41 protein-coding genes are annotated in these 49897 nt (G+C 40.4%); 23 read left to right on the plus strand and 18 right to left on the minus strand.

The window, feature by feature from the left end:
* Window positions 1–272 precede the first annotated feature (272 nt).
* Window positions 273–1337, plus strand: coding sequence for a uroporphyrinogen decarboxylase (gene hemE / locus H5090_RS16815; protein WP_002961084.1), 1065 nt, complete (start codon window positions 273–275; stop codon window positions 1335–1337).
* Window positions 1338–1432: 95 nt separating this feature from the next.
* On the opposite strand, the gene sthA is transcribed toward hemE, so the two are convergent.
* Both sthA and H5090_RS16825 read right to left on the minus strand, forming a co-directional pair.
* On the minus strand, window positions 1433–2863 hold the full coding sequence (sthA, locus tag H5090_RS16820) for a Si-specific NAD(P)(+) transhydrogenase (protein WP_007378904.1): 1431 nt from the start codon (window positions 2861–2863) through the stop codon (window positions 1433–1435).
* Between the two features lie 13 nt (window positions 2864–2876).
* Window positions 2877–4010: a fatty acid desaturase gene (locus H5090_RS16825; protein WP_182696265.1), complete on the minus strand. Its 1134-nt coding sequence runs from the start codon at window positions 4008–4010 to the stop codon at window positions 2877–2879.
* Window positions 4011–4136: 126 nt separating this feature from the next.
* Between H5090_RS16825 and fabR the strand changes: the two genes are divergently transcribed.
* The 11 genes from fabR to leuD all read left to right on the plus strand — a co-directional run bounded on the left by fabR (window position 4137) and on the right by leuD (window position 19474).
* The gene (gene fabR / locus H5090_RS16830) at window positions 4137–4760 is read left to right on the plus strand and encodes an HTH-type transcriptional repressor FabR (protein ID WP_007582233.1); all 624 of its coding nucleotides are present in this window, start codon (window positions 4137–4139) and stop codon (window positions 4758–4760) included.
* 129 nt (window positions 4761–4889) lie between these two features.
* Window positions 4890–6077 (plus strand): hypothetical protein, encoded by a 1188-nt coding sequence (locus tag H5090_RS16835; RefSeq protein ID WP_259395120.1) that lies wholly within the window; start codon window positions 4890–4892, stop codon window positions 6075–6077.
* A gap of 9 nt (window positions 6078–6086) precedes the next feature.
* On the plus strand, window positions 6087–6743 hold the full coding sequence (locus H5090_RS16840; RefSeq protein ID WP_182696267.1) for a peptidoglycan-binding protein: 657 nt from the start codon (window positions 6087–6089) through the stop codon (window positions 6741–6743).
* 1 nt (window position 6744) lies between these two features.
* Entirely contained in the window at window positions 6745–7107 is a 363-nt protein-coding gene (locus H5090_RS16845; protein ID WP_182696268.1) for a hypothetical protein, read from the plus strand.
* Between the two features lie 94 nt (window positions 7108–7201).
* Entirely contained in the window at window positions 7202–8272 is a 1071-nt protein-coding gene (locus H5090_RS16850; protein WP_182696269.1) for a PD40 domain-containing protein, read from the plus strand.
* Between the two features lie 2 nt (window positions 8273–8274).
* The gene (locus H5090_RS16855; RefSeq protein WP_182696270.1) at window positions 8275–12954 is read left to right on the plus strand and encodes an OmpA family protein; all 4680 of its coding nucleotides are present in this window, start codon (window positions 8275–8277) and stop codon (window positions 12952–12954) included.
* 163 nt (window positions 12955–13117) lie between these two features.
* Window positions 13118–14194, plus strand: a complete 1077-nt coding sequence (locus tag H5090_RS16860) for a hypothetical protein (RefSeq protein WP_182696271.1) — start codon at window positions 13118–13120, stop codon at window positions 14192–14194.
* 593 nt (window positions 14195–14787) lie between these two features.
* Window positions 14788–16341: a 2-isopropylmalate synthase gene (leuA, locus tag H5090_RS16865; protein ID WP_002961090.1), complete on the plus strand. Its 1554-nt coding sequence runs from the start codon at window positions 14788–14790 to the stop codon at window positions 16339–16341.
* Entirely contained in the window at window positions 16338–17414 is a 1077-nt protein-coding gene (gene leuB, locus H5090_RS16870; protein WP_002961092.1) for a 3-isopropylmalate dehydrogenase, read from the plus strand. Before leuA ends, leuB begins: the two co-directional genes overlap by 4 nt.
* 60 nt (window positions 17415–17474) lie before the next feature.
* The gene (gene leuC / locus H5090_RS16875; protein WP_182682468.1) at window positions 17475–18875 is read left to right on the plus strand and encodes a 3-isopropylmalate dehydratase large subunit; all 1401 of its coding nucleotides are present in this window, start codon (window positions 17475–17477) and stop codon (window positions 18873–18875) included.
* Window positions 18875–19474, plus strand: coding sequence for a 3-isopropylmalate dehydratase small subunit (leuD, locus tag H5090_RS16880; RefSeq protein ID WP_002961095.1), 600 nt, complete (start codon window positions 18875–18877; stop codon window positions 19472–19474). Before leuC ends, leuD begins: the two co-directional genes overlap by 1 nt.
* Window positions 19475–19567: 93 nt before the next feature.
* Here leuD and H5090_RS16885 read toward each other — a convergent pair whose 3' ends face one another.
* On the minus strand, window positions 19568–21067 hold the full coding sequence (locus tag H5090_RS16885; RefSeq protein WP_182696272.1) for a DUF3360 family protein: 1500 nt from the start codon (window positions 21065–21067) through the stop codon (window positions 19568–19570).
* Window positions 21068–21483: 416 nt separating this feature from the next.
* Between H5090_RS16885 and H5090_RS16890 the strand changes: the two genes are divergently transcribed.
* Window positions 21484–22470: a hypothetical protein gene (locus tag H5090_RS16890; RefSeq protein ID WP_182693232.1), complete on the plus strand. Its 987-nt coding sequence runs from the start codon at window positions 21484–21486 to the stop codon at window positions 22468–22470.
* Between the two features lie 87 nt (window positions 22471–22557).
* On the opposite strand, the gene H5090_RS16895 is transcribed toward H5090_RS16890, so the two are convergent.
* The gene (locus tag H5090_RS16895) at window positions 22558–24183 is read right to left on the minus strand and encodes an endonuclease (RefSeq protein ID WP_182696273.1); all 1626 of its coding nucleotides are present in this window, start codon (window positions 24181–24183) and stop codon (window positions 22558–22560) included.
* Window positions 24184–24486: 303 nt separating this feature from the next.
* On the opposite strand from H5090_RS16895, the gene H5090_RS16900 reads away from it, so the two are divergent.
* The 4 genes from H5090_RS16900 to H5090_RS16915 all read left to right on the plus strand — a co-directional run bounded on the left by H5090_RS16900 (window position 24487) and on the right by H5090_RS16915 (window position 29538).
* Window positions 24487–26301, plus strand: a complete 1815-nt coding sequence (locus H5090_RS16900; RefSeq protein WP_182696274.1) for an assimilatory sulfite reductase (NADPH) flavoprotein subunit — start codon at window positions 24487–24489, stop codon at window positions 26299–26301.
* Between the two features lie 61 nt (window positions 26302–26362).
* On the plus strand, window positions 26363–28060 hold the full coding sequence (gene cysI, locus H5090_RS16905) for an assimilatory sulfite reductase (NADPH) hemoprotein subunit (RefSeq protein ID WP_182696275.1): 1698 nt from the start codon (window positions 26363–26365) through the stop codon (window positions 28058–28060).
* A gap of 43 nt (window positions 28061–28103) precedes the next feature.
* The gene (locus H5090_RS16910) at window positions 28104–28844 is read left to right on the plus strand and encodes a phosphoadenylyl-sulfate reductase (protein WP_002961106.1); all 741 of its coding nucleotides are present in this window, start codon (window positions 28104–28106) and stop codon (window positions 28842–28844) included.
* A gap of 145 nt (window positions 28845–28989) precedes the next feature.
* Window positions 28990–29538 (plus strand): DUF4124 domain-containing protein, encoded by a 549-nt coding sequence (locus H5090_RS16915; protein WP_182696276.1) that lies wholly within the window; start codon window positions 28990–28992, stop codon window positions 29536–29538.
* On the opposite strand, the gene H5090_RS16920 is transcribed toward H5090_RS16915, so the two are convergent.
* The 4 genes from H5090_RS16920 to H5090_RS16935 form a co-directional block, all read right to left on the minus strand.
* Entirely contained in the window at window positions 29539–29793 is a 255-nt protein-coding gene (locus tag H5090_RS16920) for a hypothetical protein (RefSeq protein WP_182696277.1), read from the minus strand.
* 137 nt (window positions 29794–29930) lie between these two features.
* A complete protein-coding gene (gene acnA / locus H5090_RS16925; RefSeq protein ID WP_182696278.1) occupies window positions 29931–32675 on the minus strand; it encodes an aconitate hydratase AcnA in 2745 nt (914 codons plus the stop codon).
* Window positions 32676–32880: 205 nt separating this feature from the next.
* Entirely contained in the window at window positions 32881–33309 is a 429-nt protein-coding gene (locus H5090_RS16930) for a hypothetical protein (protein WP_182696279.1), read from the minus strand.
* A gap of 98 nt (window positions 33310–33407) precedes the next feature.
* Window positions 33408–33791 (minus strand): RNA-binding S4 domain-containing protein, encoded by a 384-nt coding sequence (locus tag H5090_RS16935; RefSeq protein WP_154903740.1) that lies wholly within the window; start codon window positions 33789–33791, stop codon window positions 33408–33410.
* A 245-nt stretch (window positions 33792–34036) separates the two neighbouring features.
* On the opposite strand from H5090_RS16935, the gene H5090_RS16940 reads away from it, so the two are divergent.
* Both H5090_RS16940 and H5090_RS16945 read left to right on the plus strand, forming a co-directional pair.
* Window positions 34037–34324, plus strand: coding sequence for a hypothetical protein (locus H5090_RS16940; RefSeq protein WP_154903741.1), 288 nt, complete (start codon window positions 34037–34039; stop codon window positions 34322–34324).
* A 56-nt stretch (window positions 34325–34380) separates the two neighbouring features.
* Window positions 34381–35046, plus strand: coding sequence for a hypothetical protein (locus H5090_RS16945; RefSeq protein WP_182696280.1), 666 nt, complete (start codon window positions 34381–34383; stop codon window positions 35044–35046).
* Between the two features lies 1 nt (window position 35047).
* Here the strand turns inward: H5090_RS16945 and H5090_RS16950 are convergent, their stop codons facing one another.
* From H5090_RS16950 to glnA, 5 genes are all read right to left on the minus strand, one after another.
* Complete coding sequence (locus H5090_RS16950) at window positions 35048–35506, minus strand: cyclic nucleotide-binding domain-containing protein (RefSeq protein WP_002961116.1); 459 nt, start codon at window positions 35504–35506, stop codon at window positions 35048–35050.
* Window positions 35507–35535: 29 nt separating this feature from the next.
* Window positions 35536–36921, minus strand: a complete 1386-nt coding sequence (gene ntrC, locus H5090_RS16955; protein ID WP_182696281.1) for a nitrogen regulation protein NR(I) — start codon at window positions 36919–36921, stop codon at window positions 35536–35538.
* A gap of 14 nt (window positions 36922–36935) precedes the next feature.
* The gene (gene glnL / locus H5090_RS16960; protein ID WP_002961118.1) at window positions 36936–38006 is read right to left on the minus strand and encodes a nitrogen regulation protein NR(II); all 1071 of its coding nucleotides are present in this window, start codon (window positions 38004–38006) and stop codon (window positions 36936–36938) included.
* Between the two features lie 82 nt (window positions 38007–38088).
* Window positions 38089–38610 carry a DUF4124 domain-containing protein gene (locus H5090_RS16965; RefSeq protein ID WP_182671859.1) on the minus strand — a complete coding sequence of 174 codons (522 nt, stop codon included), beginning with the start codon at window positions 38608–38610 and terminating at the stop codon, window positions 38089–38091.
* A gap of 113 nt (window positions 38611–38723) precedes the next feature.
* Window positions 38724–40130 (minus strand): glutamate--ammonia ligase, encoded by a 1407-nt coding sequence (gene glnA, locus H5090_RS16970; RefSeq protein WP_182692919.1) that lies wholly within the window; start codon window positions 40128–40130, stop codon window positions 38724–38726.
* Between the two features lie 507 nt (window positions 40131–40637).
* Between glnA and typA the strand changes: the two genes are divergently transcribed.
* Window positions 40638–42461 (plus strand): translational GTPase TypA, encoded by a 1824-nt coding sequence (typA, locus tag H5090_RS16975; protein WP_002961123.1) that lies wholly within the window; start codon window positions 40638–40640, stop codon window positions 42459–42461.
* Between the two features lie 353 nt (window positions 42462–42814).
* Here typA and H5090_RS16980 read toward each other — a convergent pair whose 3' ends face one another.
* The 3 genes from H5090_RS16980 to H5090_RS16990 all read right to left on the minus strand — a co-directional run bounded on the left by H5090_RS16980 (window position 42815) and on the right by H5090_RS16990 (window position 45421).
* A complete protein-coding gene (locus tag H5090_RS16980) occupies window positions 42815–43543 on the minus strand; it encodes a CBM9 family sugar-binding protein (protein WP_182696282.1) in 729 nt (242 codons plus the stop codon).
* Window positions 43544–43610: 67 nt separating this feature from the next.
* Window positions 43611–44690 carry an MBL fold metallo-hydrolase gene (locus tag H5090_RS16985; RefSeq protein WP_182696283.1) on the minus strand — a complete coding sequence of 360 codons (1080 nt, stop codon included), beginning with the start codon at window positions 44688–44690 and terminating at the stop codon, window positions 43611–43613.
* Between the two features lie 74 nt (window positions 44691–44764).
* Window positions 44765–45421: a DUF2959 domain-containing protein gene (locus tag H5090_RS16990; protein ID WP_002961128.1), complete on the minus strand. Its 657-nt coding sequence runs from the start codon at window positions 45419–45421 to the stop codon at window positions 44765–44767.
* Between the two features lie 87 nt (window positions 45422–45508).
* On the opposite strand from H5090_RS16990, the gene H5090_RS16995 reads away from it, so the two are divergent.
* Both H5090_RS16995 and dtd read left to right on the plus strand, forming a co-directional pair.
* Window positions 45509–46414, plus strand: coding sequence for a virulence factor BrkB family protein (locus H5090_RS16995; RefSeq protein WP_002961130.1), 906 nt, complete (start codon window positions 45509–45511; stop codon window positions 46412–46414).
* Window positions 46415–46852, plus strand: coding sequence for a D-aminoacyl-tRNA deacylase (gene dtd / locus H5090_RS17000; RefSeq protein WP_024597209.1), 438 nt, complete (start codon window positions 46415–46417; stop codon window positions 46850–46852).
* On the opposite strand, the gene H5090_RS17005 is transcribed toward dtd, so the two are convergent.
* Complete coding sequence (locus H5090_RS17005; RefSeq protein WP_024597210.1) at window positions 46841–47554, minus strand: spermidine synthase; 714 nt, start codon at window positions 47552–47554, stop codon at window positions 46841–46843. The two genes, dtd and H5090_RS17005, sit on opposite strands and share 12 nt — an antisense overlap.
* 246 nt (window positions 47555–47800) lie before the next feature.
* Between H5090_RS17005 and H5090_RS17010 the strand changes: the two genes are divergently transcribed.
* Window positions 47801–48694, plus strand: coding sequence for a bifunctional GNAT family N-acetyltransferase/hotdog fold thioesterase (locus tag H5090_RS17010; RefSeq protein WP_002961136.1), 894 nt, complete (start codon window positions 47801–47803; stop codon window positions 48692–48694).
* Between the two features lie 72 nt (window positions 48695–48766).
* Here H5090_RS17010 and H5090_RS17015 read toward each other — a convergent pair whose 3' ends face one another.
* Complete coding sequence (locus H5090_RS17015; protein WP_024597211.1) at window positions 48767–49804, minus strand: phospholipase A; 1038 nt, start codon at window positions 49802–49804, stop codon at window positions 48767–48769.
* Between the last annotated feature and the right edge of the window lie 93 nt (window positions 49805–49897).

Below are 49897 nucleotides of genomic sequence, written 5' to 3' on the forward strand. Positions count from 1 at the left end.
AACATTTATTTTTATTGTTTTAAGATTTTTATTATTGTTTTTGTTAACGCGGGACAAACAATAACAAGGTTTTTGTAATGTTGCAAACATATTAATAAAAAGTTTTAAATGTTATTTATTTTTGTTTATTTTATAGTCAAAATGGATTAAAAAACTCTATTCTATTGATCTACCTCTAGGTAAAGCTGTTTTCGTCCCTAAGCAATAGAGGGTCGGAGAATATGGTGGTACAATCTTGCACAATTTATACAAGTCTTAGGATCATTTACGCCATGAGCGAATTAAAAAACGACCGTTATTTACGTGCACTTGCAAAACAACCTGTTGATGTAACTCCGGTATGGATGATGCGCCAAGCAGGACGCTATTTACCAGAGTATCGCGCTACACGTGCACAAGCGGGCGATTTTATGAGCCTGTGCCGTAATGCTGAGCTTGCATGTGAAGTAACACTGCAGCCACTTCGTCGCTACCCGTTAGATGCCGCTATATTATTTAGTGATATTTTAACGATTCCAGATGCGATGGGTTTAGGTCTTTACTTTGAAACTGGCGAAGGCCCTAAGTTCGAACGTCCTATTTCATCTCTTGCTGATGTTAAAAAAATTCCAAAGTTAGACCCTACAGACGAGCTTGGCTACGTAATGAATGCAGTAAGCACTATTCGTCGTGAGCTTAAAGGTGAAGTACCACTTATTGGTTTTTCTGGTTCACCTTGGACACTAGCAACTTATATGGTTGAAGGCGGTAGCAGCAAAGTATTTGGTAAAATCAAAAAAATGGCGTTTGCAGAGCCCCAAACACTTCATTTATTACTAGATAAGCTAGCTGATTCAGTTATTGATTACTTAAATGCTCAAATTAAAGCAGGCGCGCAATCGCTAATGGTATTTGACTCATGGGGTGGTGTATTAAGCCCGCGCGATTACAATGAGTTTTCATTACAATACATGCATAAAATTGTAGATGGCTTAATTCGTGAGTACGACGGTCGTAAAGTACCGGTTACTTTGTTCACTAAAAATGGTGGTCAATGGATTGAAGCTATTGCAGCAACAGGCTGTGATGCAATCGGTCTTGATTGGACTATTAATATCAGCGACGCTAAGCGCCGCGTGGGTGATAAAGTTGCTCTACAAGGTAATATGGACCCATCTATGTTACACGGTACACCAGAGCGTATTCGCCAAGAAGTCGGCACTATTTTAGAAGACTTTGGTACAGGCAATGGCCACGTGTTTAACTTAGGCCACGGCATTACACCAGATGTAGACCCTGAAAATGCTGGCGTATTTATTAATGCAGTACATGAGCTAAGTGCTAAGTACCATAAGTAATAGTCACTTAAACGAGCTTTAAAACTGTTTAAAAGTAAAAAACCCGCTAAGTTGCGGGTTTTTTGTTACCTATTTATAAAGGCTTTTAAAACTACTTATTTAAATAAGCGATTTAAGCCATTTAATGCCGCAACACGGTAGGCTTCAGCCATGGTTGGGTAGTTAAATGTGGTATTTACAAAGTAGTCGATATTATTGCCACCATTTTTTTGTTCCATAATAGCTTGGCCAATGTGAACAATTTCAGAGGCACGTTCGCCAAAACAATGTACGCCAAGTACTTCTTTGGTTTCGGTGTGGAATAATATTTTTAAACTACCTACTTCAGTACCAGCAATTTGCGCGCGAGCCAAATGCTTAAACTGAGCACGGCCTACTTCATACGGTACTTTAGCGGCTGTAAGCTCTTGCTCGGTTTTACCTACTGAGCTCATTTCTGGAATGGTATAAATACCAGCCGGAATATCAACAATCAGCCTGTCATCGCAGTTACCACATGCAATTGCATCAGCAGCTATACGACCTTGGTCAAACGCAGCACTTGCAAGGCTTGGGTAGCCTATTACATCACCTACAGCGTAAACGTTATCAATTTCTGTTTGGTATGTTTCGTTAACTTTTAATTGGCCACGGCTATCGGCTTTTAAGCCAATGGCTTCAAGATTTAGTGTATCAGTGTTACCAGTACGACCATTAGCAAATAAAATACAGTCAGCTTTTACGCGTTTACCTGATTTTAGATGCATTATAACGCAGTCGTCACGCGTCTCAATTCGGTCAAACTCTTCGTTATGGCGAATAACAATACCGCTATTCCAAAAGTGATAGCTAAGTGCGTCAGATATTTCTGCATCCATAAAAGCAAGTAGACGATCGCGTGTATTAACCAAATCAACTTTAGCGCCTAAACCTTTAAATATTGACGCGTACTCACAACCAATTACACCTGCACCATAAATCAGTACACGATGAGGGTCATGCTCAAGGCCAAGTATTGTGTCACTTTCGTAAATACGAGAATGCGTAAAATCTACCTCTGGTGGGCGATAAGGGCGTGAACCCGTTGCAATAACAATCGTTTTAGCAGTCAGTCGCTCAGTTGAACCATCATTTCGTTTTACTTCAATTGTGTGCTTATCTACAAAGCTCGCATCACCTTGAAACATATGAATGCGGTTACGATCGTAAAAGCTACTACGTAAATTAGATTGCTTAGAAATAACAGAACTTGCGTGACGTAAAATATCAGGAAATGTTAAGCGGCTAGGGCGCTCACCAACATTAAATAACGGATTTGCTTTGTATTCAATATAGCGGCTAACAGAGTGGCGAAGCGCTTTTGAAGGAATTGTTCCCCAATGTACACAACCGCCACCAACTGATTCTTGGCGTTCAATAACCGCTACTTTTTTATCGTTTTTTGAAAGGTTCATGGCGGTACCTTCACCGCCAGGACCCGTGCCAATAATTATTGCATCATATTGGTATGTCACGGGTACTTTTTTTTGTTCTGGTTGTTTGGCCACAGCCACTCCTAAATTAATTAAAAGAGGCTTTTAATAACCTCGCATTAAGTGCTAGCCATGCCTGTTTTTGATTTTCCCAGGCGGCTTCCAACTCATGGTATTGTGCCATTAATGCTGAGCGTTCACACTGCTTTGCCATGTTATTTTTTTTAACTTCTAACACTTGTTTTTGTAGTGAACAATAATTTTGCAGTTTTTTCAGCAGTAAATCGTACTCTTGTTGTAATAATGTAATCTTATCTTGTGCTAAAGGCAATTTTGCAAGGCGCGTTTGCGTTTTGCTCATGAGCGTTTCGGCCTTCGCTTTTTCTATACGCTCAACAGGAGTACGCTTTAATTTATTGGCTAAACCTACAGCTGCTAAAGAGCGGATCATCCATTTTGTTGGGTCGTAATGAAACCATTTAATACCGTTACGGTAGTCGCTTGCAAAAATATGGTGGAAGTTATGGTACCCCTCACCGTATGTAAATAACGCTAAAAAGCCGTTATCACGTGCCGTATTTTTTTCGGTGTATGGGCGAGAGCCCCAAATATGTGCAACTGAGTTTATAAAAAAGGTAAAGTGTTGACTCAGTACTAAGCGTAGTAAACCTGCAAGAATTAACATCCCCCACACATCACCAACCAATAAACCAATTGCTAGAGGCAAGCCTACGTTCATAGCAATCACAAGCTTTAAGTAATGTTTGTGTTGCCACATAACTATTTTATTGCGCTGTAAATCACGACAATTACTATAATCACCGTAGCTATCGCCTTGGTAGTCACGTAACATCCATCCGATATGGCTATACCAAAAACCATTGGTCGCCGCGTAAGGGTCTTTTATTGGGTCGTCAACTTGACCGTGATGTATACGGTGATCGCTACTCCAATGCAATGCACTGTTTTGCAGCGCAAAAGCACCGCCAAGCGCAAAAATAAATTCAACTGCAGGGTGTGCGTTATAGGTTTTATGTGCCCATAATCGATGGTAGCCGGCAGTAATTGATAAGCCCGCATAAAACATGCAGGCTACAAAAGCAATCCAATGCGCGCTGGTAAATCCGTAGCTAATGGCGTACCAAGGTACAAGTGTGGCAGCCGCCAAAAAGGTTAGGCTAAAAAATAGGACGTTTGTCCAAATAATCGGTGGTTTATTCATAATTCTCAATCTCAGCGTACAACTGTAAGCTAAAATAGTATTTCAAACTCTCGTCGTCAAGTATTAGACTGTACAATTGAGCTAATATCACTAAATATTCATATAAAATAATTCAGGGAGCTGTTGATGTCGGGTGTTAGAGCACAACAGAAACAAAAAACACGACAGGCGTTAATTCAAGCGGCATTTAATCAGCTGAGTGCTGATCATAGTTTTTCGAATTTAAGTTTACGCGAAGTAGCACGAGAAGCCGGTATTGCCCCAACGTCTTTTTATCGTCATTTTAAAGACATGGATGAGCTAGGTTTAACCATGGTAGACGAAGCCGGTTTAACCCTTCGCCAACTAATGCGTCAAGCTCGCAGACGAATAGCAAACGATGGCGGCAGTGTTATAAATACCTCAGTGGTTACTTTTATGGAGTTTATTGATAACTCAAGTAACCAATTTAGATTATTACTACGAGAACGCTCTGGGACTTCTAAAGCATTTAGAGCCGCTGTAGCCCGCGAGGTAAAGCATTTTATTTTAGAGCTGGCTCATTATTTAGAAAGTGAAACTAAATGTAATGCTATGCATGCCTATATTCAGGCGGAATCTATGGTAACGCTCGTATTTAATGCGGGTGCAGAAGCGCTCGATATAGAAGGATTGCAACGCGACGAATTAATTGAGCGTGTTATTTGGCAGCTGCGTTATATTACTCGTGGAGCCGGACATTACGTAAGAGAAAACACTGAACAAAGTTAGCAAATTTAAAAATTCATTGTAGATTTTTTGTGCCTATTTCTTTATATTAACGCACTATAATAACGGCATACCTTTTAGCCGTAACTAAATAATAAATAAGTCTCTTATTAAGAGAAAGCGAGGATGCAAATGCTCACCAAGGATCCGGTGAACTTAAATTACCCCCCACTATTTGAACAACCACATAATGAGCCTGAAAATTCAGAGCCTGTGGTTACATTCTCTTATTTAAGTCGTGCTCAGCTTTGCAAACTTCCTAAAGTGTTGCAAAGGCAACTGCAAGACAACCTGTTTGGTGCGCTAGATAAACACCAAGCTGCGCGATTACGCGACGACACTCGGTGCCAATATTGGGCTAAAGACAAAGAGTGGAAAAAGGTACCGTACTCAGTTTTTAAGCAAGCTAGTACACGCCTGGCTGTTTACCCAAAACAAACTCAAGCACCAACAAATTACTCGGGCGCGGTTAATAATGGTTCAATTACATCATCGCAAACAGCGTTGCAAAACAATACTTTTATAAATAACACAGTAATGACGCCAAGCACTTCTGCATTTATAAACAGCCAATCAGCTGCGCAAAATAGTCCGCAATTTATAAATCAGCAAAGTTATAATCAAAAACCTAAAAAAGCAGCGCAACCTATACAACAGCATGCGCCGGCTGTACGCATTTATAAGCCAGAGCTAAACAGCACAATGCTATTAAAAGCGTCTCACACTGTTAGGCAAAATTTTACAACCCACGTACTTAGCGCCGCCGAAACCGTAGAGCAATTAGCACAGCAATATACCGGCTATAAAAATGCCAACTTAATTTACGATTACAACTTAGGTTATAGCGAGCGAAAACCTGCTAAAGCAGGCACAAGCTTAACAGTCCCCAATGGTTGGAAACTCAATATAGAAGGCTCATGCAGTAACAGCCGCAGTGTAGTTATTCAGTGGCAAGGGCCAACAAGTGGGCAAATAACGCTACAACTAGAAAAAAAACGTCCCGACGAAGTCTCGTTTTGGCAGCACTACGCTGAGGTAAAACCGGGTCTTTATAATGTTACGGTGACGGCCAGTGGCGCAACCGACACCACCACATTTACTGTTGAACAACCCACTTTAGCCTACGAAATAGAACTACTCGACGAAGCTGGCGAGCCACAAGCCAACATGGGTTACAAAATACGGCTACGCAACGGCCACATTATTACCGGGCAACTTGATCAAAACGGTTATGCCAACGTATCAGGCCCCGACTTTGAAAACGCTAAAGTCAGCTTTTTTGAACTCGACAGCGAAGATTGGTCTATAGGTAAGGTTTAAGGATACACAATGACCCAACAACACACCGTAGCCCAAGGTGAAACGCTATTGCGCATAGCAAGGCAATACGGCTACCAAACATCTAAAGCGCTTTATAACCACCCAAGCAATGCAGAGTTTAAAGCCCTACGCCCCGATCCAAACTTAATTTACCCGGGCGATAAAATTACGATTCCGCCAAAAAAAGAAAAGTTTATTCCGCTGCGCACCAACAGCATTAATAGTTTTGTTGTACAAAACGAAAAAGAGTATTTTCGCCTGCAAGTATCGTACGACGACGGCGATGACGTAGCCGGTAAACGCGTAGTACTAAATATCGGTAGCCAAACAATAGATACCGTACTGCAAAGTGATGGGCTTATTGAAGTAGAGCTTAATAATAACGACGCTCTTACTGGCACCGTCGATTTATACCTAAATGAAGGCGAAACCACACCAACTAAAAGCTTTAACGTGCAAATAGGCAACCTAGACCCAATAGAAACCCTCTCGGGTGTGCAAGGTAGGTGTAATATGTTGGGCTTTGATTGTGGTACGGTTGATGGTGTTATGGGTCAAAAAACTCGCATTGGTGTAAAAGAATTTCAGTACGAGCACAATCTCGACATAGACGGCATTCCAGGCCCTAAAACCAAAGCAAAACTACAACAAGTATTTGGGAGTTAGTATGAGTGCCCCGCACAGTATGGCAATGGTAGTAAATAACATAAACCCGTTAACTATGGTTAAGCCCGCTTTTGTGTTTATGTATCAGGTTGACCCAAATACGCCAAAGTATGACAAAGAGCAGCTTATACTTATAAATAAACAACATAGTTGGCAGCAAGTACAATTTATAGCCAGTGTAAGGCTTGATTCCACGTGGGTAAAAATAAAATTTACTAATACCCCTCAAAGTGGCAGCTTTGATTTAATGCAAGACCCAAATGATGGCCAGCCAGCTTATTATATTTTCGACAATGTCCCATTCAGTAAGCTTCACGACCAAACGCCAGAATCTGTTTTAATGGCAGAAATAGTAGAAGAGTAAGTACGAGCACTTTGACTCAATAACACAAGTTTTAATGAGTGCGCTTATTTATATTACCTCGTAAATAAGTGCATGTAGTAAAAGGATAGTTTTAATGACGTTTTTAAAAAATCACAGCATGCTTTGCGCCCTCAGCGTTTGCTTTAGCTTATTGCTAAGCGGTTGCTCAGAGCCACCATCGCAAAGTTCACCACAAGTAGAAGTTGATGTTGCTAAATACCCATGGGCTAAGGAGCACAAAAACCATCCAGAGTGGCCACTAGAAATACGCGAAGAGGTGTATGGCGATGCAGATACATTTTCAACCCCACGGTTAATGTTCTGGAATAAATATAAATACAGCGAGGTTTATACGCTTTGGTCATCAAGGTTAGATGGCTCAGACCGGCGCCGTATTATTCCAGAAGAAATTTTTACCCAACTGGAGCCTGCGGGATTGCATCCACCAGCACGCTCACCAGATAACCGTTATATCGCTATTTCGGGCTATATAAATGACCGAGCAACCCGCCAGTTATACGATACTAAAGAGAAAAAGCTAATCACCATGTCAGGCGGGGGGGGCTACCCGTGGTTTAATTGGACGTCAGACAGTAAAAATGTGATTTTTTACTCAGATGGCAAAAACTTTAACTACCATGTATCAACAGGGGAGCTAACCCCACGGCCTCAAATTCACCACAGTGGCGCTGCTTTTTTACTGCCTGGTGATAAAGAGTTTTTAGCGATAAAGCACGATGGCTTTTGGATACATAAGTTTAATGGTGAAATAGTACGCAAAGTTAACTTTGGTTTTCCACGTAAGTGGGAAATGAAAAACCACCGTATTTCACCCGATGGTAAGTACTTAGCGTTTATGACGTATGGTAGAGAAGATTTCCACTTCCATTGGGTGAATATAGCAAACCCTGAAATAGAGCACTCAGAAAAAGGGGAGGGAAATGGCGTAATCTTTTCACTTGATGAAGATGTTACGCTTAAATTTGGCTATAACCCTAGAGGTGAAGTTGATGAAAATAACAAGCCAGTTACTTATAGTATTATTACCCAAACTAATATTTTAACCGGTGAACAGCAGGTAATACGCACTAAAGAAATGAGAATGTGGGGGCTTAGAAGCATAGCACCTATAGCTATTACCAACCAAAAAGCACAGAGTAACTAGTTATGCATGACATTAGCAAAGGAAGTGCCAGCCCAATCGTGTATTTATTAACTGGTTATGTTAAAAACAACACACCCGTGGGTAAATTAACGCCGGTAGCAAACCGAATTGTTATTGCTGAACAACCAAAGTCAGCCACTTATGATACAAAAAAACCTGTTGTATTAAAAACAAATAGCTCCGGTATTTTATCGACAATAAATAGTGACTCATTAGAAGTACGTCAGCCGTTTCATGCCTACATTGCTAATAATCAACGGCCTATTATTATTCCGCCAATGGAATCCATTGGTCTCATTGCCAATAATAACCCTAGTGGGTGGGTTAAAGAGTTTGTTGATAATTTAAAAAATTACAGTAGCTCAAATACGCCGTTATTAGAGTTACAAACAGTCCCTGTTACAAATTTAAAACAGCCTGCAGAAAATAGCGAAGACGACACTTACAATAAGTGGTACGCAAAAGAAATAACTCAAAAAAACGTACAAACTATTCAAGCGTATGTGTTGGCTAAAACGCGAGCAATAATTTTAAGTATTAATCCAAACATCCCGCTTCTTTCTCCCGGCGCAAATATTGTTTTGTCAACACCAGAGGGAAGGGATATACCAGCTACTTTCGACCGCGAAACTAAATTAGCAGTGATATCAGGTACTAACAAGATACTACCCAAAGGGTTGTATAGAATCAAAGTAAGGCTTGATCAAGATACCTACCTAGCTAATATTTCAAACTGGTGTGCCAAATCAGTTCAGTCAGATGATAACTACGATTACTATGAACTCGCCGAAATGATCCGCTTTGATATAAAAAATGAGGCAGGTGAGTTTGATGTAATTAATTGCGATCCGCTTTCGGTTGAAGAGGCAATAATAAAGCAATTTCCTCGCTTTTATAGCCACTTAATAAGCTATGCAAAAGATTTAAAAACCGAGCATGCCACGTATGATCCTAAAAATATTAGTATGAAAGATGAAAGCGGTAAAGAGGTTGGCCGCGCCAAAGTTAGTGATGAACCAATAAAAATAGCCAGTGGCTTTGAGAGCTTTTGCCATGGCTGGTCTGTCGCAAAAGGACGTGCACAATTAGCTGCAGGATTAATAAATACCGATATAACCGCCAGCGCCAGTAACGGTAATTTTACCACTAATGGTAAGTTTGCTTTAGGGAGTAAAATTGCTAAAGCAATACATACTCATTTAAATAAAACAGAAGATAAAACGATTCAAGCAACGCTAGATGCCGTGTTTGCTATGCAAGATGGGCAGGATGCTTGGAAAAAGCTACGTGAAGCTCGCGCAGCCTTTACAACCGATGCTTGGCGGCAAGCACTTGCAGAAAATTTGTGGCGCTTACCAGCTAACACACCAGCAGCAATGGAAAGCTATAATAAAAGTTTAGGTAAAAAGCTTGGCATTCCTAAGGTAGCAATGGATGCAGCAGGCAATGCGCTCAATATAGCTGACTTAACCACAAATATTGCAGCACTTGGGCAAACTACGTTGCAGCAATTTGGTACAAATATTCCTAATTTAGCGCAAGCTAAACGACACTATAAAACGGTTGCTAACGATTATTTTGAGCATTTAAGTGCCAAAGAAATTGTAAAAGATGTAGTAATTGAAGGGACGTTTTCGCTTAATAGCGAGCAAGTAACCGATGATTACCGCAATACCATTTTGCAGCAAAGCGAGGCTGTTATAAAAGCGCTTAAGCAAAATGAGAGCCTTAAAGTGACCGTGGCAGGCCACACCTGCGATATAGGTAATTACGATTATAATATAGCATTATCTGAGCGACGAGCAGAGGCTGTTAAGCACATTTTAGTGACCCAAGCAGGCATTGATGAGGCGCGTATTGAAGTACTAGGGCTGGGTTATGCTCAACCACTTATAAATAATAAAGATGAGGCAAGCCGAGCACAAAACCGCCGTGTACATATTGCCGCCTATGCTATTAGCCAAATAAATGTTTGCCCCTCGCGTGAAGGTATGGATAGCCTAGAGCGTTTTCGTAATTTAACCGTAGCCAATGATATAAAAGTAGATGAAACAGGCGACGATATGGCGTGGCAAATGATTAACATTGCTTTGGGTGTTATGGCATTTATCCCGGCAACAGCTCCCATTGCTGCGGCAGTAGCGGTAGTAAAAGCGCTTGATACTATCGCTACGTCAGCTGCGAATTTAATGGATGAAGCACTCCTCGATAACGCCTGTAAACATTATTATGCAGAAATTCAGCGAGATAAACGCTTAGGCCAAGAGTGTGCTGCTAACCAAGGTATGATGCATGAGCTATTAAGTGAATACAATATAGACGGAAAAACGCAGCAAAGCACACAATGGGCTGCTCAATTTAGGTTGCGCTCAGAGGCCATATCGGGCCTTATGGGGTTGCTGCTAAGGGCGCAGCGTGAAGGTGATAAAAGCCAGTATTATTCAAACTTAGAGCGCTATAAAGTAAAACAATACATAGAAAACTTTTTATTAGGTGATAGCTGGGCACTGCCTAATTTACCTGGTGCATCAATTAGGATGGATACATTTTGGGTATTTTTAATTGATAGCATTACCAGTCAAAAGCAAAGTACCGATGGTGATAAAAAAGCACTTTACGGCTTTAGTGACAACTACAGCTTGCTAGATAAAGCGGCACGTAAAGCCGCAGTTACAGATCCTGAAAACACGCTTTATTTGCAATCACAATCTAACCCGTATGGTTTTTATATGATGACGGTGCCAACAGTAGCGCGTGAGCATAATTATATTACGGCTGAATTTCAAAATTACTTCCCCATTCACACATTTGCCACGCAAGAAAAAGAAGGCAGTAAATACCTCGAAAGCTTTGCAAACACATTTGAGCCGGTGTTTTCTGACTATGGTGAGGCGAGCTATCACCACAGCGCTATATATTATCAAGACCAGACTTCAAAAAAATGGTTGCCAATTATTGCCAATAAACTAAAGCGTTTAACGCCATTCACCCCGATTCGTGTTCTTGTTGTATTTAACGACACGATGACCGGTATTGCACCTATTACATTCGAAGTAACGCGCTGTGATGGCGTAATAAATAACGAACTTGCTTATAAAGAGCTTGTAAGGCCGCTTGTAGAGTCTGAGCTATTAGAGAATGAAAAACATTTTGCAGGAAAGTTTGGTTGTGTATTTACACCATTTTTTCAATTAGGGCCAAAAACGTATTTAGGTACCAAGCCTATGGTGCACGAAGAAGCCTTTTACTCGATTATAAACGACTCTGCACTTGAATATTATCAAGATGACAATTTTTCTGATATGCGTTATTACATTGGTGCACAAGTTGGTAGTAGCAGTAAGGTTGTATTGCCACTAATGGGGGAGCGTAAAGATAATAGTGATGAGATGATTTTTGAGTCTGGCACTGCGGAGGTCCTCTATGCCTTAGGCTTAAAAAACAAGTTTGTGGCGAATGAGTTTTATGTTGATTTAAATACAAAGCGGAATGGTGGTAATGAAGAGTCACTATTAATAAAAGATTTTTTAACGAGCAGTAGCTCAAGCTTTGTATATCCAGAGCTTTTTGCTGGGGAAAAAAGCATTAGAATTTTGGTGCGCTTTGGTGGTGAGGGTAAACCTTATTTAATAACCAGTAAAATACAAAGGCAAGGGCAAGTTATTCGTTTGTTCAAGAGTGAATTTGCTGCCGCACAAAGTTTAGGGTTTAAAGTACGCCAGTTTGGCGATGACATAATATTTGATGACTTTGATTGGAATACCCAAGTCGATATTATGGTTGTAGCGACCTGTACAGAGCTAGAGTCTGATAATTATACCAAAAAATTAATTGGTTTAGATTGGCGTAGTGTGCCATGTGATTTAATACTGCAGCAAACTATTGGTATTAATGATAAAGGCCCGAAGTATCAGTCAAAACTTTGCTATTTAGGCAAGGCTACACGTAATGCAAATAAAGGTTATAAAACAGAGCGTATTTTAAATAAAATGGTGGACATATGGCATGACGATGACTATCAATTTGAGGATAAGTGGTATGACAACCAGTGCAAAATTGATGAGCAGGTAGGCCCAGAGTATGAAGAGTTAATTGAATTATTGAATAACGCAGGCTCTGATAACGAAAAAGGTAAACAGGGTCGAGCGCTGCTTGATTGGCATAATAAAGACGCTGAAGCATTTGCCGGTGAAGAGCAGATTTTTGTTTTTGCTGCAAATTTTAGTTTGAAATATGACTCACCGAAGCGTGTTGAAGTAAACGGCTTAAGGCCTTTTGGAGACATATTTACAAGCCAATTTAGTGATATATTTACTGACAAAGAAGACCGGCAATATACGATGGAGCTAGGTATAGCTAGCTTTAACTCAGCGGGAAATTCGGGCTTTAATTTTAATGATATCGGTTCGATGACCGATAAAATTAGCAACCATGGCTTGCAGTTAAAGTTACCACTACCGAACCCTACAAATAGCAATTTGCCTTGGGGTAAAACACTACCAGAAGCTGATTTAAAAGAATTAGCCGCTGAGCTAAATAGCGATCATTCAACCCCATCACAAAAAGACCTATATAAGCGCTTGTCAGAGGAAGGGTTGACTGAAGATGAAGTGAAACAGTGGTTTGTTGAAGATGCTACAAAGAGGAAAGTAAGGCCGCTAGGAGCTTTTAAAAGCGAATAAATTTATTCGTAATTTAAGTAGTTACTACCAACATAACTGAGCGCAACAGCGCAATTATAGTAAGAATAAAAAAGCTCATGAATATGAGCTTTTTTATTTATTAGGGTATGGGCATAGTGTGCAGAACGGCTCGGTACTTTAACAGTTTAAAAGGATTTTAATAATGACATTTATAAAAAATCACAGCGTGCTTTGCGTGCTCAGCGTTTGTTTTAGCTTATTGCTAAGCGGTTGCTCAGAGCCCTCATCGCAAAGCTCAACAAACACAACTGCCGTTGATGCTGCTAAATACCCATGGGCTAAAGAGCACAAAAACCACCCAGAATGGCCATTAGAAATACGCGAAGAGGTGTATGGCGATGCTGATACATTTTCAACCCCGCGGTTAATGTTCTGGAATAAATATAAAGGCAGCGAGGTTTATACGCTTTGGTCATCACGGTTAGATGGCTCAGACCGGCGCCGTATTATTCCAGAAGAGGTATTTCAAAAGCTTGAATCTATTAGTATACATCCACCAGCACGCTCACCAGATAACCGTTATATTGCTATTTCGGGTTATATAAATGACCGAGCGACTCGCCAGTTATACGATACTAAAGATAAAAAGCTGATTAGCATGTCAGGTGGAGGAGGCTACCCGTGGTTTAATTGGACGTCAGACAGTGAAAACGTCATTTTTTACTCAGATGGCAAAAACTTTAATTACCATGTACCAACAGGGGAGCTAACCTCTCGGCCGCAAATTCACCACAGTGGCGCTGCTTTTTTACTCCCAGGTGATAAAGAATTTTTAGCCATAAAGCACGATGGCTTTTGGATACATAAGTTTAATGGTGAAGTAGTACGTAAAGTGAACTTTGGTTTTCCGAGGAAATGGGAGATGCTGGACCACCGTATCTCACCGGATGGAAAATACTTAGCGTTTATGACTCATATTAGACCAAAAGCGCATTTTCATTGGGTGAATATTGCCAATCCGGAAATAGAGCACTCAGAAATAGGGGAAGGTAATAGCGTGATTTTTTCTTTGGATGAAAATGTCACTCTTAAATTTGGTTATAACGATTTTAAAGAGCCAACTAGTCGAGATGAAATACCTGACATATACAGCATTATTACTAAAACGAATATTTTAACAGGCGAACAAAAAATCATACGAGTAAAGGAAATGGGTATTTGGGGTTTGGACAGATTATCACCAGTAGCGATTACAAACCAAAAAGCACAGGGTAACTAGTTATGCATGACATTAGCAAAGGAAGTGCCAGCCCAATCGTGTATTTATTAACTGGTTATGTTGAGAATAATGAATCGATTCCATCGATATGCAAGTAGGCTCAATATAGCTCAAATCACTTTGACTATTTTGTCGATAAAGTGAGTAATGGCACTTTTTAATTATTAAACATGGGATTACTTTATAAACCCAGATAAAAATAATAAAACTTATCTAATCGGGGATCACTTCAAAGCCGATTTGATTATGGTGACAAGAAGCGTGTTTGGTATTTTTAATCTTTTTATTTGAGGTTTATTGGTTTTTATTTTCTTTATGGTTGTGTTTTGAAGGTGTTTTGTGGAATTTTTATGCTTGCTTCCGTCGCTTTGTAATGTTAAAAATAGGCTTCACTGAACACACACACAAGAAAACAAGATGCATATTATTCGTTTAATTACACTAAAAATTAACCTCTTACTGCTATGGTCAGTGAGCGGGGATTAGTGTGTTTGCATCGAGTTGAACACTAAAAACCCCGCAATTGCGGGGTTTTTTTTATCTCGCGGCTGGGATTAATTGAAATTTGGGTAACATAGGAATGAGGGGCAGTTATGCAAGAGCAAGATAAAGTATGGATTTTTGATACCACCTTACGTGATGGCGAACAGGCGCTTAAAGCAAGCCTTACTGAAGATGATAAAATTCAATTAGCGCATACAATTAGCCGCTTGAATGTGGATGTGATGGAAGTGGGTTTTCCAGTTTCGAGCCCTGCTGATTTTCGCTCGGTGCAACGTATTGCAACCGAAGTAAAAGGCCCGATTATTTGTGGTTTAGCACGCTCAGTTGCTAAAGACATTGAAGCCTGTGGCGAAGCACTTCGCACAGCTCAACAAAGCCGTATTCATACTTTTATTGCTACAAGCCCTTTGCACCTTGAACATAAATTACGTATGAGCCTAGATGATGCAACGGCAATGGCTGTTAAATCAATTAAATTGGCGCGTAACTATACTGATGATGTTGAATTTTCGTGTGAAGATGCCGGTCGTACGCCGCATTGGGATTTATGTAAAATTGTTGAACAGGCAATTAACGCCGGTGCCTCTACTATTAACTTGCCAGATACCGTTGGTTTTGTAACGCCAGATGAGTACGCCGCGATGATCCGCCATTTAATGAATAATGTGCCAAATATTGATAAAGCGCGCTTAAGTGTGCATTGCCACAACGATTTAGGTTTAGCAGTAGCAAACTCGGTGGCTGCAGTGCAAGCCGGCGCACGCCAAATTGAGTGTACTATTAATGGCATTGGTGAGCGGGCTGGTAACTGCTCGCTTGAAGAAGTGGCAATGATCATGAAAATGCGCAAAGACCACTTAAAAGTATACACAGATATTAAAAGTGAAGAAATTTACCGCGCATCTCGCCAAGTGGCTAAAATTTGTAATATGCCAGTACAACCAAATAAAGCGATTGTTGGCGAAAACGCCTTTGCGCATAGTTCTGGCATTCACCAAGACGGTGTATTAAAAGCGCAAAATACTTATGAGATTATGTCGCCAGAAAGCGTGGGTGTGCCAAGTAACCAATTAAATATGACTTCGCGTTCGGGTCGTCATGTTATTGAGCATCGCCTAGAAGAGTTAGGCTATCAAAAATCTGATTACGATATGGATGGCTTATATAAAAGCTTTATTGAGTTGGCTGACCAAAAAGGCACAGTATACGATTACGACCTTGAGGCGATGATTTACTTTAATCAAATTAACGACAAAGACGAAAAATACCAATTAGAATTTGTTAACTCAGCTTCTAACTCACAATCGGTAGCAAGCTCTACGATTGGAATGCGAATTGATGGCGAAGCTAAACAAGAAGCCGCGACAGGTAATGGCCCAGTTGAAGCTTCGTTTGCAGCCATTGAGCGCTTAACCGGTATGAGCGTTGAAATGATTGAATATAACTTAGAAGCGACAGGTCAAGGTGCAAGCTCATTAGGCCAAGTAAATATTATAGCTAAATACGATGGCCGACCTTACCACGGTGCGGGCATTGCAGCGGATGTGGTTGAAGCGTCGGTACGCGCCATGATCCGTGTTTATAACTTAATTTATCGTGCACAAAAAGTGTCTGATTTAAAACAACAAAGGAAAGCAGGATGAGTAAAACAAACTACAGCGTTGCCGTATTAGCTGGCGACGGTATTGGTCCAGAAGTGATGGCAGCAGCAGAACAAGTACTTGATGCTGTGAGCAATAAGTTTGGTTTTACCCTGAACCGTGAGCATTATGCAATTGGTGGCGCAGCAATTGATGAATTTGGTAAAGCATTACCAGAGAGCACACTTGCAGCGTGTGAAAACGCTGACGCTATTTTATTTGGTTCGGTAGGCGGTCCTAAATGGGAAAACCTACCACCAAACGAGCAGCCTGAGCGCGCATCGTTATTGCCGCTTCGTAAGCACTTTGGTTTGTTTTGTAACCTGCGCCCTGCACAGTTATTACCTGCATTAAGTGCAGCGTCACCACTTCGCGCTGATATTAGCGAAAAAGGTTTTGATATTTTATGTGTGCGCGAGCTAACCGGCGGCATTTATTTTGGCGAAAAAGGCCGTAGCGGCGAAGGCGCTGAAGAAGCTGCTTTTGATACGCAAACATACTCGCGTAAAGAAATTGAACGTATTGCTCGTTTTGCTTTTGAAGCTGCAAAACTACGTAGTAACCATGTTACCTCTGTTGATAAAGCAAACGTACTTGCATCAAGCGTATTATGGCGCGAAGTAGTCACCGAAGTAAGCAAAGACTACCCAGAAGTAAGCCTAGATTACATTTACGTAGATAACGCCGCTATGCAGTTAGTTAAACAGCCTAGCCAATTTGACGTACTACTTTGCGATAACTTATTTGGCGATATTTTGTCAGATGAGTGCGCGATGATCACAGGCTCAATGGGCTTATTACCTTCGGCAAGCTTGAATCAATCGGGTTTTGGATTGTACGAGCCAGCAGGCGGTTCAGCACCAGATATTGCAGGTAAAGGCGTTGCAAACCCAATAGCACAAATTTTAAGTGCCGCATTAATGCTACGTTACTCGCTAGGGCAAGACGAAGCTGCTCGCACGATTGAAAAAGCAGTAGCAGAAGCCGTAGAAGCAGGCGTTGGCACACCAGATATATATCCAAATGCAGGTTACAGCACAAGCGATGTGGCAGCCGCTATCGTTTCACGCATTTAATAACATATTAAAGTTGCAGCACCGTTATGCTGCAACTCAAACAGATTAGGGAATTAGCAAGTGGCCCAAACGTTATACGACAAAATTTGGCAAGCACATACCGTTGCCAGCATAAATGAGCAAACCGACTTACTTTATATTGACCGCCATTTAGTGCATGAAGTTACTTCTCCGCAGGCTTTTGCAGGTCTACGTGAAAAAAACCGTACTGTACGTTGCCCAGAAAAAACCTTTGCAACGATGGATCATAACGTATCGACTAAGAGCCGATCACTTGATGCCGCAAGCGAAGTATCTAAAAATCAATTAATGGCGCTTGATAAAAACTGTAAAGAGTTTGGTATTGTACTTTACGATTTAAACTCAATTAACCAAGGCATTGTGCACGTAATGGGCCCAGAGCAAGGTATTACTTTGCCAGGCACAACCATTGTATGTGGCGATAGCCATACTTCTACGCATGGTGCGTTTGGCGCATTAGCGCATGGTATTGGTACGTCTGAGGTTGAGCACGTATTAGCAACGCAAACGCTACAGCAAAAAAAGGCGAAATCGTTAAAAATTCAAATTAACGGTGTATTGCGTCCAACAGTTACGGCTAAAGATTTAATTATGGCGGTAATTGGCAAGTTAGGTACTGCTGGTGGCACAGGCTATGTAGCAGAGTTTTGTGGTGCAGGCATTGAAGCGCTTTCAATGGAAGCCCGTATGACGCTATGTAATATGAGCATAGAAATGGGTGCAAAAGCGGGTTTAATTGCATCTGACCAAATTACTTATGATTATTTAAAAGGTCGTCCGTTTGCACCTAAAGGCGCAGATTTTGATGCAGCCGTTGAATATTGGGAAACCTTAAAAACAGACGAAGGCGCACACTTTGATTTAGTTGTTGAGCTAAATGCTGACGACATTCAGCCACAAATTACCTGGGGCACAAGCCCAGAGCAAGTAATTGGTGTTGATGAGTGCATACCCGATCCAGATAAAGAGCCAGATTTAATTAAAGCCGATGCCATTCGCAGCGCACTTAAATACATGGGCTTAAAAGCGGGCGATAAATTATCAAGCGCAAAAGTAGACACGGTATTTATTGGCTCATGTACTAATAGCCGTATTGAAGACTTACGCGCAGCTGCAAAAATTGTTGAAGGCAAGCAAGTTGTAGCCGGCATAGAGGCGTTAATTGTACCGGGCTCTGGCTTAGTTAAAAAACAAGCTGAAGACGAAGGCTTAGCCGATATTTTTAAAGCCGCAGGCTTTGAATGGCGCGAACCAGGTTGTTCTATGTGTTTAGCGATGAACGATGACCGCCTAGAAGCAGGCAAGCGTTGTGCATCTACTTCTAATCGTAATTTTGAAGGTCGCCAAGGTCGTGGCGGGCGTACCCATTTAGTTAGTCCTGCAATGGCGGCAGCCGCTGCAATACATGGTCACTTTGTTGATATTAGAGGAGAAGCATAATGAGCGTATTTTTTAGTGGCTTAATGGCTCCACTTGATAAAAACAATGTAGATACTGACCAAATTATTCCTAAGCAGTTTTTAACATCAACTAGCCGCGAAGGTTTTGATGCTGCCTTGTTTTATGATTGGCGTTACCTAGATAACGGTGAGCCAAACCCTGACTTTATTTTAAATCGCCCATGCTACCAAGGCGCGCAAATATTATTAACGCGCGACAACTTTGGTTGTGGCTCATCTCGCGAGCACGCGCCATGGGCACTTAAGCAATATGGTTTTGAAGTTATTTTAGCTGAAAGCTTTGCAGATATTTTCTTTAATAACTGTGGTAACAACCAAATGTTAGCCATTGCGTTACCTGCCGACACGCTTGAGCAATTGTTTGTACTTAGCGAGCAGCACGACGATATTAACATTGAAATCGACCTTGAAAATCAAACACTAACAAGCAGTAAGTTTGCACCAATTAGTTTTGATATTCGTAAAGACGTAAAAGAGCGTCTATTAAGTGGCTTAGATTTTATTGGTGTAACCGAAACACTAAACCCACAGATTGATGCGTTTGAAAAACAACTAGCAGCTGAGCGCCCTTGGCAGTAATTGTTTAACTTGTATATAGTAAAATCACGTATTGAAAAGCACGGCAATTGCCGTGCTTTTTTGTGGGTAAATATTAGGTTCAGTACCTAAGGCTTAATGTCTAAAGTCAGCCATTAACGCAGGTATACCAGGTAACATGCCTACAATTGCCATTACAGTGGTAAGTAGCACAAACATAATAAGTGGAATCACCCAGCGGCTCATCTTAGTTAGCTCAGCGCTACGTTCTTTACAGCCAATAAGCCCTAAGTTATCAAGTAACATAGTAAGCGACCAACCAAAAGCCGGGTTAACCAAGGTTGAGGCAAACACCACAATAGCGGCTGATTGCGTTGTTTTGCCTTCGCGCGTCATTTCCATGCCAGCTTCAAGTAGCGGAATAAACACTCCTACAATAAGCGCTACACAAAGCACAGGTTGCCAAATGGCTAAATCCATTGGGTAACCCCATAAACCAGCAATAATACAAAATACGGCTGTTAAAATGGCGCCAGCCGGAATAGGGCGTTTAGCAATAGCAGCAGGTACAATGTAGGTTCCCCACGATGAGGTAAAGTTAGCACCACCGGCAAGTGAGCCAAATGTTTGTCTAACCGATGCGCTCAGCATGGTGTCGTCGATATTCATTTGTACTTTTTCAGTACGTTGCGGATAGCTTATTTTTTGAAATACTTGATGACCTAAAAAATCAGGTGACCACATAGCAACGGCGAGCACTGCAAATGGTAGTACAACCACAAAGCTTTCAAGCGTTGGCAGGCCAAGCATCCAGCCCGTGTTTTCACCCCACCAGTAAGCTGGGTTCATATTTGGTAAACCGGGAGCTGTATGAAACTCAAACGGTGCACCTAAAGCAAAGGCAACCACGCCACCAATAAGGCAGCTTAACGGCACAGCTAACCAGCGCTTTTTAAAGTGCTCTAACAGTGCATACAATAAAATGGTGGCTAAAATAACAATAAACGCAATATGCGCCATATCAATGGCCTCAGCCCAGGCAAACAGCTTTTTAACCTGCGAAATAGTACCAATAAAGCCTAAATAAATGAGTAGCCCGCCACATACACCTTTACTGGTTAGGCGCGCGAGCATACTTCCTCCTTTGGTTATGGCCAAAATAAAACCAAAGGCACCAATGAGTAAGCCAAACGCCATAGGGTGACCGCCAGCAGCAACAACAATAGGAACTAACGGAATAAGCGGGCCATGAGTACCAGCCAAGTTAGCTGTTGGTAAAATAAAGCCTGAGAATAAGATGATAAAAATAGAAACAATGAGTAATTCATAACGTACATTTTCTAAAACAAAGGCATCGCTTAATCCAAGAGGCGCTGCAAATGTTGCCGCAATAGCACCCACCATAACGACTTTACCAATAGTGCCCGCCATTGCTGGAATGGTGTCTTCAAATTCAAATCGGTAATCTCTAAACGGTAAATTAGGACGCCAGCGTTTAGGCTGCATAATCTGTAATTCATGTTCGAGATACTCGTCGCGAGTATTAAACTCTGAACTCGGTTTGTGAAGCTGCTCGTAGCTTTGAGCATTCTTGTGCGTGTTTAATGGTGCATCACCGGGTGGTGTAGTTTGCATGCGTTCTCCTGCAACATTGTTGCTTAATCAAATAAATACGGCTTTTGTTAAAGCAAATGAATATTGAACATGGAGGGTAGATCAGCTTTTAGGCTGCTATGTATAGGCAAAAGGTCGTGCATGGTTGTTTTTAATACAGTTAATCTGACAATCAGCTTTACGTTAAAAATTATAAAACTACACAAAATGATTTAAAATTACTATAAATCAATGGCTTGTTTTTATTTTTAAAGAATTTGATCACTGTTTATAGCGGGAAATAGTGTTAATGGCAGGTTATTATCCTTTAGTCTTAGTGGCTGTGAAAGCCGTTTTATTTCAAGCTATTTGCTTGCAGGTGCCGTTAATATTGTTTTATTTGTGGTGGAATAATACTTCTGTTACTTTCTGATTGTTAATAACAATAAAGAATAGACATGCAACTCAACTCCCCTAAATCAATTGGTATTTTACTTGGTACGCTTTACGGCATATTTATGCGGCTGTTTATAGAGCTACTTGATACTTATAATTTAAGTAGCCTAGTCTCTATATCATTTATGTTTTTAGTGCCCGTTGCAATTGGTTATATTCGTGTTCACTTTGAATTTAAGAGCTCAAAAACATTAACTAAAAGGCAAATGGTCACGATTGCTTGGCAGCCTATTTTTGTTTTTTTATTTGTAAGTGTAATTACTTTACTTGAAGGCAGTATTTGTGTGGCTATGGCTTTGCCTGCTTTTATGTTTTTTGCCAGCATTGGTGGATTACTTGCGGGTTTTGTTAGAAAGCGTGAAATAAAAAAAGCGAATAGTTCTTTATTATCAATCGCGTTGTTACCTATATTGCTCTCACCTATTGAAGTTAATTTTTTAAATTTATCAAAAACATACGAAGTAACAAATTCAATAACTATTAACGCGCCCATCAATGTTGTGTGGCAACAGTTAGCTAATGTGAGTGATATAAAACCACAGGAAGTGCCTTTTTCACTCACTCAATTAATTGGTGTACCAAAGCCATTAAAGGCAAGTATGAATGCAAGCGGTATAGGCGCTGTTCGCACAAGTACTTGGCAAAAAGGGGTTATATTTAAAGAAGTTATTACGGACTGGCAACCAAATAAACAGATGCTTTATAGATTTGACATAGACCCAGATGCTATTCCCGATGACGCACTCGATAAACACGTAAAACTTGGCGGTGAATACTTTTCTCCACTTTACGGTGGTTATCAGCTAAGTGAAGATAAAAGCGGCAATACAATTTTAACGTTAAAAACGACCGTGCAAGACAATACAAATTTTGGTATTTATTCACGAATATGGGGAGAGGTGATATTTCAAGATTTTCATCATTCACTTTTAACGTTGATGAAAAACAGAGCTGAAAAGTCACTTATCGCAACTGTTTCTTATAATTAGCTTAAAGCATTGTGTTTATAAAAATATTACACACTAAAGGTTAAAAGCCCCTGCAATTGCAAAGGCTTATGTTTTAACTGCTAACTTTTACCAAATCATTTCTACAAATTCAGGATGGTCGATATACGGGTTACGATTACCTTGAAATTCAAACGCTGCTTGGTTACGGTCAAGTTCCATTTGGCTTACAGGATCGCTGTTATGCCAGTCAAGCAGCATGGCTACAACCCAGTTCTCGAATACTTGGTTGCTTGAACCATTAAGCACTGCATTACTTGAGGTCGTTTTGGTTTGCCAAGTGCCTATTACATTTTCGTAGCGCGTTGCCATGTAAAAATAAGCGCGAGCAAAGTCACCTTTAAATTCGTCAATTGGCTCAAATACAGTACCTGAGTAATTTAATGAACTTGCGGCAGAGCCTAATTTACTTCCGTTAGTTGATGTAAATGAAGCGCTTGCTACTTCACCAAATGGGAAGTTACTACGTTTTGAGTTTACATAACCGTCGGTTGCGTAAATATGATGCACATCTGAGTTCATTGGCTCAATAGTGCCGCCAAACCAGCTTTTAGGAAATGAATGCTCACGGTTGTAACAGCCGCCTTCTCCACTATAGTTACCACATTGGTCACTCACCGCAGTATAATTGTAGCTATCTGAGCCGTTTGGTTTCTCGCTATACATATCTAAAATGCTGTTATCGTTTTCAAAGTATTTATCACGTGCAGATGAGTCGTAAAAATTCCAAATAGCCGAGTAACCCTGTGCATTATGATCTTTAATAATATTATAAAGCTCAGTTTTTAGTGCATAACCTGATAACCCTTGAGCAGTAACATAGTAGCCAGTGGGTGTTGGATTAGTCCCGCCGCCATCACCAGAGCCACCGCCTAAAGTAAATGCTGTGCTGTCGGTGTTACTAAAACTTGCACCACTTGCAAGTGTGGTAGAGCCTTGCTTAAGCGCATAACTGCCACTACCTGTTGAACAACACATACCATCGCCGTAACTGTCGCTAATAACAAGTGTGTAAGTACCATCAGTTAGGCATATTTGCTCATCATACTGAGTGTTTGATGCGTAACCACTGCCGTTAACGATTGCGCTACCTTGATTGTTATTTACGGCCCAGTTAGTTTCGCTACCATAATTATCGGTGTTAAGCGTTAAGGTAAGGCTATTGTCGGTGCAACTTGTTGATGCGTTGCCATCAGTATTTGGTAAAAAGTTATCTACGTATGCGGTTTCGCTGCCATCAAATCCACTTACATCGTAAAACCTAAGCCCAACACTAATTGTTTTATCACTGCTTGCTGTATAGCTATGGCTAATTGTTTGCCATTGGTTAGTTTGTGCTTGATTTGAATAGCCTTGATAGCCATCTACATATAAGCGCGCTTTAATTTTACCTTCGGTATGGTAAACATCAGCCGAAAAGTTATAGGTTTTACCAGCTTCTACAGCAACTTGTTGTAGTAAATCAGTGTTACTTTGCGATCCTGTTGTTACATTGACAGCAGCAGAGCTACTGCCACTTTTAACTGTGCTAGTTGAGCGCGTTAAGCTGATTCCGCTATCAATAGTGCTCCAAGAGCTAGGTGTATTACCTGACCATTGTTCAAATCCGCCATTAGCTACATTGGCCATTACAGGTAATGAGCCAAGTAACAAAGCGGTAATAAGTAGATTATTTTTATATTTCCCGTGTAACATAGTTGTTCCTATTTTTATTTTGAATGAAGAATATACCCTACATTAGTTAGGTTACAAAATTGTTAATTTAAAGTGCAGTAAAAAGCAATAATAAGTCTTTAATCTGTTTTTGAAGGTATTTTTATAAATTAATAACTAAATGGAATATCAAAGCAGATTCTATTCTTTTTTTATCTATGCTGAGCCCGTTATCCTACTAACTTAGAAAACCTCAACAGATACACTCTGGATGAGGTAAAACTCATTTTTAACAATACACAAAGTGTGTTGTGTTTAATTTTCAGGGTTATGGGGAATCGATTCATGTTGTTAGGTCAACTAAATGCTGCGGCAAGCCCGCTATCGCAAGATCAAGTACAAAAGCTGCAAGGTTTAGTGGCTGAGCTTAATCCAATTCAACAAGCATGGGTAAGTGGTTACTTAGCCGCTAATGCTAACTCAGCTGCATTAGGTGCTCCTATTGCTGGCGTACCGGCTGCAGGAGATGCTGCAGCGCTAACTATTTTATATGGTTCGCAAACGGGTAACGCAAAAGGCGTAGCTACCAAAATGAAAGAGCAGGCTGAGTCGCGCGGCTTAGCGGTTAAATTGGTTAGCATGTCAGATTACAAACCAACAGCCCTGAAAAAAGAAAAGTTTTTAACCATCGTTGTATCTACTTACGGTGAAGGTGAGCCACCAGAAGACGCAGAAACACTCTATGAATTTTTAGCAACTAAAAAAGCACCAAAACTAGACGATGTAAAAATAGCCGTTATTGGTTTAGGTGATTCTAGCTATGAGTTTTTCTGCCAAACAGCAAAAGACTTTGAAGAGCGTTTAAATAAACTAGGTGCACAGACCATATATCAACGTGCTGATTTAGATGTAGATTATGAAGATGAAGCTGCAACATGGATTGCGGGCGCAATTGACGCATTCGAACCTGATTTAAAAGCGCAACAAGAGGCCGCTGGTGGTCAAGTTGTATCAATGCCATTTGGCGCTCCAACCTCTGCAGCAAGCCAATATACAAAACAAAATCCATTTGAAGCAGAGCTATTAACTGTTCAAAAAATTACCGGTCGCGACTCAACTAAAGATGTACGCCATGTTGAAATTTCGCTTGAAGGTTCTGACATTACTTACACGCCTGGTGATTCATTAGGTGTGTACTTTTTAAATGACGATGTATTAGTTGATGAAGTACTTACACTTACTCAAATTGATGCAACAAGCATTGTAAAAGTAGGTGATGAAGAGCTAAGCGTACGCGATGCACTTATTGAAAAACTAGAGCTGACTCAGTCGTACCCAGGTTTTGTAGAAAAATACGCAACTGCTACGGGCACGCCAGAGCTGCTTAAACTAGTTGAAGATAAAACGGCAATGCGCGCATACATTGAGCCTCGTCAAATATATGATGTGATTCGCCAAAACCCAGCAAAGCTTGATGCGCAAACATTAGTAGATTGCTTACGTAAACTACAAGCTCGTTTGTACTCAATTGCATCTAGCCAAAGCGAAGTTGAAGACGAAGTACATTTAACACTAGGTCTAGTGCAGTTTGATGCATTTGATAGCGAGCATTTAGGTGGCTGTACTGGTTACTTAACTCGTCGTGCAGAAGAAGGATGTAAAGTTAAAGTATTTAGCGAACACAACGACAATTTCCGCCTACCAACTAACGATGATACACCGGTGATTATGGTTGGTCCTGGTACGGGTATAGCGCCGTTCCGTGCATTTTTACAAGAGCGTGATTCGCGTGAAGCACAAGGCAAAAACTGGTTGTTCTTTGGTAACCCACATTTCACTCAAGACTTTTTATACCAAGTAGAAATACAGGGTTATTTAAAATCGGGTTTACTTAACAAAGTAGATGTTGCATTTAGCCGTGACCAAGCAGAAAAAGTATACGTACAAGACAAATTACGCAGTAACAGTAAAGACGTGTTTGAGTGGTTAGAAGCCGGCGCTCACTTTTATATTTGTGGCGATGCAAATCGCATGGCAAAAGATGTACACAACGCCTTGGTTGATATCGTTAAAGAAAACACAGGCAAGAGCAATGAAGACGCAGAGCAATATTTAAAAGATTTGCGTAGCGCAAACCGCTATCAGAAAGACGTGTATTAATCACGTTTCTTATTTTATTTAACAGCTAGCAGCCGTCACTGTAACAAATTTAGGATTTAAAATGAGCGAACAAGATAAAAACGTAAAACTTTCTGATAACGAACGTTTGAAAAGAGAAAGTAACTTTTTACGTGGCACCATAGAAAAAGATTTAAAAGACGAAATTACCGGTGGTTTTACTGCCGATAACTTTCAGTTAATACGTTTTCATGGCATGTACCAACAAGATGACCGCGATATACGTGGTGAGCGTGCTAAGCAAAAGCTAGAGCCGCTACATAATGTAATGTTACGTGCACGTATGCCTGGCGGTATTATTAAGCCAGAGCAGTGGTTAGCAATTGATAAGTTTGCTGATGAAAAAACAAGCTACGGCAGCATTCGTCTAACTACGCGTCAAACGTTTCAGTTTCATGGTGTATTAAAGCCGAATATTAAAGGCATGCACCAAATGCTTAACAGCGTAGGTATAGACTCTATTGCAACTGCGGGCGATGTTAACCGTAACGTGCTTTGTACTACTAACCCTGTTGAGTCTGAGTTACACCAAGAAGCTTACGACTGGGCTGCAAAAATTTCTGAACATTTATTACCAAAAACGAAAGCGTATGCTGAAATTTGGCTAAATGGCGAAAAGGCAGAAACCACAGAAGAGCCAATTTTAGGATCTAACTACTTACCGCGTAAATTTAAAACAACGGTAACCATTCCGCCTAATAACGAAGTTGATGTGCATGCGAATGACTTAAACTTTGTGGCAATTGCTGATAACGGAAAGCTTGTTGGCTTTAACGTACTTGTTGGTGGTGGCCTTGCCATGACTCACGGTGATACGGCTACGTATCCGCGTAAGGCTGATGACTTTGGCTTTATTACGCTCGAAGATACCTTAAAAATTGCAGAGCATGTTGTATCTGTGCAGCGCGATTGGGGTAATCGTTCAAACCGTAAAAATGCAAAAACTAAATACACATTGGACCGTGTTGGCGTTGATGTATTTAAAGCAGAAGTAGAAAAACGCTCAGGCGTTACGTTTGCACCAAGCCGTCCGTTTGAGTTTACTCACCGAGGCGATCGCATTGGTTGGGTTGAAGGCATTGATGGTAAGCACCACTTAACGCTATTTATTCAAAGTGGTCGTATTTTAGACTACCCAGGCAAGCCGCTTAAAACAGGTTGTCGTAAAATCGCAGAAGTTCACCAAGGTGACATGCGTATGACGGCAAACCAAAACTTAATTATTGCTGGCGTACCTGCAGATCAAAAAGCCGTGATTGAAGAAATTGCACGTAGCCATGGCCTGATTGACGACAAAGATTCGCAGCAGCGTAAAAATTCTATGGCGTGTGTTTCACTGCCAACGTGCCCACTTGCAATGGCCGAAGCAGAGCGTTACTTACCAAGCCTAGTAGAAAAAACTGAAGCATTACTTGCTAAGCACGGTATACCAGATGACAGCATTATTATGCGCGTTGTAGGTTGCCCTAACGGTTGTGGCCGCGCAATGCTTGCAGAAGCTGGTTTAGTGGGTAAAGGGCCAGGTAAGTACAACGTTTACCTAGGTGGTAATTTAGAAGGCACACGTATTCCTAAATTGTACCTTGAGAACGTAGGCGAAGACGTTTACCTAGAAGCATTCGATAAGCTCATTGGGCAATGGGCAAAAGAGCGTAACGAAGGTGAGTGTTTTGGTGACTTTGTTATACGCAAAGGCATAGTTGCTGAAGTAAAAGTATCAGTAACCGATTTTCACGCTTAATTAAATACCAGCGCCAAAGCGCTGGTGAGGTTTGGAATTTACCATGAGTGAATTTAAAAACATTTTACAGCTAGATAAACAAAGCCAAGCGGCTATGTTAGCTGATGCTAATGGTTTGCTAGCGAATATGAGCGCAGAACAGCGTGTTGCATGGGCGCTTGATAACTTGCCTAATACGGCTTTTTTATCATCTAGCTTTGGTATTCAAGCGGCAGTAATGCTGCATTTAATGACCTCACAACGTCCAGATATTCCCGTTGTATTAACCGATACAGGCTATTTATTTCCTGAAACGTATCAGTTTATTGAACAAATGAGTGAGCGTTTATCACTAAACTTAAAGGTGTATAGAGCGCAGCTAAGCCCTGCATGGCAAGAAGCTAAGTTTGGTAAGTTGTGGGAGCAAGGCGAGGACGGCATTAAGCAATATAACCAGCTTAATAAAGTTGAGCCGATGACCCGCGCACTTAAAGAGATAGAAGCGGGCACGTGGTTTAGTGGTTTGCGTCGCGATCAATCATCTACACGTGCTGATAAACAGTTTGTAGAAATAAGCCGTGGTACCGTTAAAGTGTACCCGATTATTGAATGGTCTAACCGCGACGTGTATCAGTACCTGACTAAGCACGATTTACCTTACCACCCATTATGGGAACAAGGTTATGTATCGATGGGTGACGTACATACAACACGTAAGTTAGAACCAGGAATGACAGAGGAAGAAACTCGCTTTTTTGGCTTAAACCGAGAATGCGGACTGCACATGGATGGTGACGGTATTTAACGTCACTACGATGTAGTTAAATCGCAAATAAAAACGCAGCTTCGGCTGCGTTTTTATTTTCTTTTATTCGGGTACAAAAAATTGCCTAATTAAGTATTTTTTATTAGACTCAAGGCATTAAAGGATTAATTAAAGCAGGAACGCTATGAAATACTTTACCTACTTAGCTATATCAATTATGGCTATTGCAGTCATCTCTTTGTTTTATCTAAAAAAGCCCGATGGTCAAACATGGCTTTCTGCATCATCAATTAGCAGTGAATCTCAGCAAATTAAAGAAAGAATGGTCGCGCTATCTAGCAGTACTTTGGACCAAGCAGTGCAGGGCGTTCAGCAAGCTGGCGATAAAATTGCGAGCAGTATTTCTGATGAACCAATTGCTGCAAATGCTACCTCAAGTGGTAAAATTTTTAAGTGGCAAGACGAAACAGGTCAATGGCACTTTTCTGATACACCTAACCCGCATGTAAAAAGTATTGAAGTAAAACTCGATCCTAAAGATATTACAGTTATTGCTGCAGAAGACACGTCTATTTTAAATACCTCTTCAACTCCAAACACAATATCGGCTGCACCAGAGGGGATCAGTATTTTGAACCCAGATTCGGTTAAAAAGCTATTTAATGACGCCGAAAATGTAAAAGACAAACTAGAAAAACGTAATAAAGAAATTAATAATTTAAGTGCACTTTAATTATTTAGAGTGAGTGCTTTTATGGTTTTTTAAATAACGTTTTTCGGCTTCCATCAATAATACTGTTAAATATATTTTAGTGGGAAGCGACAGCAGCACGCCTACAGCAATGCATGCCGCCGCTATAATTATTCCTTTAATACCATGCTCGACAGTAAAGTAGTTCGACACAATTAAAGTATGGCCAGTCACGATAAGGCACAACCCAAGCATTATTGATGTTTTAAGCAGCCTAATTATCATTGTTTGCGACATAGTTACCTCACTAAGAGTTACCTTAGTGTAGGCAAGCTTTAAATGCTTAGCATTGATTTAAGACAACAAACAGCACACATAAAAAAGCCCAGCTTATTACTAAACTGGGCTTTTAAATGTATTAACTACTGTTTTTATTAGTCGAGCATATTACGCAGTACGTATTGTAAAATACCGCCGTGTTTGTAGTAATCCCACTCTTTAGGGGTATCAATACGTACATCAGCATTCAAGGTTACTTTTTTACCTTCGGCATTAGTAGCAATAATGGTTACTTCATCGGTTTTATCGTACAGGCCATCAATATCAAATTGTTCTTGCCCTGTTAACCCATGTGACTCGTAGCTTTCACCTTCTTTAAATTGCAGCGGTAATACACCCATACCGATTAAGTTAGAGCGATGAATTCGCTCATAGCTTTGTGCTACAACCGCTTTAACGCCTAGTAAAAGTGAGCCTTTGGCCGCCCAGTCACGAGATGAACCCGTACCGTATTCTTTACCCGCTAAAATAATGAGAGGCGTATTATTTTTTTGATACTCCATAGCTGCATCGTAAATGCTTGCTAAATCGTTTTCTGGTTGTGTACGGGTTACACCGCCCTCAGTACCCGGGGCAAGTAAGTTTTTAAGACGCACATTAGCAAACGTGCCGCGCATCATTACTTCGTGATTACCACGGCGTGAGCCGTACGAGTTAAATTGCGCTTTATCTACACCTTTCTCTTGCAAGTATAAACCTGCTGGCGCTTCTGCTTTAATAGCACCCGCTGGAGAAATATGGTCAGTGGTTACTGAATCTCCAAGTTTAGCTAAACAACGTGCACCTTCGATAGAAGGAATGCCCGGTGGTTCTACTTTCATACCATCAAAAAAGGGTGCTTTTTTAATGTAGGTAGATGCATCATCCCAATCGTAAAGTTTGCCATCCGGTATTTTAATTTGCTGCCAACGGCTATCGCCTTCGTAAACGTTAGCGTAGCTTTTTTCAAACATTTCTTTAGTTACGGTTTCTTTAACTAAGTCACTTACTTCTTTAACGCTTGGCCAAATGTTTTTAAGGTAAATATCGTTACCGTTAGCATCTTGAGCAAGGGGTTCGTTGTATACGTCAATATCGGTTCTACCTGCAATGGCATAAGCTACGACAAGCGGAGGAGAGGCTAAAAAGTTCATTTTAACATCTTGGTGAATACGCCCTTCAAAGTTACGGTTACCCGATAAAATAGAGCTCACTACTAATTTATGTTTTTGAATCGCGTCTGATATTTCAGTTGCAAGTGGCCCTGAATTACCAATACACGTAGTACAGCCGTAGCCAACTAAGTTAAAGCCTAGGCTTTCTAGGTCATCCATCAGGCCTGCTTTTTCTAGGTAGTCGGTAACTACTTTTGAGCCTGGAGCAAGTGATGTTTTAACCCAAGGTTTTACATTAATGCCTAACTGTTTCGCTTTTTTAGCAACCAAACCAGCAGCTAAAATAACACTTGGATTAGAGGTGTTGGTACAGCTGGTAATTGCGGCAATAACACAAGCGCCATCGTTTAGCTCAAACTCTTGGCCTTTAAATTTAACCTTAGCGGCACCCATAAACTGCGCTTCGTTAACTGGCTCATCTGGATTTGTTGTCGGCCCTTCACTCTCAATACGAGCTTGTTCTTCATCGCTTTTATCACGACGAGCCATACGTTCGTCCTGGAAGCCTTTTAAATGATCGCCAATAACTTTGCCAGCTTCGTTTAAGGCAATCCTATCTTGTGGGCGTTTAGGGCCTGCAAGGCTTGGTACAACGTCATCTAATTTAAGCTCAAGTGTATCGGTATAATTAGCTTCGTCGCCATCGTTACGCCATAAGCCTTGATGCTTAGCGTAATCTTCAATTACTTTTAAGTGTTTTTCGTCGCGGTTTGTTAAGCGAAGGTAGTTAATGGTCTCATCATCAATTGGGAAAATACCACACGTAGCGCCGTATTCTGGTGCCATATTGGCTATGGTTGCTCTATCGGCAAGTGGTAGGTCGGCAAGGCCGTCACCATAAAATTCTACAAATTTACCCACTACACCATGGTTACGCAGTATTTCGGTTACAGTTAATACTAAATCGGTTGCGGTTGTACCTTCAGGTAATCTGCCGCTTAGCTTCATACCGACTACTTGTGGAATCAATAAACTAATTGGCTGACCAAGCATAGCCGCTTCGGCTTCAATACCGCCTACGCCCCAACCAAGTACACCTAAGCCATTAATCATGGTTGTATGAGAGTCGGTACCTACGAGGGTGTCTGGGTAAGCGAATTTTTTGCCGTCGCGCTCTTCATTAAAAACAACGCGCGCTAAGTATTCTAGGTTTACTTGGTGAACAATGCCGGTTGCTGGAGGCACTACTTTTAAATTATCAAAAGCGGTTTGTCCCCAACGTAAAAATTCGTAACGTTCTTTATTTCGGTCGTACTCAAGTTTTGCATTTAAATCAAATGCACCATCATTTCCGTAGCCATCTACTTGTACCGAATGATCAATCACAAGTTCAGCAGGCGATAACGGGTTTATTTTTGCAGGATCTCCACCTAGCTTTTCCATTGCATCACGCATCGCGGCTAAATCTACAATAGCGGGTACGCCGGTAAAATCTTGCATAACAACACGGGCGGGAGTAAAGGCAACTTCAGATGCAGGCTTTGCTTGAGGATCCCAATTAAGAAGGGCTTGAATGTCTTGTTCTTTTATATTTACGCCATCTTCGTTACGAAGAAGGTTTTCAAGTAGTACTTTTAAGGAAAAGGGCAATCGTTTCGCTTTGTCGCCAAGTCCTTTTAGAGAATGAATATGATATTGCTCACCATTTATTGTGAGCTGATGTTGGGTATCGAAACTATTATTCATTATTTGCCCCTTTATGAATTATAAAAATGTTTTGAAGAGTGACCTCTGTAGTGTTCGAGTTGCAAAGTACATACCAGTGTAAAAAATCGCGTTTAGAGAACGAATTTTATACAGTTATTATAGTAGAGATGATGCTGAAAAATTTAATTTCAAGAGATGATTTAAAAGAAGAGATAGGGTCAAAAGTTATTTCGACCCTTATTAATTACTGTAACCAACCTTGTTGCTTACCTTTAATACTCAAGCAAAGTAAAGCGATGGCAATAATGATTACAAAAATAGGCATAAATACCGCACTTGCGCCAAGTAGCTCAATACTATTTATGACCACAAAATTATAATATTGCTGAATTAAAATAGCGCCGAGCGATAGCGAAAAAGTAGGTGTTGCCAGCGCGTTTTTAGCAAGTAAAAACAGACAACCCAAAGTGCTTCCAAATACAGCTACAGCAAAGGCAATGGTTGACCAAAGAGGGATGTCAGAGTAGGCAGCTTGTTGATCTAACGGAAGTTTACCTATCATTTCGGGTGTCATCATCATGTGCATAGCAAATGCAATAACGCCAAGTAAGTTCCATACGAGTGCCGCCCATACAACGAGTTTAAACCAATTTTTAGGTGTGTTTACAGACATTTTATAACCTTGTTTTTATTATTAATTAGGTTATTAAAGAGTAAAAAGGCCAACTATACAAGTTGGCCTTTTTATATAAAAAGAGTGCTTTTAAATGCTTAACCAAATGAAATAGGACGACGACCTGTTTTATCATCTACTTTTGGTTTTTTAGTTCGCTTACGCTTACTTTTAGCTGGTTGATTTGTTGGTTGTGGTGCAACTTGCTTTGACTCTGCTTGAGTTTGTACCGCAGGTTTTTCTACAGGGATTGCATCTTCACTTAGTGAGAGTTTAAAAAACTCACCATCAAACTCTAGTACATCACCACTGTATAATTTTTTCCGTTTAATTGTACAAATTTCATGGTTAACGCCCACATAGCCTTCAGTAATTAGGTTTTTAGCTTGGCCGCCACCTTCAACTAAGTTTAGTACTTTTAATAATTTACAGAGCTCAATCGGCTCTTCTTCTAATTCTATTTCTATGTATTCTTCGTTCATATTTGCTCTCGGTGGGGTAACGCACAAGCTGTAGTATAAAGGCTTGCAGCTACTTTTGCATCAAAGCAAGTAACTTTAGCTAATTGTAATAGGGAAATAACGACGAAAGTTTTTATGTATTTTATCTGTCTTTAAAAAAACTGAAGCAATTGAAGAGTAATCTTTGCAGCAGTTAATTTTACGTATGGCCTGCTAATTGCTAAAACTTTGGCGGAATAAATATTTTTCATTAAATGGAGTAGGAAATGGGCGTAAGATTAGCAATGAAAAAAGAGCTAATGGGATTAGATAATTCAGGTATGTTAACTGCTGACGATGTTAGAGAGCACCTTGCTAATTCTGTAAAAAAGCAAGCTGATCAAGGTGAGCGCGGTTTTTCTGTAATTTCAAAATTCAATGATACCCATAGCCGTTTAGTTAGTGGTGATGCCACGAGAAAAACAAAACTTGAATTTGAACGTCATCGTTTATTTAAAGAAGTTTTATATACTCGAAAAAGTGTTGATGCTTGGTTAGATAGCCAAACAAATTAAATTGCGATAAATAGTTACCTTTAATAGACTACAATTGTAATCAAAAAGGGGTAACTATGAAAAGTGGAATTTTAATATGTGTGTTGGCATTACTATTAGCTGCGTGCCAACAACCTACCGTGTATGTATTTAGTGAAAACTTGCAAGATGAACAGCGCAACCAGCTCGATGCTGCGCTAAAAGCACAATCGCTCCCTTATGAATATGTAGAGCTGGCAATCCCACCTGATTTTGGTGAAGCCACATTACTCTTATCAAGTGATAAGATTTATCCTAAAGAAACTGAGCAACTTGCGGCTATAATGCAAGATCTAGGTTACAAGCCACAAGTTAACTACACGACTCGTTCAAATCACTTTTATGGTGATGGCAATATAGGCTTTTATTTAAAGAATATAGTGGCGGGTACTACCTTTGTTATGCCTAAAAAGTTACGAACAACTCAATGCAGCGAAGAGAAGTACAATGATTTACTTGTCACATTTACAGATAAATATGCTGACTTTAGTTTACCCAGTGGCGCTGTTGTAAGGTTAGGTTGGGAGTTTTTATACGGTTACGTTGTTATTTATTATAAAACCTATTCGCAAACATATCGTCATTCACAGCCGTTTGTAAATACCCCCTTTGGTGCCAAGCCTTCAGATACTTACACTTTTACTGCGCACGTTAATAAGCCCAGTTGGCTTGATTGCTCATTGCAAATTGTTTATATGGATTGAACTAACCGTGAGTTTCTATATGCTCGCTTAATTTGGCAATGCGCAGGCTCATACCTTCAATAATTCGGTCTTTAATTTTTTCGCGGATAACATTAGGTAAGCGGGTTAGTGCTTCAGGGGTAATGGCAAGTACTATGGTGTCGGTTTTAGCGCGAGCACTGGTACTGCGCTCTCGGTTATTTATAAAGGCACCTTCACCTATAAATTCACCGGGCTCTATAGTGCCAAGTTCTAGTAAATGGTTATGCTTAAATACTAATAATGCGCCGCTAAGTACAATGTACAAGCGCTTGTCGTTATCGTATTGCTTAAATAAAAATTGATGCTGACTTACTAAATATAACAGGCCGAATGACTCCAATAAGACTTGGCGCTCGCTGAGCGTAAATTCTTTAAAAAAGTGCAGCCTGTTTATAATTTCCATTTGTTTGAATAATGGAATATGTTCGATTAGCTTCATCAATAACCAAATGTGTTAAAAGCGTTTAATCAGCTAATATTGCGCTCTTTTAATTTTCGGGTCAACGTGTTGCGTCCCCAACCAATTTTTATAGCTGCATCTTGCTTATGACCAGAGCAATTAGCCAGGGCGGTTTTAATTAAACGAGTTTCTAGCTGGGCTTGAATGTCAGGCCAAATATTTTCTTTGCCTTGTTTAAGCTCTTGATTAAGCCATTGCTGAAACGCATCTAGCCAATCACCTTCTTCTTGGGTCGGTGAAGCATCCAGAATCTCCGGCGGTAAATCTTGCTCGCTTACAAGCTCACCCGGTGCCATAACTGTTAGCCAGCGACACGTGTTTTCTAATTGGCGTACATTACCTGGCCAATTAAATAAACGTAATTGCTCAGTCGCTTTAGGGCTCAGTACTTTACTTTCTACTTGTAGCTCTTTAGCGCTTTTATGTAAAAAGTGTTGCGATAAGCTTTCTATATCTTCAGTACGCTCTCGAAGAGCGGGTAAACGTAGGCGCACAACATTAAGACGATGAAATAAATCATCCCTAAACTTGCCTTGTTTAACTAAATCTTCAAGGTTTTGGTGCGTAGCTGCAATAATGCGTACGTCCACTTTTATACTTTGATGGCCACCAACGCGATAAAACTCACCATCGGCAAGAACGCGTAATAAACGTGTTTGCACATCAAGTGGCATATCACCAATTTCATCTAAAAATAGTGTACCGCCATTGGCTTGCTCAAAGCGGCCTTTACGTACGCTATCGGCGCCCGTAAACGCGCCTTTTTCGTGGCCAAATAACTCTGACTCAACAAGCTCTTTTGGAATGGCCGCCATGTTAAGTGCAATAAATTGATTTTCTTTACGTGGGCTATGGTTGTGCAGGGCGCTGGCGACAAGCTCTTTACCTGTGCCAGATTCACCATTTATTAATACGCTCATGCTAGAGGCCGATAGTTTACCTATCGCTCTAAACACTTCTTGCATAGCGGGTGCTTCACCAATAATGTGGGCACTTTTTGGTGGAGCTTGCTTTCGCTTAGTTTTTTTAGTGGAGTTTGCTCTGCATGCGCTCTCGACTAGCGCCACTGCTTCGTTTAAATCAAACGGCTTAGCTAGGTATTCAAAAGCACCTTTTTGGAATGCATTAACTGCAGAGTCCAAATCTGAGTGGGCAGTCATTATAATAACTGGCAGCCCAGGGTTTTGCTCTGCTATAAGCTCAAGCAACGCCATGCCATCCATACCAGGCATTCGTACGTCCGAAACTAAAACAGTAGGTTGACTAAACTTTAATGCGCTTAATACATCTTGCGCATTAGCAAAGCTTTCTGCGTTAAACCCTGCACGGGTTAGTGCTTTTTCAAGTACAAATCGAATAGAAGCATCATCATCTACAAGCCAAACTGTTTTCATGCAAACTCCAAACATTAATCTGCAAAGGGCAGATAGATATTAAATTCAGTATGTCCAGGCCAGCTATCACATTCTATATAGCCATCATGTTGATCTATCAGCGTTTGCGCTATTGAGAGTCCTAACCCTGAGCCATCTTCTTTATTGGTGATCATAGGGTAGAACAGTGTTTCACGTACACTGGGATCAATACCTGGTCCGTTATCAGATATTTGGATCAACAAGGCTTTTTTAGGTGCTTTACCTGGGCGACGATGCTGATGATTAATGCGGGTTTTTATTGTTATTTCACCGCCATCTACAAGCGCCTGCTGAGCATTTCGAACAATGTTTAATACTACTTGCTGAATTTTACCTTGATCAATGTATACATCAGGTATGCTTGGGTCGTAATCCTTAACCAAGCTAATGTTAGAACAATTATCTAACGTACTTAGTCGTGCAACTGATTCAAGTGATTGATGTATATTGCCATACGATTTTTGCGGAAGCTGATTTGGCCCTAAAAGCCTATCTACTAATTCACGTAATCGGTCAGCTTGCTCAATGATAAGTTCAGCACATTGGTCTCTTTCTTGTTGATCAACCTCATACTGCAATAACTGCGCCGCTCCGCGAATTCCACCTAAAGGATTTTTAATTTCGTGAGCTAAGCCTCTTATTAGATTTCGGGCTGCTTGGTATTGATGCATTTGATTAGACGCTTGGTCGTGCTTAATTTCGTCATCGGTTTGGCGCCACTCAAATAAAATATAAAGTGAGCCATCAAACTTAATTTGTCGTGTACTTACGGCTACTTTTGCATGGCGAGAATCGCTAAAAACCACGTCAGCTCTGTGCTGCTGGCAATCTACACCTTCAACTAATGAGTATTGTTCTATACGCTGCAAATCGATTGAATGGTAATTAAAAAGACTATCGAAAGGCTGATCTAATAGGCGCTTGTTACCAAGGCCAAGCAGTTCGCTAGTACTGGTATTGGCATAGACAACGGTGAAGTTTTTATCAAGCAACATGATAGCGGTTGTTTGATTTTGCCAAATAGCATCGAGTAGCTCAGGGCTAAAGTTTTTATTATTAATCATAGCTGCACCATTTTAGTGCGTGAATATTTACAAGCAAGTTATATAGTAAAATACACTGCTGCACGTTTAGTAATGCCCCAATTTAGTTACTTAGGTTTAGCCCTTTTCGGTGCATAAAAAATATGCAGGGCTCACTTATAGCAATAACTTGGTTTTTACTATTAAAAAGCTTTAATTGTAGTGTGTGCTCACCACGTTCTACATCTCTTATTGCAAAGGTTGAACTGTCACTGGCTGGGCCATGTGCTTTGCCATCAATAAAAAGTTGTATAGTAAAACCAGTTTCAAAGCGTGGTTTTATTCGGCTAGTAACATAAACAGTGCCGGTATTTTCACGAATAGTCTGGTTATGATCAGGTGAGGAAATGGCAATACTAAAGGCCGCTTGTTGGGGCTGGGGTTGCTCGTCAAAAATGTCAGTATTTGTTGCAGGCATATTAAGATCTTGGCTGGTAAGCTTTACCTCTTTAGCACCTTTATGAGGGGTGTCAGAGAACACTAATACGCCATTTTTATCTTTCCAAGCGTATATCTTTGTTTCACCAGCGTAACCATAATTGCTTAATCCTAAAGCAATTAATAGTAATAAAATCTTGTTGTTCACTCTGCAGCCCTGCATTTTTGTCGGTAACTTAACTTTAGTGGAGATTGATTAATTTTACCATTAAAAAAGCCCGCAAAGCGGGCTTGAGAACACACATATTTTATACAGCTAAATTAACAGCTGTAGTACATTTCAAACTCAACTGGGTGAGTTGTCATGTTAAGCTTTTCAACTTCTTTAGATTTAAGTTCGATGTAAGCATCGATTAAGTCGTCAGTGAATACGCCACCTTGAGTTAAGAATTCACGGTCTGCGCTAAGTGCAGATAGTGCTTCGTCAAGTGATGCTGCAACAGTTGGGATTTCTGCTGCTTCTTCAGCTGGTAGGTCATATAAATCTTTATCCATAGCATCGCCAGGGTGGATTTTGTTTTTGATACCATCAAGGCCAGCCATAAGCATTGCTGAGAAAGCAAGGTATGGGTTAGCAGTTGGATCTGGGAAGCGTACTTCAATACGACGACCTTTTTCAGATGGAACCACTGGGATACGGATTGATGCAGAACGGTTACGTGCAGAGTATGCAAGCATAACTGGTGCTTCAAAACCTGGTACTAAACGTTTGTACGAGTTAGTAGAGGCATTTGCAAAAGCGTTAATTGCTTTAGCATGCTTGATGATACCGCCAATGTAGTAAAGCGCATCTTCAGAAAGGCCGCCGTACTTATCACCAGCAAAAAGGTTTACACCATCTTTAGCAAGTGACTGGTGACAATGCATACCAGAACCGTTATCACCAACAACTGGCTTAGGCATAAACGTTGCTGTTTTACCGTATAAGTGAGCCATGTTATGGATAACATATTTCATTTCTTGGATTTCATCCGCTTTTAATACCATTGTATTAAAGCGAGTAGCAATCTCGTTTTGACCTGCTGTTGCAACTTCGTGGTGATGTGCTTCTACTACTTGGCCCATTTCTTCTAGGACTAGACACGTAGCTGAACGCCAATCTTGGAAGTCATCAACAGGAGCAACTGGGAAGTAACCGCCTTTAATACCTGGACGGTGACCTGTGTTGCCATCTGCATATTCTTTATCTGAGTTCCAAGCAGCTTGCTTAGAATCAATTTTGTACATAGAACCAGACATATCTGATTTGTATTTAACGTCGTCAAATACGAAAAACTCTGGCTCAGGGCCAAATAAAACTGTATCTGCAATACCTGTAGAGCGCATGTAATCTTCAGCACGCTTAGCAACAGAACGCGGGTCGCGCTCATAACCTTGAAGCGTTGAAGGCTCTACTACGTCACAACGTACGATTAATGTTGATTCTTCAGTGAAAGGGTCTAGTTTGATTGAGTCAGCAACTGGCATTAATACCATGTCTGATTCGTTTATGCCTTTCCAGCCTGCAATTGAAGAACCGTCAAACATTTTACCGTCTTCAAAAAAGTCTTCATCAACTTGGTGATGAGGAATAGATACATGTTGTTCTTTACCCTTAGTGTCAGTAAAGCGTAAATCAATGAACTTAACGTCATTTTCTTTAATAAAATCTAAAACCGATTGTGACATGTGTCCTCCAACTATTGGGTTTTGTTATTGCTGCATAATTGCTTTGGGATTTACTAAGCTGATTTTGTGCCATTTTTATAACTAGCTGTTTATAAATTAAAAAAATATCGTTGCATCAAAATGGAATGTACAAACGCACTATGTTGGTGCGTAAATTTTCCTTTTTGGTGCAAAATTTACAGGGCACAATTTGCTGCTAATTTAATCGCTCGGAAATAGCATAACCTAAATGCAAAAGAGTACCAAAAAGATCAGCAAAATAGCCAAAAAGGCTGTTTTTCAAAAAAAATTTGAAATTTAATTCATATAATTGTCATATATAAAACAGATACTTAGTAAAAGTATTGAGAAAGTTTTGAAATTTATATTGGATAAACTTTCATCCATGTCATTAATGAGGGATAATATGCGCCCTTTTAAATCCTATGCTGGGACATCTCGCGAAAGCGTGGATGAGTGCGTAGATCTTGCAGGATCAATGAGAATTTAATTTCTCTGAGTAAATATATGAGCATCGAACAGTTAAGAAATATAGCGATTATCGCGCACGTTGACCATGGTAAAACAACACTGGTTGACAAACTACTTGAGCAATCAGGTACATTAGAAACACGCGGCGGTAACGAAGAGCGCGTGATGGACTCAAACGACATTGAGAAAGAACGTGGTATTACCATTTTGGCTAAAAACACAGCCATTTCTTGGAATGACTACCATATCAATATCGTAGATACCCCGGGACACGCCGATTTCGGTGGTGAAGTTGAACGCGTACTTTCGATGGCTGACTCAGTATTATTACTTGTTGATGCTCAAGAAGGTCCAATGCCGCAAACGCGTTTCGTTACGCAAAAAGCATTCGCGCAAGGCTTAAAGCCAATCGTCGTTATCAATAAAATTGATAAGCCAGGCGCTCGTCCAGATTGGGTTATGGATCAAATCTTTGATTTATTCGACAACCTTGGCGCGACTGACGAACAGTTAGACTTTAAAGTAATCTACGCTTCAGCAATCAACGGTTGGGCAACACTAGATTTAGACGAACCATCAGACAACATGGAACCTATGTTCAAGATGATCGTTGAAGAAGTATCACCACCGGATGCAGATCCTGAAGGTGACTTCCAAATGCAAATTTCTCAACTAGATTACAACTCTTATGTTGGTGTAGTTGGTATTGGTCGTATTAAACGTGGTTCTGTTGCTCCTAACCAACAAGTTACTATTATCAGTGCTGATGGCACTACACGTAATGGTAAAATTGGTGCAGTACAAAGCTACCTAGGTCTTGAGCGTATCGAAACTGATAGAGCTTACGCTGGTAACATCGTAACTGTAACAGGTATTGGTGAGCTTAAGATTTCTGATACAGTTTGTTTCCCAGGAAACGTTGAAGCATTACCACCACTAAGTGTTGATGAGCCAACTGTAACAATGACATTCTCTGTAAATAACTCACCTTTCTGTGGTAAAGAAGGTAAGTTTGTAACGTCACGTAATATCCGTGAGCGTTTAGACAAAGAATTAGTACACAACGTAGCACTTCGCGTTGAAGATACTGCTAGCCCAGATAGCTTCCGTGTTTCTGGTCGTGGTGAATTACACCTAGGTATCTTAATTGAAAACATGCGTCGTGAAGGTTACGAGCTTTCAGTTTCTCGTCCAGAAGTTATCTTACGTACTGTAGATGGCGTTCTAGAAGAACCGTTTGAAACAGTGACTATTGACTGTCAAGAAGAGCATCAAGGTTCTGTTATGGAACAAGTTGGCCTACGTAAAGGTGAACTTACTAACATGACTCCAGATGGCAAAGGCCGTATGCGTTTAGACTTCATGATCCCAAGCCGTGGTTTAATTGGTTTCCAAACTGATTTCATGACGCTTACTTCGGGTTCTGGTCTTATGTACCATACGTTCGATCATTATGGTCCTCATAAAGGTGGCGCTATCGGTGTTCGTAAGAACGGCGTAATGATTGCAAACGCAACTGGTAAAGCACTTACTAACGCATTATTCAACTTACAAGAGCGCGGCCGTTTATTCATCGGTCACGGTGTTGAAGTATACGAAGGTATGGTTATCGGTATTCATAACCGTGATAACGACCTTACAGTTAACGCCCTTAAAGGCAAGCAGTTAACTAACGTACGTGCATCTGGTACTGATGAAGCGCAAACGCTTTCTCCGCACCTTAACTACTCACTTGAGCAAGCGCTTGAGTTCATCGATGATGACGAGCTAGTTGAAGTTACTCCACTAAACATTCGTATCCGTAAGAAACACCTTACAGAAAACGAACGTAAACGTGCGGGTCGTGCACCTAAGTCATAATCTATTAATTTAGAATAATGATTTTAAAAGCCGCTGTATTGCAAAATACAGCGGCTTTTTTGTGGATGAAAATAAGAGCTGTTAGCTATAGTCGTCAGTTGAAAGTATTTAGTTAAAAATTATATGACTACTGTTTTGAGATGAAATTTCCATAATATATTTACCTCTAAAAGCGCAGCGCCTCTTAACCTCTTTGTGAATAATTTACTTAAAGATCTTTTGCACAAGGAGAAGAAAGAGAGAGAGCTGAAACAGCCGATAATGCAAAGTATCTGTGTTTTTTGGTGGGGGGGTCGTTGGGTCTCGCTTCGCTCAACCCAACATACATGTTCAATTATTTTATTGGTAGTAACTTACTTTTTAGGAAGTAGGGTTATTTTGCCAAATACATCGGCATCTATAAAACCACGATTTCTGTCGCCATTTACTGGTTGTACTTCGTGTGAGCCCATAAAGTGCTCGCGCACGTCACTGCCATCGTTATCGCAATACGCTAACATAAACCCGATTACTTGCTTTTCGCTAAGTGTAAGTGGGGTGTTTTTAGCCCCTTCTTTATAATTATTAGGGTAGAGCTTTATCGCTACTTCCCAGGTGATGTTAAAGGGCGCGGTGGTGTTGCGCTTCCAGTTACTAACTAGGTGGTCGGTATACAAATGGGCTTTTTTATCAGGTCCGTAATCGGCAGCTTGGTTATCAAGGCCAATATGGTACGCCAATGCGGTGTGATTAAATTGATGATTACCACCCGATGCATCGCTATCAATAAATACTTCAAGCGCATCGTCATCCCAATATTTATAGGTTGGATCTGCGTGTGTATCTATTAAAACATCATCCACAATATCGGCTTGTAGGTATAAATAGTTTTGATCCCACAATAAACGATAACGCCCTTTAAAGTCGGCATCGTTTGTTGGCAGTGTGCCATCCATTAAATAAGGCATGTCGTGCCAAGCGGCTTTATCCCATGCGCTTTCTGATACGCCATCAATAGTAATTGGAGTTGAGGTATGTTCAACATCAATAGCCATTGCTGGCGTGCTTAATAAAAAGCTTAAGGCGAGTGCTAATTTTTTCATTAATCTCTCAATTTTATTGTCGATTCGTCTTAATGTAATAACAATCTTAAAACAGCTAAGTGAATAGTTACAGTGAAATACTTTCGCCTTCGTTTAAAATATACAGCGGCACTTTTAAATCCATTTTATTGTACATATGCAATAAGCGAAGTAAGGCTGAATGACTGCTGTGGTCGCCCATTTTCCAACTTGAGTTACCGTATCCCCACGGTGTCATTACTTTGCAGTTAAGCTCATGTGCTGCGTTGAGCGCGTCTTCTGGTGTGGTGTGAACGTAACGATAAAATTTACCACTTTCTTTACTGTAGTAAGAAGCGATTGGCATTAAGCAAATATCGATATCGCCGTATTTTTGCTGTATGTCTTTAAAATGTTTTGAGTAGCCTGTATCGCCTGCAAAAAATAAGGTGCTACCGTTTTGTTCGAGCAGCCAGCCATTCCATAAGTCTTTATTGTTATCTTCGTAAATAAAGGGCACTAATACGCGAGCGCTAAAATGATGAGCTGGCACGGCGTTAATAACTAAGTCGTCAATGTTGGTTGTTGAGTACCACGGCATTTCGCTAATATTAAAACCGCCGGTAGGGAAGTTGTCGGCCATACCGAGTGGTGTTAAATAGCGAGGTTTATTGCCAATGCTTTGTATGTCGGTTTTATTAAAATGATCGTAATGAATATGCGAATACATTACCGCATCAATATTTTCCAGTTCTTGCTCACTAGGCCAAGCGCCTGCTTTACGATAAGTGCCACCGCTGAGTTTAAAGCCAAGTGCGACTGGAGAATCAAACTGATTTTTTACCGGATCAAACAGCACACTTTGACCATTTGGTGTGTTAATTACAAAACTAGCGTGGCCAAGCCAGCGCACAGTATAGCCAGTGCTAAGTTGTGGTTTAGTTTGCTGGCCTTGGTACTGGCAGTTTTCGCTGCCGGTTTTGCATAGTAAGTCTGGGTGAGCTGGGTAGCAGTTTTCAGTACAGGTAGTGGGATATGTTTTTTCACCTGTGTATAAATTTTTATAACGACCGTTCTTATCATTAATAACAACAACTGAGTCAGAGCTGGTAATACGATTAATATTATTAGGTGCACCGCAGGCCGTTAATATACATAAGAGCATTGCTGCGATTAAAAAGCGTTTCATTGTAAATCCCTTTTAGTATTCCCTTTAACATAAAAAAGCCTGCAATTAAGCAGGCTTGTTAAAGTAATAAATGACTAGCCTGCGCTATTCATTTGTTCAATAAATTTATTTGAATCGGCAATCGATTTGTTCATGTCGTTCATCAACAATTGAATATCGCGCTTAAGGTTAGTGAATTCACCTTTAATAGCCGATACCGCTTGTGCATTTAAGTTATGCTTTAAGTATAAAACGTTATCATGAAGCGAGGTTAATACTGGCTCCATTTTACTCTCTGCGCTGCGCATTGAGCGTAATAGCTGATCAAATTGACGCTTAGTTGCGGTTAGCTTTTTGCTGCTTTCACGCTTAAGTGATGCGCTTTTGTATTGCTCTAGCTCATCGCTCCACTCATCAAACAGAGCTTCTGCCACGTCTTCTACTTTATTGATGTTAGTTGACACTTCGTTAGCGGCATTTAAGCTCGACTCGTAATCGTCGTTTAATTGATTGTAAGTGTCTTGTAGTTCGCCACCATTAAAATCAATTAGAGTCGTTAAGCGCTCTAATGCCGATTTAAATTCTTCTTGTGACTCTTGTTGAGAGTCTTTGGTTTCTTCTACGCGGTCGATAAGGATGTCGCGTTTGTGAACACCCACTTTTTCCATCGCAGAATAATAAGCTGATTGGCAGCCAGTTAAAGTAAGTGTTACTACAAGCATTGAAACACTGAGTAATGTTTGTTTTTTCATTTGAATTCCTGTTTACGAGCGTTAGTGCTGTAAATTATGGCGCTGATTGTTATTATAATCAAAACTATATAAGCACAAGTCAATTGTATGAATGATAAGCTCTCACATTACAAACAGCAAGTTAAGTCCTTTATACGCCAGCAACCTGGTTGGTGGATGCAGTATTTTAATCGTTGTATAGACGATCAAATAACGGTTAATGCAGGTTACCTTGCTTACGTAACCCTTCTTTCCTTAGTGCCATTAATTGCGGTGGGTGTTGCTATATTTTCAGCTTTTCCGGGCTTTGAATCTACTCGCATGGAAATTGAGAGCTTTTTGTTTACCAACTTTGTCCCTACCTCTACCGATGTTATTAGAGAGCACATTAGCTCCTTTGCCGGTAACGCTAATCAAATGACGGCGGTAGGTATTGGCTTTTTAGCTGCAATAGCCTTGCTGTTAATACGTAATGTAGATGCCACACTAAATCGAATTTGGCGAATTAAGAAAAAACGCCCAATGATGATCTCATTTGCTGTGTACTGGATGGTTTTGAGCTTAGGGCCTGTATTACTCGGAGCGAGTATTGGTGTTACCTCTTATATTGTATCTTTGGTATCGTTTGCTGATCAGGGTATTCCTGGGTTTAGCGGGTTTTTGTTAAAGTTATTGCCGTATGGGATTTCGATGGTGGGCTTTATTATGCTCTACACCTTAGTGCCTAATACGCGTGTATCGTTCAGAGCGGCAATACCTGGCGCTTTTTTTGCGGCACTTTTATTTGAGCTGACTAAAAAAGGGTTTGCACTTTATATTAGCCATTTTCCTTCGTACGAAGTTATTTACGGCGCAGTAGCAACCATTCCTATTTTGTTTGTATGGGTGTATTTATCGTGGGTAGTTGTTTTGCTTGGCGCTGAATTTACTGCGTGTATTAGCCCAAATGATATTCCAGAAACACCAGAACTTGAACTAGAAGATGATGAACCAGCAGTAAAGGACACAGTTTAAATGCAAGGTTTAATACAACGCGTAAAGCATGCCAAAGTAGAAATTAACAACCAAGTAGTAGGTGAAATTAGCCAAGGTATATTGTTGTTGCTGGGAGTTGAAAAACACGACGATACGCAAACGGCCGATAAGCTTTTACACAAGGTAAGTAATTATCGTATTTTTACTGACGAAAACGACAAAATGAACTTAAGCCTTAAAGATATTAAAGGTGAGTTACTGGTGGTTTCGCAATTTACGCTAGCGGCTGATACTAAAAAGGGTATGCGCCCTAGCTTTTCATCTGCGGCAACGCCAAGCCAAGCTAATGAGCTTTACGAGTACTTTGTTGCTCAAGCTAAAGAGTTGGGGCTTACAATAGCCACCGGTGAGTTTGGTGCCGATATGCAAGTAAGCTTGTGTAACGATGGGCCCGTTACGTTTAACTTATCTGTTTAAGTTTTTGGTTACCACGACAATATGATTTACATAGCCCGTAATTTTTTGCGGGCTAACATTACAACCAAATACATCGAGTAATAGCTGCTGAAGTTGCTTTAATTGCGACTCATGCTGCGATAAAAAGTTAATAAATAGCACACCGTTGTTATTTAAAGCCGAGTAAATTTTTTTATAAAATGCCTCTTCAAATAAAAATCGAGGTGCATCTATCTGGCTAAACAAATCTAAAATAATCCAATCAATATTTTGCGCACTTTTTAAAATCTGTTGCGCATCGGCGCAAAGCAGTTGCTCATTTTTATTTGACGAAAAAAATTGGGTATAGCAATCAATAATATCGGCGTTTTTTTCAACCGATGTTATTTGTGCTTTAGGGTATTTGTATTGTAAATAATTACGAATTGCTCCGCCGCCGAGGCCTAGTTCTAACACTTTTTGTGGCGGCTTAAGAGCCTGCCAATGCTTACCTAGGCATAATAAATGTGGAAAAAGTAATAAATCCGGGTTATTTAAATCAATAACAGATTGAAGAGTGTCGTTAATCAGTAACCAGCGTAACGGCTCGTGCTCACGTACTTGAATGTGATCGCCACTGCATTTATGCCAATAGATTAACTGACCAATGCTGTGGCTATTTTCAATAAATTGATCGCCCAGCAAACCCGTCAGTGAATTTATATAATTGATTTTTTCCATCATATTCTCAGCATAAACTAGCAACGTTAAAGCGCAATGGCCTTTGCCATTATTTTTTACGTTATTTTACAGCCATCACCAAAGTCGTATTTGCAGTTTTTTTAAGATGGAGTATGGTATTTGCCATAAATAATACCAACGGACTTAATTATTTAAGCTTTTTAGTTTGGTAGATAATCAATACTATTAGTATAGCGCCGTAGCCTTTTTTGACTTTTATTTACGGCTTATATAACAACAGGAGTATGTATGTTTCAGGTAAGCACCCCACAAAGTAGCGAAGATTGGCAAGCGTATTACCAATTGCGTTGGCAAGTATTACGCGCGCCTTGGGGCGAGCCTCGTGGCTCTGAACAAGACGATATGGAACAAGACTCTGAGCACCGCTTTATAAAAAATAAAGAAGGCGAAGTGCTAGGTGTAGCACGTTTGCACTTTAACAATCATGAGCAAGCACAAGTGCGCTATATGGCGGTTGCAGAGGGTAATCGTAACCAGCATATTGGTAGTCGCTTACTGCACGAGCTTGAAAAAATTGCATGGGTTCAAAACGCAGGCGAGCTTGTATTGTTTGCACGCGAACGAGCGCTTGAGTTTTATAAACGCCACGGTTACGAATTAAAAGAAAAAGCGCACTTAGCGTATGGCGATGTTCAACACTTTAAAATGGTAAAGCAAAAACCGTCTGAGCCAGGTTGGTTTCGTCACCCTAATTGGACGCAAGTACTACAAAATACGTGGCGTGAGTCTATTCCAATTAGTGACGCGATGGGTATTAAGGTAGAAAGCTATACCGATTGGCAATTTACAACCAGCGCCGACCTAGACGCTAACTTAAACCTACATAACACAATGTTTGCAGGTTCTATTTATAGCTTGGCCACGCTAACAGGTTGGGGCGCTACGTACTTAGCACTTAAAGAAGCTGGGCTTGAAGGTAATATTGTATTAGCCGATGCTAACATTAAGTACTTAAAACCGCTTACTACCGACCCACGTGGTTGTGTTGATATACAAACCTGTAAGGGCAAGTTAAGCGATTTAGAAACCGACGGTAAAGCAAGTTACGTAGTGCCAGTAACTATTTACGATGGTGATAACGTGGTTGCAGAATTTGAAGGGCAGTTTGTAGTAAAAAAATAACTGTTTAGCTGTTCAAAACACAAAAAAGCCAAGCAATGCTTGGCTTTTTTGTGCGTAAAACTTAGGGAAGTATTACAGCAAATCGGTTAATAATATACCGACACCAATACGTTCTACATCCGCATTGTAATCAATTAAGCTTTCGCCATAACCGTTAAAGTATTGTGCATAACCACGAACGCGACCCCATAAAGGAAACGACCAGTCGAGTTGAATTGCACCGCGATTATCTGAATTTAAATTGTTACGCGTCATAAAGCTAAATTCATGGTCATGAAAACGATACGCGCCGCTAAATTCAAAGTAACCCATGTATTTGTATATGTCTGGGTTGTCGTCGCCATTGGCTTCTAAAATATCTTCTTTTTCGTCCTCAGCTATGCGATACCAAGGTTTAAAGCTAAAAACAAAGCCCCTATTTTCCCAAATAAAGTCTGCGTAAATACGGTTCCACGAACGCGAGTTTGGTTGGCTTCGACCGTTTGATTGGTGCGAAATACCTAATGCGATTGCCATTTCGTCGCCCCATAATACGTTTTCTGGGTCGAGGTAATTTATCCAAAATATCTCTGGTTCGTAGTTTGTTTCACGAAATGGAGACGAAATTTCTGAGTTATAAATCTGCCAATATGATTGCAGTGTAAAGCCAAAAAATATGGCTTGGTCTTTATCCGAAAAATCATCGTAAAGAGGCACTTTTATCGATAGCTGATATTTGGCTTCTAGATTGTCGAGCGGTTCGCCGTCGCTATCATCTGTTAGTGCATCAAAACCATCAAAAGGGCGATCGTTTGGGTGTGATACGTACGAAAGCGGTAAAATATAGTTACGCTTATGTGGCGTAATTACATTTCTATTTTTTTTACCTACTTCTTCACGGGCTTGGCGTTTATCAAGCGCGGTAAGTTGTTTATTTTCTTCAAGAGCTGAACACTTTTTACGAAGGTCGTCTAATGTCTGTTTACCATCTCCGCCAATTACCTCATTTAAAATACACTGTTTTACAAGCTCGATGTCGTTGTCTTGCTCGTTTGTAGCAACTTCTTCTTCTTGTGCGAAGGTAGCGGTACTAATTAAAGCAGAAAGAGTTATCCAGTGGCGCCAGCTCATTGTAATTCCTTGTGAGTTTGGGTTGTTGTATGCGTTAATTTAATTATAACGTCTTTTTACATATGTAACGGTGAACTTTTACTGAATTTGTAT

This window comes from Pseudoalteromonas sp. SR43-5, from assembly GCF_014163835.1.
GTDB lineage: Bacteria > Pseudomonadota > Gammaproteobacteria > Enterobacterales > Alteromonadaceae > Pseudoalteromonas > Pseudoalteromonas distincta.

Bases quoted from the DNA above. Each gene is read 5' to 3' on its own strand.
- ntrC (WP_182696281.1), bottom strand. From the start codon at position 36,921: ATGAAAACAGTTTGGCTTGTAGATGATGATGCTTCTATTCGATTTGTA.
- H5090_RS16825 (WP_182696265.1), bottom strand. From the start codon at position 4,010: ATGAATAAACCACCGATTATTTGGACAAACGTCCTATTTTTTAGCCTA.
- glnL (WP_002961118.1), bottom strand. From the start codon at position 38,006: ATGATTAATAATAAAAACTTTAGCCCTGAGCTACTCGATGCTATTTGG.
- H5090_RS16885 (WP_182696272.1), bottom strand. From the start codon at position 21,067: ATGCAAACTACACCACCCGGTGATGCACCATTAAACACGCACAAGAAT.
- leuA (WP_002961090.1), top strand. From the start codon at position 14,788: ATGCAAGAGCAAGATAAAGTATGGATTTTTGATACCACCTTACGTGAT.
- H5090_RS16950 (WP_002961116.1), bottom strand. From the start codon at position 35,506: ATGAAGCTAATCGAACATATTCCATTATTCAAACAAATGGAAATTATA.
- dtd (WP_024597209.1), top strand. From the start codon at position 46,415: ATGCAAGGTTTAATACAACGCGTAAAGCATGCCAAAGTAGAAATTAAC.
- H5090_RS16850 (WP_182696269.1), top strand. From the start codon at position 7,202: ATGACGTTTTTAAAAAATCACAGCATGCTTTGCGCCCTCAGCGTTTGC.
- H5090_RS16930 (WP_182696279.1), bottom strand. From the start codon at position 33,309: ATGTCTGTAAACACACCTAAAAATTGGTTTAAACTCGTTGTATGGGCG.
- hemE (WP_002961084.1), top strand. From the start codon at position 273: ATGAGCGAATTAAAAAACGACCGTTATTTACGTGCACTTGCAAAACAA.
- H5090_RS16935 (WP_154903740.1), bottom strand. From the start codon at position 33,791: ATGAACGAAGAATACATAGAAATAGAATTAGAAGAAGAGCCGATTGAG.
- leuD (WP_002961095.1), top strand. From the start codon at position 18,875: ATGAGCGTATTTTTTAGTGGCTTAATGGCTCCACTTGATAAAAACAAT.
- cysI (WP_182696275.1), top strand. From the start codon at position 26,363: ATGAGCGAACAAGATAAAAACGTAAAACTTTCTGATAACGAACGTTTG.
- typA (WP_002961123.1), top strand. From the start codon at position 40,638: ATGAGCATCGAACAGTTAAGAAATATAGCGATTATCGCGCACGTTGAC.
- H5090_RS16840 (WP_182696267.1), top strand. From the start codon at position 6,087: ATGACCCAACAACACACCGTAGCCCAAGGTGAAACGCTATTGCGCATA.
- H5090_RS16860 (WP_182696271.1), top strand. From the start codon at position 13,118: ATGACATTTATAAAAAATCACAGCGTGCTTTGCGTGCTCAGCGTTTGT.
- leuB (WP_002961092.1), top strand. From the start codon at position 16,338: ATGAGTAAAACAAACTACAGCGTTGCCGTATTAGCTGGCGACGGTATT.
- H5090_RS16845 (WP_182696268.1), top strand. From the start codon at position 6,745: ATGAGTGCCCCGCACAGTATGGCAATGGTAGTAAATAACATAAACCCG.
- H5090_RS16920 (WP_182696277.1), bottom strand. From the start codon at position 29,793: ATGTCGCAAACAATGATAATTAGGCTGCTTAAAACATCAATAATGCTT.
- H5090_RS16985 (WP_182696283.1), bottom strand. From the start codon at position 44,690: ATGAAACGCTTTTTAATCGCAGCAATGCTCTTATGTATATTAACGGCC.
- H5090_RS16940 (WP_154903741.1), top strand. From the start codon at position 34,037: ATGGGCGTAAGATTAGCAATGAAAAAAGAGCTAATGGGATTAGATAAT.
- H5090_RS17010 (WP_002961136.1), top strand. From the start codon at position 47,801: ATGTTTCAGGTAAGCACCCCACAAAGTAGCGAAGATTGGCAAGCGTAT.
- H5090_RS16835 (WP_259395120.1), top strand. From the start codon at position 4,890: ATGCTCACCAAGGATCCGGTGAACTTAAATTACCCCCCACTATTTGAA.
- H5090_RS16980 (WP_182696282.1), bottom strand. From the start codon at position 43,543: ATGAAAAAATTAGCACTCGCCTTAAGCTTTTTATTAAGCACGCCAGCA.
- H5090_RS16890 (WP_182693232.1), top strand. From the start codon at position 21,484: ATGCAACTCAACTCCCCTAAATCAATTGGTATTTTACTTGGTACGCTT.
- H5090_RS16895 (WP_182696273.1), bottom strand. From the start codon at position 24,183: ATGTTACACGGGAAATATAAAAATAATCTACTTATTACCGCTTTGTTA.
- H5090_RS16900 (WP_182696274.1), top strand. From the start codon at position 24,487: ATGTTGTTAGGTCAACTAAATGCTGCGGCAAGCCCGCTATCGCAAGAT.
- H5090_RS16995 (WP_002961130.1), top strand. From the start codon at position 45,509: ATGAATGATAAGCTCTCACATTACAAACAGCAAGTTAAGTCCTTTATA.
- H5090_RS17005 (WP_024597210.1), bottom strand. From the start codon at position 47,554: ATGATGGAAAAAATCAATTATATAAATTCACTGACGGGTTTGCTGGGC.
- H5090_RS17015 (WP_024597211.1), bottom strand. From the start codon at position 49,804: ATGAGCTGGCGCCACTGGATAACTCTTTCTGCTTTAATTAGTACCGCT.
- H5090_RS16915 (WP_182696276.1), top strand. From the start codon at position 28,990: ATGAAATACTTTACCTACTTAGCTATATCAATTATGGCTATTGCAGTC.
- acnA (WP_182696278.1), bottom strand. From the start codon at position 32,675: ATGAATAATAGTTTCGATACCCAACATCAGCTCACAATAAATGGTGAG.
- H5090_RS16855 (WP_182696270.1), top strand. From the start codon at position 8,275: ATGCATGACATTAGCAAAGGAAGTGCCAGCCCAATCGTGTATTTATTA.
- H5090_RS16990 (WP_002961128.1), bottom strand. From the start codon at position 45,421: ATGAAAAAACAAACATTACTCAGTGTTTCAATGCTTGTAGTAACACTT.
- H5090_RS16910 (WP_002961106.1), top strand. From the start codon at position 28,104: ATGAGTGAATTTAAAAACATTTTACAGCTAGATAAACAAAGCCAAGCG.
- fabR (WP_007582233.1), top strand. From the start codon at position 4,137: ATGTCGGGTGTTAGAGCACAACAGAAACAAAAAACACGACAGGCGTTA.
- H5090_RS16945 (WP_182696280.1), top strand. From the start codon at position 34,381: ATGAAAAGTGGAATTTTAATATGTGTGTTGGCATTACTATTAGCTGCG.
- glnA (WP_182692919.1), bottom strand. From the start codon at position 40,130: ATGTCACAATCGGTTTTAGATTTTATTAAAGAAAATGACGTTAAGTTC.